The 43,016-nt window shown below is 73.6% G+C and carries 41 protein-coding genes (1 of these 41 only partly in view); 20 read left to right on the top strand and 21 right to left on the bottom strand.

Features of this window, described 5'->3' with window-relative positions; all coding sequences use genetic code 11:
- The first annotated feature begins 115 nt into the window (after positions 1-115).
- Positions 116-670 carry a hypothetical protein gene (locus tag ACFWPT_RS08485; RefSeq protein WP_380337910.1) on the top strand — a complete coding sequence of 185 codons (555 nt, stop codon included), beginning with the start codon at positions 116-118 and terminating at the stop codon, positions 668-670.
- Positions 671-1,392: 722 nt separating this feature from the next.
- Here ACFWPT_RS08485 and ACFWPT_RS08480 read toward each other — a convergent pair.
- The 3 genes from ACFWPT_RS08480 to ACFWPT_RS08470 form a co-directional block, all read right to left on the bottom strand.
- Positions 1,393-2,652, bottom strand: coding sequence for an alpha/beta hydrolase (locus ACFWPT_RS08480; RefSeq protein ID WP_380480592.1), 1,260 nt, complete (start codon positions 2,650-2,652; stop codon positions 1,393-1,395).
- A gap of 170 nt (positions 2,653-2,822) precedes the next feature.
- A complete protein-coding gene (locus ACFWPT_RS08475; protein ID WP_380337904.1) occupies positions 2,823-3,011 on the bottom strand; it encodes a DUF397 domain-containing protein in 189 nt (62 codons plus the stop codon).
- A gap of 29 nt (positions 3,012-3,040) precedes the next feature.
- Entirely contained in the window at positions 3,041-3,886 is an 846-nt protein-coding gene (locus ACFWPT_RS08470) for a helix-turn-helix domain-containing protein (protein ID WP_380337902.1), read from the bottom strand.
- A gap of 300 nt (positions 3,887-4,186) precedes the next feature.
- Between ACFWPT_RS08470 and ACFWPT_RS08465 the strand changes: the two genes are divergently transcribed.
- The 3 genes from ACFWPT_RS08465 (at position 4,187) to ACFWPT_RS08455 (ending at position 5,471) form a co-directional block, all read left to right on the top strand.
- Positions 4,187-4,633 (top strand): ATP-binding protein, encoded by a 447-nt coding sequence (locus ACFWPT_RS08465; RefSeq protein ID WP_380480589.1) that lies wholly within the window; start codon positions 4,187-4,189, stop codon positions 4,631-4,633.
- Positions 4,630-4,917 carry a hypothetical protein gene (locus tag ACFWPT_RS08460; RefSeq protein ID WP_380480587.1) on the top strand — a complete coding sequence of 96 codons (288 nt, stop codon included), beginning with the start codon at positions 4,630-4,632 and terminating at the stop codon, positions 4,915-4,917. The genes ACFWPT_RS08465 and ACFWPT_RS08460 overlap by 4 nt, the downstream gene beginning before the upstream one ends.
- A gap of 92 nt (positions 4,918-5,009) precedes the next feature.
- On the top strand, positions 5,010-5,471 hold the full coding sequence (locus ACFWPT_RS08455; RefSeq protein WP_380480585.1) for a hypothetical protein: 462 nt from the start codon (positions 5,010-5,012) through the stop codon (positions 5,469-5,471).
- 22 nt (positions 5,472-5,493) lie between these two features.
- Here the strand turns inward: ACFWPT_RS08455 and ACFWPT_RS08450 are convergent, their stop codons facing one another.
- Complete coding sequence (locus ACFWPT_RS08450) at positions 5,494-5,925, bottom strand: SRPBCC family protein (RefSeq protein WP_380337896.1); 432 nt, start codon at positions 5,923-5,925, stop codon at positions 5,494-5,496.
- Positions 5,926-6,020: 95 nt separating this feature from the next.
- The gene (locus ACFWPT_RS08445; RefSeq protein WP_363368646.1) at positions 6,021-6,665 is read right to left on the bottom strand and encodes a CatB-related O-acetyltransferase; all 645 of its coding nucleotides are present in this window, start codon (positions 6,663-6,665) and stop codon (positions 6,021-6,023) included.
- 76 nt (positions 6,666-6,741) lie between these two features.
- Between ACFWPT_RS08445 and ACFWPT_RS08440 the strand changes: the two genes are divergently transcribed.
- Together ACFWPT_RS08440 and ACFWPT_RS08435 are read left to right on the top strand one after the other, a co-directional pair.
- On the top strand, positions 6,742-7,386 hold the full coding sequence (locus tag ACFWPT_RS08440) for a formylglycine-generating enzyme family protein (RefSeq protein ID WP_380372488.1): 645 nt from the start codon (positions 6,742-6,744) through the stop codon (positions 7,384-7,386).
- Positions 7,387-7,437: 51 nt separating this feature from the next.
- Positions 7,438-7,971: a GNAT family N-acetyltransferase gene (locus ACFWPT_RS08435; RefSeq protein WP_380480582.1), complete on the top strand. Its 534-nt coding sequence runs from the start codon at positions 7,438-7,440 to the stop codon at positions 7,969-7,971.
- Here the strand turns inward: ACFWPT_RS08435 and ACFWPT_RS08430 are convergent.
- Together ACFWPT_RS08430 and soxR are read right to left on the bottom strand one after the other, a co-directional pair.
- Positions 7,968-8,891: a phosphotransferase family protein gene (locus ACFWPT_RS08430; RefSeq protein WP_380480580.1), complete on the bottom strand. Its 924-nt coding sequence runs from the start codon at positions 8,889-8,891 to the stop codon at positions 7,968-7,970. The genes ACFWPT_RS08435 and ACFWPT_RS08430 overlap by 4 nt on opposite strands.
- Before the next feature lie 67 nt (positions 8,892-8,958).
- Positions 8,959-9,498, bottom strand: a complete 540-nt coding sequence (gene soxR / locus ACFWPT_RS08425) for a redox-sensitive transcriptional activator SoxR (protein WP_363368653.1) — start codon at positions 9,496-9,498, stop codon at positions 8,959-8,961.
- Between the two features lie 57 nt (positions 9,499-9,555).
- On the opposite strand from soxR, the gene ACFWPT_RS08420 reads away from it, so the two are divergent.
- Positions 9,556-10,269 (top strand): transketolase, encoded by a 714-nt coding sequence (locus ACFWPT_RS08420; protein WP_380480578.1) that lies wholly within the window; start codon positions 9,556-9,558, stop codon positions 10,267-10,269.
- A 106-nt stretch (positions 10,270-10,375) separates the two neighbouring features.
- A complete protein-coding gene (locus ACFWPT_RS08415) occupies positions 10,376-11,269 on the top strand; it encodes a transketolase family protein (RefSeq protein WP_380480576.1) in 894 nt (297 codons plus the stop codon).
- A gap of 13 nt (positions 11,270-11,282) precedes the next feature.
- On the opposite strand, the gene treZ is transcribed toward ACFWPT_RS08415, so the two are convergent.
- The 3 genes from treZ to glgX form a co-directional block, all read right to left on the bottom strand.
- Positions 11,283-13,040, bottom strand: a complete 1,758-nt coding sequence (treZ, locus tag ACFWPT_RS08410) for a malto-oligosyltrehalose trehalohydrolase (RefSeq protein ID WP_380480596.1) — start codon at positions 13,038-13,040, stop codon at positions 11,283-11,285.
- Between the two features lie 8 nt (positions 13,041-13,048).
- Entirely contained in the window at positions 13,049-15,574 is a 2,526-nt protein-coding gene (treY, locus tag ACFWPT_RS08405) for a malto-oligosyltrehalose synthase (RefSeq protein WP_380480574.1), read from the bottom strand.
- A 70-nt stretch (positions 15,575-15,644) separates the two neighbouring features.
- Positions 15,645-17,882, bottom strand: coding sequence for a glycogen debranching protein GlgX (gene glgX, locus ACFWPT_RS08400; RefSeq protein WP_380480572.1), 2,238 nt, complete (start codon positions 17,880-17,882; stop codon positions 15,645-15,647).
- Between the two features lie 424 nt (positions 17,883-18,306).
- Here glgX and ACFWPT_RS08395 point away from each other — a divergent pair, with 424 nt between their 5' ends.
- From ACFWPT_RS08395 to ACFWPT_RS08365, 7 genes are all read left to right on the top strand, one after another.
- A complete protein-coding gene (locus tag ACFWPT_RS08395; protein ID WP_063347111.1) occupies positions 18,307-19,581 on the top strand; it encodes an SAV2148 family HEPN domain-containing protein in 1,275 nt (424 codons plus the stop codon).
- A gap of 334 nt (positions 19,582-19,915) precedes the next feature.
- Positions 19,916-21,475 carry a carboxylesterase/lipase family protein gene (locus tag ACFWPT_RS08390; RefSeq protein ID WP_380480570.1) on the top strand — a complete coding sequence of 520 codons (1,560 nt, stop codon included), beginning with the start codon at positions 19,916-19,918 and terminating at the stop codon, positions 21,473-21,475.
- Between the two features lie 153 nt (positions 21,476-21,628).
- Complete coding sequence (locus ACFWPT_RS08385; RefSeq protein WP_380480568.1) at positions 21,629-22,084, top strand: GNAT family N-acetyltransferase; 456 nt, start codon at positions 21,629-21,631, stop codon at positions 22,082-22,084.
- A gap of 91 nt (positions 22,085-22,175) precedes the next feature.
- A complete protein-coding gene (locus tag ACFWPT_RS08380) occupies positions 22,176-22,916 on the top strand; it encodes an ABC transporter ATP-binding protein (RefSeq protein ID WP_371516515.1) in 741 nt (246 codons plus the stop codon).
- On the top strand, positions 22,913-24,856 hold the full coding sequence (locus ACFWPT_RS08375; RefSeq protein WP_380480566.1) for an FtsX-like permease family protein: 1,944 nt from the start codon (positions 22,913-22,915) through the stop codon (positions 24,854-24,856). Before ACFWPT_RS08380 ends, ACFWPT_RS08375 begins: the two co-directional genes overlap by 4 nt.
- Before the next feature lie 188 nt (positions 24,857-25,044).
- Entirely contained in the window at positions 25,045-26,298 is a 1,254-nt protein-coding gene (gene efeB / locus ACFWPT_RS08370; protein WP_380480564.1) for an iron uptake transporter deferrochelatase/peroxidase subunit, read from the top strand.
- Positions 26,299-26,489: 191 nt separating this feature from the next.
- Positions 26,490-27,191 carry an exonuclease domain-containing protein gene (locus tag ACFWPT_RS08365; protein ID WP_063347107.1) on the top strand — a complete coding sequence of 234 codons (702 nt, stop codon included), beginning with the start codon at positions 26,490-26,492 and terminating at the stop codon, positions 27,189-27,191.
- A gap of 27 nt (positions 27,192-27,218) precedes the next feature.
- On the opposite strand, the gene ACFWPT_RS08360 is transcribed toward ACFWPT_RS08365, so the two are convergent.
- Together ACFWPT_RS08360 and ACFWPT_RS08355 are read right to left on the bottom strand one after the other, a co-directional pair.
- Positions 27,219-28,235 (bottom strand): polysaccharide deacetylase family protein, encoded by a 1,017-nt coding sequence (locus ACFWPT_RS08360; protein WP_380480562.1) that lies wholly within the window; start codon positions 28,233-28,235, stop codon positions 27,219-27,221.
- Between the two features lie 268 nt (positions 28,236-28,503).
- The gene (locus tag ACFWPT_RS08355) at positions 28,504-29,397 is read right to left on the bottom strand and encodes a phosphotransferase enzyme family protein (protein ID WP_380372452.1); all 894 of its coding nucleotides are present in this window, start codon (positions 29,395-29,397) and stop codon (positions 28,504-28,506) included.
- A 403-nt stretch (positions 29,398-29,800) separates the two neighbouring features.
- Here ACFWPT_RS08355 and ACFWPT_RS08350 point away from each other — a divergent pair, with 403 nt between their 5' ends.
- The 5 genes from ACFWPT_RS08350 (at position 29,801) to ACFWPT_RS08330 (ending at position 35,273) form a co-directional block, all read left to right on the top strand.
- A complete protein-coding gene (locus tag ACFWPT_RS08350; RefSeq protein ID WP_380480560.1) occupies positions 29,801-32,017 on the top strand; it encodes an MMPL family transporter in 2,217 nt (738 codons plus the stop codon).
- Between the two features lie 324 nt (positions 32,018-32,341).
- Entirely contained in the window at positions 32,342-32,545 is a 204-nt protein-coding gene (locus ACFWPT_RS08345) for a cold-shock protein (protein ID WP_063347104.1), read from the top strand.
- Positions 32,546-32,702: 157 nt separating this feature from the next.
- A complete protein-coding gene (locus tag ACFWPT_RS08340) occupies positions 32,703-34,469 on the top strand; it encodes a DEAD/DEAH box helicase (protein WP_380480558.1) in 1,767 nt (588 codons plus the stop codon).
- A 175-nt stretch (positions 34,470-34,644) separates the two neighbouring features.
- Positions 34,645-34,866, top strand: coding sequence for a type II toxin-antitoxin system VapB family antitoxin (locus ACFWPT_RS08335; RefSeq protein ID WP_371516508.1), 222 nt, complete (start codon positions 34,645-34,647; stop codon positions 34,864-34,866).
- A complete protein-coding gene (locus tag ACFWPT_RS08330; protein ID WP_371516507.1) occupies positions 34,863-35,273 on the top strand; it encodes a PIN domain-containing protein in 411 nt (136 codons plus the stop codon). Before ACFWPT_RS08335 ends, ACFWPT_RS08330 begins: the two co-directional genes overlap by 4 nt.
- A gap of 13 nt (positions 35,274-35,286) precedes the next feature.
- On the opposite strand, the gene ACFWPT_RS08325 is transcribed toward ACFWPT_RS08330, so the two are convergent.
- The 9 genes from ACFWPT_RS08325 to ACFWPT_RS08285 all read right to left on the bottom strand — a co-directional run.
- Positions 35,287-36,015, bottom strand: a complete 729-nt coding sequence (locus ACFWPT_RS08325; protein ID WP_380372444.1) for a sirohydrochlorin chelatase — start codon at positions 36,013-36,015, stop codon at positions 35,287-35,289.
- Positions 36,016-36,026: 11 nt separating this feature from the next.
- A complete protein-coding gene (locus ACFWPT_RS08320) occupies positions 36,027-36,947 on the bottom strand; it encodes an ABC transporter permease (protein ID WP_380480556.1) in 921 nt (306 codons plus the stop codon).
- Positions 36,934-37,737: an ABC transporter ATP-binding protein gene (locus ACFWPT_RS08315; protein ID WP_380480554.1), complete on the bottom strand. Its 804-nt coding sequence runs from the start codon at positions 37,735-37,737 to the stop codon at positions 36,934-36,936. The genes ACFWPT_RS08320 and ACFWPT_RS08315 overlap by 14 nt, the downstream gene beginning before the upstream one ends.
- A 173-nt stretch (positions 37,738-37,910) precedes the next feature.
- Positions 37,911-39,098, bottom strand: coding sequence for an aliphatic sulfonate ABC transporter substrate-binding protein (locus tag ACFWPT_RS08310; RefSeq protein WP_063351024.1), 1,188 nt, complete (start codon positions 39,096-39,098; stop codon positions 37,911-37,913).
- A gap of 195 nt (positions 39,099-39,293) precedes the next feature.
- Positions 39,294-40,628 carry a sulfate adenylyltransferase subunit 1 gene (locus ACFWPT_RS08305; protein WP_380372440.1) on the bottom strand — a complete coding sequence of 445 codons (1,335 nt, stop codon included), beginning with the start codon at positions 40,626-40,628 and terminating at the stop codon, positions 39,294-39,296.
- A 2-nt stretch (positions 40,629-40,630) separates the two neighbouring features.
- The gene (gene cysD / locus ACFWPT_RS08300) at positions 40,631-41,572 is read right to left on the bottom strand and encodes a sulfate adenylyltransferase subunit CysD (protein ID WP_380346344.1); all 942 of its coding nucleotides are present in this window, start codon (positions 41,570-41,572) and stop codon (positions 40,631-40,633) included.
- Positions 41,569-42,165, bottom strand: coding sequence for an adenylyl-sulfate kinase (cysC, locus tag ACFWPT_RS08295; RefSeq protein WP_279634886.1), 597 nt, complete (start codon positions 42,163-42,165; stop codon positions 41,569-41,571). The genes cysD and cysC overlap by 4 nt, the downstream gene beginning before the upstream one ends.
- A 34-nt stretch (positions 42,166-42,199) precedes the next feature.
- A complete protein-coding gene (locus ACFWPT_RS08290; protein ID WP_380480594.1) occupies positions 42,200-42,835 on the bottom strand; it encodes a phosphoadenylyl-sulfate reductase in 636 nt (211 codons plus the stop codon).
- Positions 42,836-42,881: 46 nt separating this feature from the next.
- Positions 42,882-43,016, bottom strand: partial view of a hypothetical protein gene (locus ACFWPT_RS08285; protein WP_380480598.1) — the final stretch only. The gene runs 150 nt beyond the window's last position; 135 of the gene's 285 nt are visible here — the last part of the coding sequence; the start codon falls outside the window, past its right edge; the stop codon is at positions 42,882-42,884.

Below are 43,016 nucleotides of genomic sequence, written 5' to 3'. Positions count from 1 at the left end.
CCCCTCAAACGCGCCCAACACCACAACTGGCCACCACCACAACCGGCAACAGTCACCGTCACCCAGCACGACACAACCTAAAGTCACTGGCATTGGGCCTAGGAGATCTCCCCACATGATGCTCCGTCAGCGTCTCACCGTCGTCGCCGCGGCGGCCGTCCTCGCCGCCGCCGGGCTCGCGGCCGGCACCGCGCAGGCCGCCCCCGCGAAGGGCTCACCCGTCAAGATCCGTCCGCTCGCGGCGAGTTGTTCGCAGGCCTACCTGCCGCTGCCCGACCCGTCCTGCACGCCGGGCGCCTACAACCCGGACGTCACCCAGGCCACCATCGGCCAGACCATCTGCGTCTCCGGCTGGACCTCCACCGTCCGCCCGCCGACCAGCTACACCAACGCGCTGAAGGCGCAGCAGATCGCGCAGTACGGCTACGCGGACACCAACCTGTCCGACTACGAGGAGGACCACTTCGTCCCGCTGGAGCTCGGCGGCGCCCCGCGCGACCCGCGCAACCTCTGGCCCGAGCCCCGCTACGGCAGCCAGACCGCGACCGGCAAGGACGGCGTCGAGACCAAGCTGAAGAACGCGGTCTGCAAGGGCACGGTCGGCCTCGACGACGCCCGCAGCGCCATCGTGACCGACTGGACCACCGCGCTCAGCAGCCTCGGCCTCTGACCCTTTGGTTTTTGTGCTGGTGCGGCGGTCGGTCCGTCCGGTCCCCTGTGCCGGACGGGCCGACCTGCCGTCCGCCCCGGGCGCCGCCTCGGCGGTGCGCGGGGCCGTCTGTGGTGGTTCTGTGGTGGTGGTCGGGGCGTGGCGCCGGGTCAGCGCCCCGAGCGGGCCGAGTGGCCCGGGGCCGGGCCCGCGGTGGTCCCGGGCCGTGTGTGCGCGGCGCCGTCCGCCCGTTCCCGTTGCCCGGTCGCCTCGCGGATGCGGGCACTCGGCATGGCTGTTCCCTTCCCCCGTACGTTCTGCCGCCCGGCCGCCGGCCCGCTGCGCTCCTCTGCTCCGAGGGGCGGTCGGGGTCGGCTGCGTCGACGGCGGTCGAAACTTATGCCACCGGGCCGCCGGGAGCAAAGCGGGATACCGGCGGGTAGGCCGCCTTCCCCGGCCGCTGCGGGGGCGTTGGTGGTGAACGTGTGTGCGGGCGTGTCGGAAGGTATGGCGGGCCCTCGGCGCCCGACCGGTCGGCGGGACGGCGCGCGGTCGCGGATTCCCCCTGTCGGGCGGGGGTTTGCGGGTCGGCCGCAGCCCCGGCCGACCCGCCCGTGCGGGCCCGCGGCCGGTCGCGGCGGACGGCCGATGCCAAGGCTTTCCCCCGACCGGATCCGCCGCCCTCCCGCCGGGTGGCCCGCCAGGCCCGGCCCGGCACGGCGCGCCCCCGGACCGGTGGCGGATCAGGCGTGGGTGCCGGGGACGCCGAGCTGCTGGGCGAGCCAGGGGAGGGCCTGGGCGAAGGTGGCGGCGCCGGTCTGCCAGGTGTGCTTGCCGGAGCCGACGGCGGTGGTGGTGCGGATGCCGTCCTTCCGGGCGGCGTCGTTGAGGGCCCTGGCGGACTCGATCTGGCCGTGCTCCTCGTCGCCCTGCCCGAAGTAGCCGGAGACGCCCTGGTACTTGGGGTGGTGGGCGAGGACGGTCAGCGGGTCGTGGGCGGCCCAGGCGGCCGCGTCGCCGCCGTACAGCTCCTGGACGGTGTGGTCCTTGTCGCCGGTGGAGGGGCCCTTGTCGCCGGAGAAGTCGCCGAAGTGGGTGAAGACGTTGGGGTGTTCGACGGTGAGGTCGACGGCGCAGGTGCCGCCCATGGACCAGCCGGCCACGCCCCACTTGTGCGGGTCGGTGGCGGCGTTGAAGGTCTTCTGGACGAACGGCGGGACGTCCTTGAGCAGGTGGCTCTCGGAGTTGCCGTGCGGGCCGTCGACGCACTCGGTGTCGACCCGGAAGCCGCCGGTCGCGTCGACGAAGACGAGGATCGGCGCGAAACCGTTGTGCTTGGCGGCGAAGTCGTCCGCGGTCCTCACGGCGTTGCCGGAGCGGATCCAGTTGTCGGGCGCGGCGAACTCGCCGCCGATCAGCTCCAGCGCCGGCAGCTTCGGCCGGTTCTGGCTGCGGAACCACGCGGGCGGCAGGTAGACGAGCTCCTGGCGGTGGGTGAAGCCGCTGGCCGTGCTCGGGATGTCCACCTGGACGATGCGGCCGGTCTTCGTCTTCCCGTGCAGGGAGCCGAGTTCGGCGAGCGTGATCTGCTCCGGCAGCGGCTGCCCGCTCAGTTCGCCGATCGCGTCGTCGAGGGTCGGGTAGTAGCCGGTGGCGATGTTCACGCTGTTGGCGGCGCAGAACAGGGCGAGCAGCGCGGCCGGCGGCGCGAGCGCCCGGCGCCACCAGCGGGCGCCCCGCCAGCCGAACCCGAGCGCGCTGACCGCCGCGACCGCGACCCCGCCCCACAGCCACACCCCGAACGGGATCGGATCGGTGATCCCGGCGAGCGCGAGCACCCCGACGGCGGCGAGGGCGGTGAGCAGCAGCGCCGTCCCGAGGGCGACCGGGCCCCACTTCAGCCGCCAGACCCGGTCCCGCCAGCCGAGCGCGGCCAGGAACAGGGCGAGGGCCACGGCCTGGACGGCCCAGGGGAACCAGCCGCCGAGCAGGGAGACGTTCATCTGGCGGAGGCTAGGGGTGCCGGATGAGAAGTCGATGAGAGGCTGGCAGGTCGCTGGAAGAAGGCTGGGAGCGCGAGTCCATGCACTCGGCGCGGTGTTGTGGACCGGGTGTGGACGTCAATCCGGGGGCGGCCCCGTGCTCGGCACGGGGCCGCCCAGGACAGTTGAGGCTAGCGAGCTGCCGGGAGCTCGCCCGCCTGGACGGCGGCGATGAAGGACTGCCAGGCCTCGGGGCTGAAGCTGAGGGCCGGGCCGTGCGGGTCCTTGCTGTCGCGGACCGGGACGACGCCGGTGAAGCCGTCGGCGACTTCGACGCAGTTCTCGTTTGGGTTGCTGGCGGTAGCCTTCGACCAGTTCACCGGCAGTGCAGATGCGACGGGGTAGTGGGTCACTTGAGCTGGTCTCTCTTCTCTCGGATGACGTTGAGGGATTCGTCGAGGCCAAGGGCTGTCGCCATGATCTCGCCGAAGGCTGTTCGGTAGACATCTACGTGCTCCGGCTTCTCCACCCAGTTGCTGGCGAGCATGTCGCTGAGCAGTGCGAGGTCGAGATCTCGTTGCCGAAACTCCAGGAGGGTGAACGGTCCGTTCATGCCGGGGTGAGGTGGGGCGAATGCCGGCATGACCTGGATGCTGATGTTCGGGAGGCCACTCCACTGGATCAACTTGTCGAGCTGATCGGCCATCACGCCCTCTGCCGCCTTCATGGTCAGGGCGGACTCGTGGATGACAGCCCAGAGTTTCAGCGGATTCTCCGCGCGAGTGAGCACTGACTGACGGTTGATTCGCACATCGACACGAGCCTCAACACTGGGTGTCTTGAAGACGCCGCTGGAGATGATGGCGTGTGCATAGCGGCGCGTCTGCAGCAGTCCGGGGATGTAGGCCGACTCATACGACTTGTTGCCGATAGCCGTCTCTTCCAAGCGGATCAGGTCGTGGTAGAGCGGGTTCAGCTGTTCGAGGCCGGCTACCCAGCCGGGCCGATGCCGGTCACGAAGGATCTCGACGAGGACTTCCTTGAGCTCCGGATCGCACTCGTAGAAGTCGAGGAGCTTCTGAACGACATCCGGCTTGAGTTGGACCCGGGCGTTCTCGTAGCGGGACAGCTTCACGAGGTTGACGCCGTCGACTTGGGCGGCCACTTCCTCTGCCGACAGGTTCTTGAGCTCGCGGAGCCTTCTGAGCTCGGCTGCAATGCGGCGGTAGCGCACTGCTGGCACTGCAACTGCCATAGACGTAACCCCTTCAGACCTCTCGGCATCCAGTGTGCATGCCCTGTGTGATGGTTCGCCACCACCCGCGTGAGTCTAGGGGCCGGACCTTGCCCTGAGATCTGAAAGTTTTCATATTTGTCAAGCTCACCTTGCGCCGCGGATGTGATGTGATCCATGCTGTGAGTGATGGAAAGCTAGCCGACCGTGAACGTCCTGTGCGGTCTGTGGGCTTGCTTTCCGATGCATTGCGCCGGGCGCTCGCAGAGTCGGCAGCTCGGCCTTGGATCTTCTCCACTCGCTCCCGAAGGTGGCTTCGCCATGTTCGAATCGCCTGACAATCCCCCCGAGTTCGTGTCCAGCTGCTGGCTGCTGCGCAGTCGGCGGTCGCCGGCGAAGGCCCGGCAGGCGCTCTTGCGGCTCCTCGACTCGACCCCCGCCGGTGAACTCTTCGCGGACTCCGGTCTGTTGGTGGTCTCCGAGCTCGTCACCAATGCCGTCGTGCATGGCACTCCGATCGGCAACCGGCTGTGGCTCTCCCTCTCCCTCATCCCCTCGCGACTGCGCATCGAGGTGCACGACGCGCGCCGTGACCGCGCGCCGCTGCTCCGCCCCACGTCTGCCGGTGACGAGTCCGGACGGGGCCTTCTCCTCGTCAAGCTCCTGTCCGAGCGCTGGGGTTGCTGCCCGCGCCTGCCCATCGGCAAGATCGTGTGGTCGGAGATCGGCTCCACCTCTTCCTCCGCCCCCGTGGAGCGTGTGGCGTGAACGAGGACCGCCTGGTCACCGCCGAGATCACCGGCGGTCTGATGCCGCCGACGATCTATGCCCTCCTCCCCAAGGCGCTCGACGCCCTCTGGCGTTCCCTCCAGTTCCAGCCCATGAGCCGTCCCCAGTGGCTCTGGTTCGAGCGCTACCTCACCGGCCCGTCCGCCGACCGCTTCGTCGCCGGCTACCTCGCCAGTGCGGGCCCGCTCGACCTCCCTGTCGTTCTCCCCGGCTCCCTCCACCACCTGCGTCTCGGCTGGACGCCCTCCGGAGGCGAATGGTGAGCCGTCGCGCGACGGGCCGGCCCTGTCGCTCCTCCCGGCGTGGTGCGTGCTAGCTTTGAACGCGTTCAAATAAGTGGGCGCAAGGGGGAGCCGTGGCCGTGGTGCCGGGGAGTGCGAGGGTGCTGGCGGGGCTGGCGGCCGCGGTGTGTCTGCTCCCGCTGGCGCTCGTGGCGGTGGCGTTCGGCCTGGGCGGCCCGTTCTCGTTCCTGCACGTGATCGCGCTGGTCAGCGCTGCGGCCGCCGCCGTGCCGGTGTGCTACCGGGAGCTCGGCCCGTTCCGGACCGCCTGTGCGGCGGCGGGCGCGGTGGTGGCGGTCGCCTCGGTGCCGCTGCTGTTCGTGGGCATCTGGTTCGTGATCGGGTTCGGCGCGTGGCTCATGCTGGCGGCCTTCCTGTTCCTGCCGGTCGCCGCGATCCCCGCGCTGGTGGCCGCGTTCCAGCGCGCCCGCGGCCCCGAGTACGGCCAGACGGCGGCCGTACTCGGGTGGACCGTGGGGGTGCTGTCGCTGCTGGGCTGGTCGCTGGTCGCGCTCTACGCGGTGATGGGGCGCTGAACTCCCGGACGGCCCGCCGTCGTCAGCCGGCGAACCGCTCGCGCAGGGCCGCCAGGCCGGCCGTGAACACCCCGTGGAGGCGGTCGGCGGAGTCCTTGCGGTGCTCGGCCTCGACGTCGTACGTGGCGCTCCACTCCACGAAGCTGGCGTCGAGCGCGGTGACCGGGGTGACCCGCAGTGTCGCCCGGTAGCCGTACAGCTCGAACGCCCCTTCGGGGAAGCTGTAGGTGTAGCTGCGGGCGTCCTCGTCGTAGGCGAGCAGCGTCTCGCGCAGCGCAGCGCCGTCGATCTCGAACACCCGGACCGACCCGATCGCGTTGCCCGTCAGCTCGTTGCCGAGGCTGCTGGCCGGCAGGCCCGGGTGCCAGCCGCCGAGGTTGTGGAAGTCCCCCAGCAGCTCCCACACCTGTTCGGCCGGAGCCTCCACGACCGTGCTGACCTTCGTACCCGCCATCGTCGTCGCCTTTCGCCGGCCTTCGTACGGACGGACACCATCCTCGGGCCGGCGCGTGGCGGGCGCCAGGGGGCCCGGCGGCGAGCGCCAGGGCGTCACCGTCCCGGCGCGGCCGCTTCGAGGTCGTCGACGGTGCCGGACATGACGGTGCGCAGGTGCCGGGTGAGGTGCTCGGTCGGCCAGTCCCACCAGGCGAGGGCGAGCAGGCGGGCGATGTCCGCCTCGGCGTAGCGGGTGCGGATGAGCTTGGCCGGGTTGCCGCCGACGATCCCGTAGTCGGGGACGTCGTCGACGACGACGGCGCCGGAGGCGATGATCGCGCCGTGGCCGATGCGCACGCCGGGCATCACCATGGCGCCGTAGCCGATCCAGACGTCGTTGCCGACCACCGTGTCCCCGCGGCCGGCGAGGCCGGTGATCAGGTCGAAGTGCTCGGCCCAGCTTCCGCCCATGATGGGGAACGGGAAGGTCGAGGGGCCGTCCATCCGGTGGTTCGCCCCGTTCATGATGAACCGGACCCCCGTGCCCAGCGCGCAGAACCTCCCGATGACCAGCCTCTCCGGGCCGTAGTGGTAGAGCACGTTGCGCGTCTCGAACGCGGTCGCGTCGTCCGGGTCGTCGTAGTAGGAGTAGTCGCCGACGTCGATCAGCGGGGACGTCACCAACGGCTTGAGGAGCACCACACGCGGCTGCCCGGCCACCGGGTGGAGAGTCGAAGGGTCCGGCGGGACGGAACTCATGGCGGTGCCACTCCTGATCGTCAGGTGTGAAGAGCGGAAAGGACATTGATCATCCCACGGGCTAGGATCGCGGCCCATGGATGCGAGCACCCGAACCGACCTGATCGCCGTCCCGCCCGGCCGCGTCACGCTGTCGGACCGCCGTACGCAGCGGAGCTGGACCGTCGAGCTCGCCCCCTACGAGCTGGCGGCCTGTCCGGTCACCCGCGAGCAGTACGGCGCCGGGGCCGGCGACCGGCTCCCCGCCGACAGCGTCTCCTGGTACGACGCCGTCCGCTACTGCAACGACCTGTCCCGGCGGGACGGGCTGGCGCCGGCCTACCGGCTCGACGGCGAGTCCGCCACCTGGGACCGCGCCGCCGACGGCTACCGGCTGCCCACCGAGGCCGAGTGGGAGCACGCCTGCCGCGCCGGAACGGACGGCCCCCGCTACGGGCCGCTCGACGAGATCGCGTGGCACCGCGGCAACTCGGACGAGCGCCCGCACCCGGTGGGCGGCCTGCGCCCCAACGGCTTCGGCCTGTACGACCTGCTCGGCAACGTGTGGGAGTGGTGCTGGGACGTGTACGACGCCGAGGTGTACGGCGGCTACCGCGTGCTGCGCGGCGGCGGCTGGTTCGACGAGCACTGGAGCTGCCGCGCCTCCGTCCGCCGCCGCAGCCACCCCACCCTGCGGATCGACGACGTCGGCTTCCGGCTCGCCCGGTCGATCACCGCCTGAAGGCGTGCGCCGCGGGGAACCCGGGCCCGGTCGCGGACCGTTGGGGTCTGCATGAACGACGCACCGGTGTCCCTCAGACCGATCGGCGAAGCCGACCTCGACCCGCTCGAAGCACTGCTGAACGACCCCAGGGCGTCGGGCCCGTTCCAGTGGTTCGGGTGGCGCGACCCCGGGCGGACCCGGCGCCTCTGGACGGAGAGCGGCCTGCTGGCGCCCGAGCAGTCGATGCTCGCGGTGCTCGTGGGGGGCGAGTTCGCCGGGTTCGTCGCCTGGCGGCAGGTCGGCCGGCCGGACTTGGCGCCGTACTGGAACCTCGGCATCATGATCCGCCCGGAGGCGCGCGGCCGGGGCATCGGCACGCGGGCCCAACAACTGCTGGTGGACTACCTGTTCGCCCACACCGTGGTGATGCGGCTGGAGGCGGACACCGAGGACACCAACCTCGCCGAGCAGCGCGCGCTGGAGAAGTGCGGCTTCGTCCGTGAGGGCGTCCAGCGCAGCATGGGCTTCCGGGACGGCCAATGGCGGGACATGGTCCTCTACAGCCTGCTGCGCACCGACCCCCGGCCGCTTCCTGAGACCTAGGCGACCCCGAACCACTCCTCCGCGAGGGCGTCCAGCGTCCGCGCGGAGGGCTTCAACTCCCTCAGGTACCACGGCAGGTGGCTGTACACGTGGAGCAGCGTGTACGCCATCAGCAGGCGCGGGTCGAAGCCGCGCCCGTAACCGGCGAGGAGGCGGCCGAGCAGGCGCCGGTCGGCGCGGGTGGTGAACAGGCCGACGGCGACGAGGTCGTAGGCCGGGTCGCCGACCATGGCGGGTTCGAAGTCGAGCAGGCCGGTCAGGCGCCAGCCGTCGGCCGGGTCGACGAGCAGGTGCTCGCGCATGAACTCGGTGTGCAGCAGGGCGCGTTGAGGCGCCCGGGGCAGCGGCGCGGCGGCCAGGAAGTCCGGGATCTGCTCCAGCCAGGCTTCGGACAGGCCGCGTTCGCGCTGGCGGGCCACCGCCCCGGCCCGCTGGCGGCCCAGGAAGGCGCCCCAGTCGCCGGGGCCGAGGGTGTCGGCGAGCGGTCCGGGGTCGAGGGCGTGCAGGGCGGCCAGGGCCCGGCCGCAGTCGTGGGCGATCCGCTCCCGGTCGGCCTGCGGGATCCGCGGCCAGGCGGGGGCCAGGCCCTCGCCGGACAGCCGTGACATCAGCACGTAGCGCCAGCCGTTGACGTGGGCGCCGGCGGCCCGTACGTCGGGAGTGGGGATCGGCAGGGCGCCGTGGAGGCGGGTGAGGACGCGCTCCTCGGTGACGCCGCCCTCGGCGCCGGAGGCGGGGAACAGCTTGAGGACGTGCGCGTCGCCCACCGCGTAGACGGGGACGGACCCTTCCGCGAAGCGCTCCAACGGCAGCCCGGCCAGGCCGAGTTCGGCGCAGAGTGCCTCGGCTCCGGGGCGCATCACCGCCTCGTCGCGCACGATCGCGGCCCACTGTTCTTCCGTCTCCACCACCGGCAGCATGGGCGCACGGTAGGCAGGCCGGCGCCGCTGCGGCAAAGGCTTTTCAGCGGTTCAGCGGTTCAGCGGTTCAGTGGGGCCCGCAGGCGTCGGTGGCGGCGGGGGAGAGGGGTTCCGGGCCGCCGGCCGGGTCGCGGGTGAGCAGGTAGCGGGCGCCGGGGCCGGTGTCGGCGGCGCGGTCGGCGGCGTTGTAGAGGGAGCAGCGGGAGAGGGAGAGGCAGCCGCAGCCGATGCAGCCGGTCAGCTTGGCCTTGAGGCGCTGGAGTTCGGCGATCTGCTCGTCGATGCGGCTCTGCCAGGATTCGGCGACCCGGTCCCACTCGGCGCCGCTGGGGGCGGGGCGCTCGGGGAGCCGGTCGAGGGCGACGCGGGCCTCGTCGAGGGAGAGTCCGACGCGCTGGGCGGCGCGGACGAAGGCGATCCGGCGCAGCGTGCCGCGGGGGTAGCGGCGCTGGCCGCCGGCGGTGCGGGTGGCGTGGATGAGGCCGAGGCTCTCGTAGTAGCGCAGGGCGGAGGCGGCGAGGCCGCTGCGGTGGCCGAGTTGGCCGATGGTGAGCAGGTCGTCGCGGTGCGGGCCGGGTGCTCGGCCGTGGTCCGGGGTCGCGGTCATGGGCACCCACTCTAGCCGCTTGACCTCAAGTCGACTTTAAGTTGCACCATCGTGGTCATGACGACGAACGCAACCGCGGACCTCGCGGAAACCACCCGTTTCGAGGACCTGTCGGCGCTGATGGGCCTGATGACCGGCGACGAGAAGCACGGCCCGGCCGCCACCTCCACCCTGGACGCGCTCTGGGTGCTGTACGACCGGGTCCTGCGGGTGAGCCCGGAGCGGGCCGAGGCGCAGGACCGGGACCGCTTCCTGCTCTCCAAGGGCCACGGCCCGATGGCGTACTACGCGGTGCTCGCGGCCAAGGGCTTCATCGACCCCGGGGTGCTGCCGAGCTTCGGCGGCTACGACTCTCCGCTCGGCCACCACCCGGACCGGATGCTCGTCCCCGGGGTGGAGATCGCCTCCGGCTCGCTCGGGCACGGCCTGCCGCTGGGCGTCGGCACGGCGCTCGGGCTGCGGGCGCAGGGCCTGACCGACCCGGCGGTGTGGGTGCTGGTCGGCGACGCCGAGTTCGACGAGGGCTCCAACCACGAGGCGGTGGCCTTCGCCGGTGCGTACGGGCTGGAGCGGCTGCACGTGGTGGTGATCGACAACTCCTCGGCCACGCACGGCTGGCACGGCGGCATCGCGGCCCGGTTCGCGGCCGAGGGCTGGTCCACCGCGACGGTGGACGGCCGCGACCAGGAGGCGCTGTACCGCGCCTACACCGCCGAGCACCCGGGCCGCCCGCACGTGGTGGTCGCCCGGGTCGAGCCCAAGGACTCCTGAGCCCGAGACCTCCTGAGCCCGAGAACCCTTGAGCCCGCGAACCCTCACGCAAGCGCCAAACCGGCACGCACGCGCCAACCAGCACGCACCGAAAGGCACTTCACCGATGGACACCATGCGCGACCGCTTCATCGACGTCACCAGCCGCCTGCTGGACGAGGACCCCCGGCTGGCCGTGGTGCTCGCCGACATCACCGCGGCCGCCTTCGCCCCGGCCCAGCAGCGCCACCCGGACCGGGTGGTCAACGTCGGCATCCGCGAGCAGCTGCTGATCGGCGCGGCCGGCGGCCTGGCGCTGACCGGGATGCGTCCGATCGCCCACACCTTCGCCAGCTTCCTGATCGAACGGCCTTTTGAGCAGGTCAAGTTGGACCTCGTCCACCAGGGCGTCGGCGCCGTCCTGGTGAGCGCGGCCGGCTCCTACGACTGGCCGGCCGGCGGCCGCACCCACATGTCCCCGGGCGACGTCGCCCTGCTGGACACCCTGCCGGACTGGACGGTCCATGTGCCGGGCCACCCGGACGAGGCCGAGCAGCTGCTGCGCCACGCCGTCGCGGACGGCGACCGCAACGTCTACGTCCGCCTCTCGGCGCACCAGAACGCGCAGGCCCTGCCGGTCGAGGCGGGCCGGTTCACTACTGTGCGGCAGGGCTCGCGCGGCGTGGTCCTCGCGGTCGGGCCGATGCTGGACGCGGTGCTCGCGGCCACCGAGGGCCTGGACGCCACCGTGCTGTACGCGGCGACGGTGCGCCCCTTCGACGCGGCCGGGCTGCGGGCGGCAGTGGGGGAGCGGGCGGACGTGGTGCTGGTGGAGCCATACCTGGCGGGCACCTCGGCGAACGAGGCGCACGCCGCCCTGGCCGACCGCCCGCACCGGGTGCTGGGCCTGGGCGTGCCGCGCGAGGAGCACCGGCACTACGGCTCGATCCCGGAGCACCTGAGCGCCTACGGCTTGGACGCGGCCTCGCTGCGGGAGCGGATCGGCACCTTCCTCTGGTGACGCGCGTGGCGGGTCAGACCGCGCCGACCGCCACCGCGACGATGGCCACCGCGTCCGCCCCCAGCCGTACCGCCGTCCGGTCCAGTGTCGCCGTCCCGTCCAGTGCCGCCGCCCCGAAGGCCGCGACCAGTTCGCGCCCGGTCCCGTCCAGTGGCAGGGCGGCTTCGGTGGGGCCGAGGTTGACGGCGATCCGGTACGGGCCCCGGTGCACCACCAGCCAGCGCGCCGCCTCGTCGTAGGCCACCCGTACCGCGCCGAGGCCGGGGTCGGACAGCTCCGGCCGGTCGCGGCGCAGCCGGATCAACGTCCGGTGCCAGGTGAGGAGTTCGGCGTGCGGGGCGCGCCGGGGCTCGGTCCAGTCGAGGACGGAGCGCAGGACGGTGGCGGGCTCCTGTGGGTCGGGGACGGACTCGGCGGCCCAGCCGTGGTCGGTGAACTCCCGGCGCCTGCCCTGCCGGACGGCCTCGGCGAGCTGCGGGTCGGTGTGGTCGGTGAAGTACTGCCAGGGGGTGGCCGCGCCCCACTCCTCGCCCATGAACAGCATCGGGGTGAACGGCGAGGTGAGCACCAGCGCGGCGCCGCAGGCGAGCCGACCGGTGGTGAGGCAGGTGGAGATGCGGTCCCCGAGGGCCCGGTTGCCGATCTGGTCGTGGGTCTGGAGGTAGCCGAGCAGCCGGTGTCCGCCGTCCGGCGGGAAGGGGCGGCCGTGGCCGCGGCCGCGGAAGCCGGACCAGGTGCCGTCGTGGAAGAAGCCGCGGGTGAGCGTCTTGGCGAGGGCGGCGAGCGGGTGGCGCGCGAAGTCGCCGTAGTAGCCCTGGGATTCGCCGGTGAGCGCGCAGTGCAGGGCGTGGTGGAAGTCGTCGCTCCACTGCGCGGTGAGGCCCTGGCCGCCGGCCGCGCGCGGGGCGGTGGTGTGCGGGGTGTTGAGGTCGGATTCGGCGATCAGGAACAGCGGGCGGTTGGTCGCGACGGCCAACTTATCGACCTGGTGGGACAGTTCCTCCAGGAAGTGGACGGCCCGGTCGTCCGCGAGGGCGTGCACGGCGTCCAGCCGCAGGCCGTCGATCCGGTAGTCGCGCAGCCAGCCGAGCGCGCTGCCGATCAGGTAACGGCGCACCTCGTCGGAGCCGGGGGCGTCCAGGTTGACCGCCGCCCCCCACGGCGTGTGGTGCCGGTCGGTGAAGTACGGGCCGTACGCGGGAAGGTGGTTGCCGGAGGGGCCGAGGTGGTTGTGGACGACGTCCAGCACCACGCCGAGGCCCTTGCGGTGGGCGGCGTCGACGAAGCGCTTCAGCCCTTCGGGCCCGCCGTACGGCTCGTGCACGGCCCACGGCGAGACCCCGTCGTAGCCCCAGCCGTGCCGGCCGGGGAACGGGCAGACCGGCATCAGTTCGACGAAGTCGACGCCCAACTCGACGAGGTGGTCGAGGTGTTCGGCGGCGGCGTCGAAGGTGCCGCGGGGGGTGAAGGTGCCGATGTGCAGCTCGTACAGCACGGCGCCGGGCAGCGCGCGGCCGCGCCAGCCGGTCTGCGACCAGCGGAACGCGGCGTGGTCGACCGGGCGGCTGGGGCCGTCGGGCCCGTGCGGCTGCCAGGGGGAGCGCGGGTCGGGCAGCGGCGGCCCGCCGTCGAGGCGGAAGGCGTAGTCGCCGGTCGGAGCGCCGCCGGTCCACCAGCCCGGGCGCTGCGGGCACCGGGCCAGCGGATGGGCGGAGCCGTCGACCTCGACCTCGACCCGGTCGGTGGCCAGGGGCGCCCACACCTCGTAGATCCGCACGCTCAGCTCCTCCTCGTCAGCAGCGCCACCGGCCGGTCCGCCAGCAGCCGCGCGACGGGCACCGGGCCCGCCGGGTGGGTCCGCAGCGTCAGCTGGTCCGTCCAGGGCCCGCCCTCGGGCAGCTCCAGGACGGTGCCGCGCCAGCCGCCGGCGCGGTCCAGCCCGTACGGGAGCCGGGTGACGGCGGTGACCACGTCGGCGCCGCGGGCGAAGGCCAGCAGGTGGTCGGCGGCGGGGCCGGCGGCGGCCAGCGGCCGGTAGGGCCCGAGCGGGCGGTCGCGCCGCAGGTGCAGCGCCGCGCTGGTGAGGTGCAGCTTCTCGCGGGCGAGGTCGCCGGGGCGCGGGGCGGCCGCGTCGGTGAGCCGGACGGCGAGCGCGCCGAGGTCCACCACGCCCCGGTTGTCCGGGTCGACGAGGGTGTACAGCGGCTCCTCGCTGCCCTGGTAGAGGTCGGGCACGCCCGGGACGGTCAGGTGCAGCAGCGCGGCGGCGAGGGTGTTGGCGCGGGCGTACGGGGCGAGGGCGTGCACCAGGCCCTCGATCCGGGGCAGCAGCCCGGGGTTGGTGTGGACGGCGCGGGCGCGCGCGGTGAGCGCCTGCTCGAAGCGGGCGTCGGGGGTGGTCCAGGAGGTGTGCAGCTTGGCCTCGCGGGCGGCCTTGAGGAGGGCGGCGACGAGCCGGTCGGGGTCGATCGGCCAGGCGGCGACGAGGGTGTGCCAGAGCAGCCAGTCGCCGTCGCGGGCACCGGGGTCGGGGCCGCTTTCGCCGTCGTGGCCGCCTTCGCGGTCGTGATCGCCGCGGGGGCCGGGCCCGGCGGCGGTGGACCAGGCGGCGGCCTCGGCGGCCCAGGCCTCGGGCTGCTCGGCGAGGACGGCGAGCCGGGCGCGGGCGTCGGCGCTGCGCTTGGTGTCGTGGGTGGACAGCACGGTCATGCTGTGCGGCCAGGCGCGCTCCAGGTAGCGGCACCAGTCGTGGAACCGGGCCGGGGGCAGCCCAGGCCGGCCGGGCTCGCCGCCGACCTCGTTGAGGCCGGGCAGCGCGTTCCACCGGTAGAAGGCGGTGTCCTCGACGCCCTTGGCGGCGACGGCGGCGGCGGTCTGTGCGAAGCGCTCGCAGAACTCGTCCTTCTGCGGCCCGCTCCCCAGCTCCCCGAGCGCCAGGGCGGCGACCAGCCGGTCCGTCGGGTCGGCCGAGCCGTCCAGCGCCGCGCGCACCTGCTCGGCGGAGGCCGGCGGCACCGGCTCCCCGGGCCGGGCGTACGGCCGGTACGCCGGGTAGCCGGTGAACAGCCGCCGCAGCGCCGCGCGCAGCTGCCAGGGCGCGTGGTCGGCGTGCGCGGGCTCGGCGGCGCCGATCCGCAGCGCGATCCGCACCAGCCGGTCGACCTCGGCGGCCAGCTCGCCGTGCGGCGCGGTCATGTCGGCCCGCCCGCGCCGGGCGGCGGCGACCGCCGGGTGGGGGTCGGCGCAGGGTTGGCCGTCCGGCGCGGAGCCGGTCAGGAACGCCGCGTACGCCCCGGCCAGCCGGCAGGCGCCCGCGTGGTCGGTGAGCACGCCGTCGATGCGGCGCAGCGCGTCGTAGCCGGTCGTCCCGGCGACCGGCCAGTCCGCGGGCAGCCGCTCGTCGCCGGTGAGGATCTTCTCGACGACGGTGTACGCCCCGCCGGTGGCGCCGGCGAGGCGGCGCAGGTAGCCGCGCGGGTCGGCGAGCCCGTCGGGGTGGTCGATCCGGAAGCCGTCGACGACGCCGTCGGCGTGCAGCCGCAGCAGGGTGGCGTGGGTGGCGGCGAACACCTCGGGCTCCTCGACCCGGACGGCGATCAGCTCGTTGACGGTGAAGAAGCGCCGGTAGTTCAGTTCGGTGCGGGCCAGCCGCCACCAGGCGAGCCGGTACCACTGGCGGGCGAGCAGCTCGTCGAGCGGCAGCCCCGAGGTGCCGGGCCGCAGCGGCAGCTCGTGGTCGTGGTAGCGCAGCACCTCGCCGTCCACCACCAGCTGGTCGAGCACGGCGCCGAGCCGGTCGCCGAGCAGCGGCAGCAGCACCCGGCCGCGCGCGGGGGCGTCGACGGGGCCGGGCTGGGCCGCCCAGTCGATGTCGAACCAGCGCGCGTACGGCGAGTCGGGGCCGTCGCGCAGCACCTGCCACAGCGGCTGGTTGAGCCGCTCGGGGACGGGCACCGCCATGTGGTTGGGCACCACGTCGACGAGCAGCCGCAGGCCGTGCCGGTGGGCGGCGGCGGCCAGCGCGCGCAGGGCGCCCTCGCCGCCGAGCTGCTCGCTGACCCGGCCGTGGTCGACGGTGTCGTAGCCGTGGGTGGAGCCGGGGGCGGCCTCCAGCAGCGGGGACAGGTGCAGGTGGGAGACGCCGAGGGCGGCGAGGTAGGGGACGGCGGCGGCGGCGTCGTGGAGGGTGAAGCCGGGTTGCAGCTGGAGGCGGTAGCTGGCCGTGGGGGCCGTGGCGGTAGCGGTGGCGGATGAGGGGGAGGTGGCGGCCGGGCGGGGCGGTGCGGGCTCGGCGGCGGAGGTCATAGGTCCATGAGTACCCGGGGGAGCCCGCCGCCAAGACCCGCTGCTGGTCCGAACAGGTGAGCGCTGGGTGTCAGGCCGGCCGCTGGAGCACCATCAGCGAGCGGTCGGTGAGCCACAGCGCGTCCCCGGCCTTGACCCGCGCGCCCGCGCCCGGGGCGGGCAGCCGGGCCTGCGCGGTGTCGACCACGACCTGCCACTCCTGCCCGTGGTCGGCGGGCAGGGTGAACTCCAGCGGCTCGAAGTGCGCGTTGAACATCAGCAGGAAGGAGTCGTCGACGATCCGCCCGCCGCGCCGGTCCGGCTCGGAGATGGCGTAGCCGTTGAGGAAGACGGTCAGCGACTTGGCGTAGCTGGCGCCCCAGTTGCGCTTGGTCATCTCCTCCCCGCCGGGGGTGAACCAGGCGATGTCGGTGAGGTCGTCGTAGCCGCCCGAGTCGTAGCCGCCCGAGAGGTGGCCGCCCGAGGGGTGACCGCCCGAGGGGTGACGGCCGGAGGCGTGACCGCCGGAGGGGCGGCCGTCGGCGGCGAGCGTCCCCGGCCCGGGGCGCCCGGGGACCGGCCGCCCGTGGAAGAAGCGCCGCCGCCGGAACACCGGGTGGTCGCGGCGCAGCCAGATCATCCCCTGGGTGAACTCCAGCAGCCGAGCCTCGGGCCCGTCGCCGTCCGGCCAGTGCACCCAGGTGAGTTCGTTGTCCTGGCAGTAGGCGTTGTTGTTGCCCTGCTGGGTGCGGCCGAGTTCGTCGCCGTGGGAGAGCATCGGCACGCCCTGGGAGAGCATCAGGGTGGCGATGAGGTTGCGCTGCTGGCGGGCTCTGAGCTCCTCGACGGCCGGGTCGGTGCAGGGGCCCTCGACGCCGCAGTTCCAGGAGCGGTTGAAGGACTCGCCGTCGCGGTTGTCCTCGCCGTTGGCCTCGTTGTGCTTGTCGTTGTAGGAGACGAGGTCGCGCAGGGTGAAACCGTCGTGGCAGGTCACGAAGTTGATGGAGGCGATGGGGCGGCGGCCGTCGTCCTGGTAGAGGTCGGAGGAGCCGGTGAGTCGGGAGCCGAACTCGGCGAGGGCGGCGGTCTCGCCGCGCCACAGGTCGCGCACGGTGTCCCGGTACATGCCGTTCCACTCGGTCCACAGCGGCGGGAAGTTGCCGACCTGGTAGCCGCCCTCGCCGAGGTCCCAGGGTTCGGCGATCAGCTTGGCCTGGGAGACCACCGGGTCCTGCTGGACGAGGTCGAAGAAGGAGGAGAGCCGGTCGACCTCGTGGAACTGCCGGGCCAGGGTGGCGGCGAGGTCGAAGCGGAAGCCGTCGACGTGCATCTCGGTGACCCAGTAGCGCAGCGAGTCCATGATCAGCTGGAGCACGTGCGGGCTGCGCATCAGCAGGCTGTTGCCGGTGCCGGTGGTGTCCTCGTAGAAGCGCTGGTCCCGGGCGAGGCGGTAGTAGGAGACGTTGTCCAGCCCGCGCAGGGACAGCGTCGGCCCGAGGTGGTTGCCCTCGGCGGTGTGGTTGTAGACGACGTCCAGGATCACCTCGATCCCGGCCGCGTGCAGCGCCTTGACCATCGACTTGAACTCCTGCACCTGCTGGCCCCGGTCGCCGCTGGAGGCGTAGGAGGAGTGCGGGGCGAAGAAGCCGATGGTGTTGTAGCCCCAGTAGTTGGACAGGCCCAGGTCGCGCAGCCGGTGGTCGCGGACGAACTGGTGCACCGGCATCAGCTCGATCGCGGTGACGCCGAGCTTGGCCAGGTGCTCGATCACCGCCGGGTGGGCCAGGCCCGCGTAGGTGCCGCGGATCTCCTCGGGGATGCCCGGGTGCAGTCGGGTGAGGCCCTTGACGTGCGCCTCGTAGATGACGGTGCGGTGGTAGTCGGTGCGCGGCGGGTGGTCGGTGCCCCAGTCGAAGTACGGGTTGATCACGACCGAGTGCATGGTGTGCGGGGCGGAGTCGAGGTCGTTGCGGCGCTCGGGCGCGCCGAAGTGGTAGCCGTAGACGGCCTCGTCCCAGTCGATGTGCCCGCTCATCGCCTTGGCGTACGGGTCCAGCAGCAGTTTGGCGCTGTTGTGGCGCTGGCCGAGGCCGGGGTTGTACGGGCCGTGGACGCGGAAGCCGTAGCGCTGGCCGGGCTGGACGCCGGGGAGGTAGGCGTGCCGGACGAAGGCGTCCGTCTCGCGCAGTTCGACGGCCGTCTCCGAGCCGTCCTCGTCGATCAGGCACAGCTCGATCCGGTCGGCACTCTCGGAGAACACCGCGAAGTTGGTGCCGGCCCCGTCGTAGGTGGCGCCGAGGGGGTAGGGCTTACCGGGCCAGACCTGCATGAGTCCTCAACTTCCTTGCACTCAACGGAAACTGACGTGTAGTCCGATAACGTGCCCGGACCCGGACGCTCTCTTCCCGGCCGGGCGTCCGGGCATGTGCGGCGCTCGCGCGCCGTGACGCACGGCACAGTGCGCATACTCCCCGAGCCTTCCCCCGGCGGCTGGGACATGTGCGGCCGGTTCGCCCGAACGGGTGTCCAGCCGGGATTCCTGTGATAAGCGGGGCCTGTGGCGGGTGGGGCTTGCGATGGGCGCGGGTCTGTGAAGGGTGGGCCTGGTGGTGGTGCCGGGCCCCGGGGGCCATCCGGCTGCGCACCGCTCGCGGCGGGCAGTACCCTTGATCGTCCGGCCGCCCCCGGGTCGGTGGCGCTCCATCAGCCGCGCAGGGGCGGAGCGTAGAACAGCAGACCAGGTGAGGTGGCGCATGGTGTTCCCCGCCGGCGGCCGCGGCCCGGGGCCCGACGGCCCCGACCGGGGCGGCGCCCGCAGCGAGGCGCCCACGGTCGTCATGCGCCCCACCCTGTCCGGCCGCCCCCTGGTGCCCGCCCAGGGCGGCCCGGTCGAGATCCCCGCCCTCGCCTGGTCCGCCGCCGAATGGGAGGACGCCTACCAGCGGGTCCGGCTGTCCGGCCGCGCCTACGTCTGGCTCAACCTCGTCGAGCAGCGGCTGCGCTCCCTCGTCGACGAGGTGCTGCACCCCATCTACGCCCCCGCCCACGGCGAGGACTGGGTCACCGCCGCCGCCGGCCCCGCCGGCGAGGAGTGGGCGCACCGGGCCGGAGCCGTCCGTGAGGTCAGCCGCCGCAAGGGCTACCTGCTCGACCCGGCCGACGACGACCCGCTGGTCTTCCTCACCCTGCCCCAGCTGCGCGAGCTGATGGTCCAGCACTGGCCCTGCTTCGAGCCCTACCTGTCCGACCGGCGCGAGATCGAACTCGCCCTGGACGAACTGGAGGTGGCCCGGCACGTGGTCTCCCGCAACCGGGTGCTCACCCAGACCGTCCTCGCCCAGACCGAACGCGCCGCCGCCCGCCTGCTCGCCGTCCTGGACGGCGGCGCCGGCGGCGTGCCCGCCGACGTCGTCGAGTCGCTGGTGGCCGGCCGGTACGCGGACGTCGTCGCCGTGCACGCCGACCGCGTCCGCCTCCAGCGCGACCTGCCCGTCGAGGACCTGCTGGACGGCGCCCGGCGCCTGGACGCGCTCGGCATCGGCCTCGGCATGCTCTGCCAGAACTACACCGGCAAGCGGCTGGTGCGCCTGGCCGGCGACGGCTGCCGGGTCCGCCTGCTCTTCCTCAACCCGGCGAGCAGCGCCGTCCGCCGCCGCGAACGCGAACTCGGCCTCGGGCGAGGCGAGTTGTCGCGCTCCATCGAGATGAACATCATGCACGTGCGCCGGGTGCGGGCCCGGCTGCGCGACCAGGGCGGCTTCGAGATCCGGGTCTTCGACGAGACCCCGCGCTTCACCGCCTACCTCGTCGAGGGCCCCCGCCCGACCGGCCAGGTCGGCGGCCGCCGCCAGAGCCGCGACCTCGGCGTCATCCAGCCCTACCTGCGCCGCGCCCGGGGCATGGAGTCCCCGGCCCTGGTGCTGCGCGGCGGCGCCGGCCAGCAGCCCGGCGGCAGCGAACAGGGCCTGCTGGAGGTCTACCGCGAGGAGTTCGAGGGCGCCTGGGGCGACTCCCGGCCGGTGTCCTGAACCCGCACCCCCCGTTCCTGATGGATCGTCAATTTCCCTTCTCCACCCCCGGGTGGAGGCGCGGAACTCCATCCGTGCGGCGGCGACACCCCCGGGCCGGGCCGCGCAAGCTGGAGGCGGGGTCGCGGCCGCACGAGCGGCGCGACGACGTCGAGGGGAGTGCGCCGTGGTGTACGGAACGAAGCGCGGGACAAAGCGCGGAACAGTGCGCGGAACAGCATGGGGGGCCGCGCGCGGAAGGCTGCGCGAAGGGCCCGGGGAGGGGCTGCGCGCAAGACGGCCGGGCAAGGCCCGCCGAACCGTCCCCCCGCGCTGGCCGCTCGCACTGGCCGGTGTGGCGGCGGCCCTGCTGGGCCTGCTGCCGGCCGTCCCCGCCGAGGCCCGGGAGGCGGGGGGCTGCCGTACGGCGACCTCCGTCGGCCGCCTCCAGGGGGTGTCCCAGGACGGCCGGTGCGCCTACCTGGGCGTCCCGTACGCGGCGCCGCCCACCGGCGAGCGCCGGTTCCGCCCGCCGCAGCCGGCCGCGCCCTGGCCCGCAACGCTGCGCGCCACCCGGGCCCGCCCCGGCTGCCCGCAGGACCTGAGCGCGGGCGGCGGCGGCACCGAGGACTGCCTGTACCTCAACGTGTGGTCGGCGCACGGCGGCGGCGCCCGCAAACCCGTCATGGTCTTCCTGCACGGCGGCGCGGACGAACTCGGCGCCGCCGGCCAGCCCGTCTTCGACGGCGGCCTGCTGGCCGAACGCGGCGACGCGGTCGTGGTGAACCTGGACTACCGGCTCGGCATCCTGGGCTGGACGGAACTCGGCGCGCTCGACCCGTCCTACGCCGGCTCGGGCAACAACGGGCTGCGCGACGAGAGCGCCGCGCTGACCTGGGTGCGCCGGCACATCGGCGCCTTCGGCGGCGACCCGGGCAACGTCACCGTCTTCGGCCAGTCGGCCGGCGCGATCTCGATCAGCGCCCTGCTGGCCGGCGACCACCCCGAGCAGCTCTTCCAGCGCGCCATCGTCGAGAGCGGGCCCGGCTACCTGGTGCACACCGCGGCCGCCGCGCGGGCCACCGCCGCAAAGGTCTTCGCCACCGGCGGCATCCACACCGTCGCGGACCTCGACCGGCTGAGCACCCCACAGGTCCTCGACCTCCAGGAACAGGTCCAGCACGGGCTCTCCGGGCTGTCCTCCGCGGTCTTCTTCGGCCCCTCCATCGACGGGGCGCTGGTACCCGGCCCGGTCGTCGAACGGATCGCCGCCGGCAGCGCCCGCGACGTCGACGTGATGACCGGCACCACCGAGAACGAGACCGACTACTGGGCGCTGTTCGACCCCACGCTGCCCGACCTCCCGCTGAGCGCCTACCGCACCCTGCCCCCGGTGCTCGCCGACCGCAAACAGCAGATGTACGACCGGTACGCCGCCGACCGCCCCGGGGCCACCGAGGGCCGGGTGGTGAACGCGATGCTCACCGACCAGACCGAGCGGATCCCCACCCTGCGCCTGGCCGAGGCCCAGTCCCGCTGGCGGCCCACCTACGTCTACCAGTTCGACTGGCACGTGCCCTACGTCCCCGGCCTGCCCGCCGCCCAGAACCTGGGCGCCATGCACACCCTGGAACTGCCCTTCGTCTTCGGCGGCCTGGACCTCGGCGCGATCCCGCGCGGCGCGCAGACCGTCGCCGCCCAGCGGCCCGAACTCACCCGGCTGTCCGCGCGGATGGCCGACGCCTGGGCCTCCTTCGCCCGCCAGGGCGACCCGGGCTGGCCGTCCTACACCGCCGACGCGCGGGCCACCCGGATCTGGGACCTGAACCCCGGCGTCCAGTACGCCCCGCACGACGACGAACGCGCCCTCTGGGACGACTACTCCTTCCCCGCCCTGGACCTCGGCACCCGCTGAGGCCTTCCCGCCGGCCCGCCTTCCCGCCGGCCCGCCGGCCCGCCGGAGCAGGGGGCCGGGCCACCGCCCGGCCCCCTCGGCGCGCCCGGCCCCGGCGTCCGGCCCCTGAAACCCGCTGGCCAGGCCGGTGCGGCCGCTGCCACACTGCGGGCCGTGAACAGCCTCGCCGCCTGGACCCTGCGCCCCGCCACCGCCGCCGACGTCGAACCCGTCGCCGAACTCAAGGCCGTCGTGCTGCGCGCCGACCTCGAACGCCTCGGCCGCTACGACGACGACCGGGTCCGCCGGCGCCTGCGGGCGGGCTTCTCCAGCCGCCACAGCTCCGTCATCCTCGTCGACGGCGCCTTCGCCGGCTCCGTCACCGTCCGCCCCGCCGAGCAGGGCGGCCGCTGGATCGAGCACTTCTACCTCGTCCCCGCCCACCAGGGCCGCGGCCTCGGCAGCGCCGTCCTGCGCCACCTCCTCGCCCAGGCCGACGCCGCCGGCGAGCCCGTGCGCCTCGACGTCCTCCAGGGCAGCCCCGCCCGCCGCCTCTACGAACGCCACGGCTTCGTCCTCGACCACGAGGACCCGATCGACGTCTACCTGGTCCGCGAGCCCGCCGCCTGAACCGGGCCCGCCGCCCGAACCGGGGCCGCCCCGGCGGTCAGGGCTGGTCGGAGCAGGGGCGGCCGTGGTAGTCATAGCCCCCGTGATGATCATGGGGGATGACGGGGCCGTACTGCGCCTCGAACAACTGCACCGCACCTACGGGACCGGGCCGGAGGCCGTCCACGCGCTCAGGGGAGTGGACGTCGACTTCGCCCGCGGCACCTTCACCGCCGTCATGGGCCCCTCCGGCTCCGGCAAGAGCACCCTGCTCCAGTGCGCCGCCGGGCTCGACCGGCCCGACGGCGGCCGGGTCGTCCTCGACGGGGCCGACCTCGCCGCACTCACCGAGAACCGGCTGACCGTCCTGCGGCGCGAGAAGCTCGGCTTCGTCTTCCAGGCCTTCAACCTGGTCGGCTCGCTGACCGCCGAACAGAACGTCGGCCTGCCGCTGCGCCTGGCCGGGCGCCGCCCCGACCGCGCCGACGTCCACCGCGCCCTCGCCCAGGTCGGCCTCGGCGAACGCACCGGACACCTGCCCTCCCAGCTCTCCGGCGGCCAGCAGCAGCGCGTCGCCATCGCCCGCGCCCTGATCACCCGCCCGCAGGTGCTCTTCGCCGACGAACCCACCGGCGCCCTCGACAGCGCCAGCAGCCGCGACGTCCTCGCCCTGCTGCGCGAACTCGTCGACCGCGACGGCCAGAGCACCGTCATGGTCACCCACGACCCGGTCGCCGCCTCCTACGCCGACCGCGTGCTCTTCCTCGCCGACGGCCGCCTCGTCGCCGACCTCGACCACCCCACCGCCCCGCAGATCGCCGAGCGGATGACCGCCCTGGAGACGGCGGCATGAGATCCCTCGTTACTTTGCTGCCCGTCGCCGCCGCCGCACTGCGCCGCCGCAAGGCCGCCTTCGCCGGCTCCTACCTCGCCCTGACCCTCGGCGTCACCCTGGTCGCCACCACCGGCACCCTGCTCGACAACACCGCCGGCGACGACTCCCCGCTCGGCGCGCCATCCCTCCACAAGGTGCTCCTGTTCAGCGCCGCGATGGCCGCCTTCGTCGCCGTCTTCGTCGTCGCCGGCACCTTCGCCTTCGCCGTCGCCCAGCGCCGCCAGGAGATCGCGATGCTGCGCGCCGTCGGCGCCACCCCCCGCCAGGTCGTCGGGCTGATCACCGGCGAGGCCGCCGTCGTCGCCCTCGCCGCCGCCGTCACCGGCTGCCTGCTCGCCCTGCCCGGCGCGCCCGCCCTCGCCGCCTGGCTGGTCGCCCGCGGCGCCGCCCCGGACGGCTTCGCGGCGCACCCGGCCCCCGCCCCGCTGCTCACCGCCGCCGCCGTCGGCCTGCTCGTCGCCCTGCTCGGCGCCGTCACCGCCGCCCTGCGCGCCGGCCGGGTCCGGGCCGTCGAGGCACTCGGCGACGCCGCCGTCGACCGCACGGTCATGACGCCCGTGCGCTGGGCCTGCGCCCTCGCCGGACTGCTCGCCCTGGCCGGCACCGTCGGCTACTACCTGGCCGCCCCGACCATGCCCGCCGCCCCCGGCGACCAGCCGGCCGACCCGCAGCTCGCCTCCCAGTGGGTCCTCGGCGCCGACCTGCTGACGATCACCGCCCTCGCCCTGTTCGCCCCGCTGATCGTCCCGCCCCTGGTCCGGGCGCTCAGCGCGCCACTGGCCCGCGCCGTCGGCGCCGCACCCCTGCTCGCCCGGCAGAACGCGCTCACCGCCGTCCGCCGCACCGTCTCCACCGCCACCCCCGCCTTCCTCACCATCGCCCTCACCGGCACCGTCATCGGCTCCACCGCCGCCTTCGCCGACGCCATGACCGCCCAGAACCGGGCCACCGCCGCCGCCCGGTACGTGCTGCGCCCCGGCGCCACCCCGCTGCCCGACGACGCCGCACACCGGCTCACCGCCGACCGGCCCGGCCTGCGCGCCACCGCCACCACCCCCACCGTGGTCACCGGCCTCGGCGCCGCCCCCGCCGACTTCGCCGACCCCGGCGAGGACTCACCCGCCTCCGCCCCCTCCGCCGCCACCGTCGTCGACGGCGACCTCGCCACCGCCTGGACCCTGCCCGTCGTCCAGGGCGCCGCCGCCGACCTGCACGGCGCCACCCTCGCCGCCTCCACCGACCAGGCCCGCGGCCACGGCTGGACCCTCGGCGACCAGGTCCACCTGCGCCTCGCCGACGGCACCGTCACCGCACTGCGCCTCGCTCTCGTCTACCGCACCCAGCTGGGCCTCGACGAGATCCTGCTCAGCGGCGACGCCACCACCGCCCACCTGGCCGGCGCCCACCCCGGCGCCGTCCACCTCTCCGCCGAACCCCCGGCCGCCGACCGGCTCGGCGGCGAACTCACCGACGCCCGCGCCCCCGGCCCCGACCCCGGCGCCCACTACGCGTGGATCGCCACCACGACCATCCTCGGCCCCGCCCTGCTGTACGCGCTCATCGCGATCGCCAACACCATGGTGATGTCCGCCGCCGACCGCCGACGCGACTTCACCGTCCTGCGGCTGGCCGGCACCCTGCGCCGCCAGGTGCTGCACATGGTCGCCCTGGAAGCCGTCCTGGTCGTCGCCACCGCCGCCGTCCTGGCCCTCGCCGTCACCGCCCTCACCCAGTACGGCACCACCGCCCTGCTCAACCACCGCATCCTGGCCGGCCAGGCCGCCATCGACCCGCACCTGCCCTGGCTCCCGCTCGGCGCCGCCGCGGCCGTCTGCCTCGCCCTGGCCGTCGCCGCCAGCGTGCTGCCCGGCCGGATCGCCCTCGCCCGCGCCCGGTGACGTTCGCCCGGTGACGTTCGCCCGGTGCCGGTCTCCTGGTGACGTTCGCTCAGCGGCGCTCGCCCGGGTGCCCCTCACCCGGGTGACCCTCGCCCGGGTGAGGGGAGTAGGCCGGACGGATGGTGACCAGCGGTCGGGCGCGGCGCTCACCCGAGCACCGGGCCCGACCGCTTGTTAGCGTCCCGTCCATGATCGACAGCCCGCACTCCACCGGCTCCGAACACCCCCGCGCCACCCGCCGCGGCCTCCTGCGCACCGCCCTCGGCGCCACCACCGCCGGAGCCCTCACCCTCACCGGCGCCCACCCAGCCCAGGCCGAGCCCCGCCCCGCCACCCGGCGCATCGACTTCCACGGCCGCCACCAGGCCGGCATCACCAACCCGCCCCCCGGCTACGGCACCTTCCTCGCCCTCGACGTCAAGGCCCGCGACCGCAAGGCCCTCGAAACCCTCCTGCGCACCCTCACCGACCGCATCCGCTTCCTCACCACCGGCGGCACCCCGCCCGACCTCGGCCCCGCCACCGCCCCCTCCGACAGCGGCACCCTCGGCCCCGACCTGCCCGCCGACGACCTCACCGTCACCGTCGCCGTCGGCGCCTCCCTCTTCGACACCCGCTACGGCCTCACCCGCCACCGCCCCCGCCGGCTCACCGCCATGCGCCCCTTCCCCGTCGACGCGCTGCGCCCCGCCGAATGCCACGGCGACCTCTCGCTCCAGATCTGCGCCGAGAACCGCGACACCGTCCAGCACACCATCCGCGACCTGCTGCGCAGCACCAACGGCCTGATCCGCCCGCGCTGGCAGCTCGACGGCTTCCAGAACCGCTCCCGCCCCACCGGCGCCGCCCGCAACCTGCTCGGCTTCAAGGACGGCATCGAGAACCCCGACACCGCGAACGCCCGCGAACTGGACGCCCTCGTCTGGGTCGGTGAGGGCGGCGACGAACCGCGCTGGGCCGCCGGCGGCAGCTACCAGGTCATCCGCGCCATCCGCACCCTCGTCGCCGGCTGGGACGAGGTGCCGCTCCAGCAGCAGGAACGCCTGATCGGCCGGCGCAAGAACGACGGCGCCCCGCTCGGCGCCGCCGGCGAGACCGACACCCCCGACTACCGCAACGACCCCGACGGCGCCGTCATCCCCCTCGACTCCCACATCCGCCTCGCCAACCCCCGCACCGACGGCACCCGCGACAGCCGCATCCTGCGCCGCGCCTTCAACTACGACCGCGGCCTCGACCCCGACGGCGAACCCGACCTCGGCCTCGCCTTCTGCTGCTACCAGCAGGACGTGGCCCGCCAGTTCGAAGCCGTCCAGACCCGCCTCAACACCGAACCCCTCGCCCGCCACCTCCGCCCCACCGGCGGCGGCTACTTCTACGTCCTCCCCGGCGCCCACGACACCACCGACTGGCTCGGCCGCACCCTCCTCACCACCACCTGAACGCCCCGGTTCGCGCGCCCGTCGCCCCAACCGGGGCGCGGGCGCCCGCCGTTGGGGCGACCTGCCGAAACCGAGGAAGGCCGTCCGCCGCCGCACCGGCCCGCACCCCGACCGCCCCAGCGGCCGGGTTGTCGGTGGGGCGGGTGATGATGGGGGCTGTTTCGAGAGGCAGGACGGAAGGACACCCCCTTATGAGCTGGTGGCAGCAGCCACTGGTCGGCTTCGACCTGGAGACCACGGGCACCGACCCGGCCGTGGACCGCATCGTCACGGCCGCGCTCGTGGACACCGTCGGGGCCCGCCGGGTGGGGGCCGTGCACTGGCTGCTCGACCCCGGGGTCCCGATCCCGGCCGAGGCGGAGGCGATCCACGGCATCGGCGACGACCTGGCCCGCGGCAAGGGCCGGCCGGCCAAGGAGGCGGTGGAGGAGATAGCCGGCGCGCTCTGCGAGCGGCTCGCCGCAGGGCGCCCGGTGGTCGCGTTCAACGCGCCGTTCGACCTGTCGCTGCTCGACGCCGAGCTGCGCCGGTACGGGCTGGTGCCGCTCGCCGAGCGCCTCGGCGCCCCGGTCGGGCCGGTGCTGGACGCGCTGGTCGTCGACCGGGCGGTGGACAAGTACCGCAAGGGCTCGCGCACCCTGCAGCGGGTCTGCGAGGTGTACGGCGTCGAGCTGACGGACGCGCACGAGGCGGGCAGCGACGCGCTGGCGGCCGTCCGGGTCGCCGTCGCGCTCGCCGAGCGCTACCGGGCCGAGGTCGGCGACGTCGCGCCGGCCGAGCTGCACGGGCGCCAGATCGGCTGGTACCGGGAGTGGGCGGAGGGCTTGCAGGCGTGGCTGCGCCGCGGCAAGGACCCGCAGGCCGTGGTCGACCCGCGGTGGCCGATGAGGTAGCCGCCCCCGGTGTGGCCGGTGAGTCGGCTATTCGGCCGGCCAGTCGAAGGTGTAGCCCTGGGCGACCAGCCAGGGCAGCAGCTGCTTGAGCGCGGCCACGGTCTGGGTGCGGTCGCCGCCGCCGTCGTGCATCAGGATCACGCCGCCGGGCTTGAGCTGCTTCTGCACGGTGGAGACGATGGCGGGCACGCCCGGGCGGGACCAGTCGCGCGGGTCGACGGACCAGCCGAGCGAGGACATGCCGAGGCTCGCGGTGATCTGTTCGTTGTCGGCGTTGAAGCCGCCGCCGGGGGCGCGGAACCAGTCGACCCGGGTGCCGGGGCCGCCGGCCTTGACGATCATGTCCCTGGCGGCGGAGATCTCGTAGACGGCCTTGTCGTGGGGGAGCTTCGCGAACGGCTGCGGGTGGTGGACGCTGTGGTCGCAGAGCCGGTGGCCGGCCGCGAGGACGCGCTTGACCAGGGCCGGGTTGGCGGCGGCGTTCTGGCCGATCTCGCAGAAGGTGGCCTTGGCGTGGTACTGGGCGAGCAGGTCGAGGATCTGGCCGGTGGCGGGGCCGGGGCCGTCGTCGAAGGTGAGCGCCACGGTGCGGCCGCCGGAGGCGGTGGAGCCGATGACGGTGCCCGGCTTGACCGGCGCGGGCGGCGGCGCGGGGGTGCCCGTGGGGGTGCCCGCGACGGCCGTGGTGGTGACCGGGGTGCTCGGCGTGCCGCCGTGGGGCGGGGCGCTCGTCCCGGCCGGCGCCTGGGGCGTGTGCGGCTTCGGGACGGCCGGCGGGGCGGCGGAGGCGGGTGCGCCGTCGGAGTCGGGGGTGGGCGCGACGGTGGCGACGGGCCCGTCGGTCGGCCGGCCGTCGGTCGGCGCGAGGGTGATCGGGGGCTGGGTGCTGACGCCGGCCGTCGGCTGGAGCGCTCCGCTGGCGGTGCCGCACGCGGCCAGTCCCAGGGCGGCGGCCGCCGCGACGCAGCCTGCGACCAGCCGGCGGCGGGCCGTGAGCGCGGTACGGGTCGGGGGGGAGGGCCGGCGGGTGGCGGAGTGGGGCATGGCGGCGGCTCCTGTGGTGCAGAGGGGTGCAGAGGACGGGCGCCGATCCCTCGGTCAGGATGACTGTCCGATAGGACGCCGAGCGTACGTGCCCCGGTTGCGGAGCGGACCGCAGCGCCGTAGGAGTCTTCTCACACTCGCCCGGGTTGGCGCCCCCGCGGCCCGCCGGGTATCCCGGGGGCCGCGCCGGGGGCGTCCCGGCACCTCAGGGGCCCGTCCCTTCAGGAGCCGTCACTTCGGAAGCTCGACGCCCCAGGAGCCCGACGCCTCAGAACGGGTACCAGCGCACCTCGGTGGCGCCCTCCCGCAGTGAGGCGACCCGGCGCCGGAACTCCGCCAGCGCGGCCGGGTTGCCGGGTACCTGCTGGGCGACCCAGGAGGCGCTGGCGGTCTCCCGGGCCCCGCGCAGCACCGCGAAGCCGGGCCAGGCGCGCACGTCCCAGCCGTACGCCTCGACGAAGGCCCGGTACTCCTCGCCGGGCACGCCGTACCGGTCGTGGCTGAGCGCGAGGACCACCAGGTCGTGTTCGCGCAGGTCGTGCGAGACGTTCTCCAGGTCGAGCAGGACGGGCCCGTCCGGGCCGACGTGGACGTTGCGGGGCAGTGCGTCGCCGTGGATCACGCCGGGGTGCAGGTGCGGGGCGAGGTCGGGCAGGGCGGCGGCGAAGCCGTCGCGGCGGTGGCGCAGGAAGGCGACGTCGGCCGGGTCGACGTGGCCCTCGGCGGAGGCCAGCCAGCGTTCGACGGGGGCCAGCAGGTCGCGGTGGGCGAGCGGGAAGGGCGGCAGCGGCAGCCGGTGCAGGGTGCGCAGCAGCGGGGCGAGGTCGGCGGGGCGGGCGGGGTGGACGGCGGGGGCGAGCCGGTGCCAGAAGGTGACGGGGTGCCCGTGGGCGAGCTGGGGCTCGGCTTCCACCGCGTCGTACGGGCGGACCACCGGGACGTCCTGGGCGGCGAGCCAGTGGGCGACGGCGAGTTCGTGCCGCGCCCGTTCGTACAGTTCGGGGCCGCGGCCGACCTTGGCGACGACGGCAGGGTCGCCGAGGTCGAAGACGGCGTTCTCGCCGAGTGCGAGCAGCCGGGCGTCGCCGGGGCCGGGCAGTCCGGCGGACTCGCAGGCGTGGGCGAGCAGCAGCCGGGCGCGGCCTTCGTCGAAGGGGATCATGGCGGTGCTCCGTTGGGGCGGCGTTCATCCGGAGGCCTCCGGACGGTGATCATCATGACGGACCGGGGTGGGGTTTTCCCTACCTTCCTACCCTGACATCTCCTCCTAGGGGGTAGGGGGAGAGATCCACCCTGAGGGGGAGCTGTCTCCACCCGGAGCACGAGGTCAAGGGGGGTGCGCCCGGGAGAAACTGGGTCGGGGCCGCTGAGCGGCGGCCCCGACGGGGGTTGGACCACGGGGGCTCCTTGCCGGTCGGCAAGCAAGTGCTCGTAGGATGACGCCCAGACCTACTTACCTGCCGACCGGCTAGGGAGCGCCGCCGCGCGTCTCCCACCGGTCCAGCCGTCGCCCGGCGTCCCGTCCCCCAAGGGCTGCGGTGAACCATGCCCAGGAGGCATCGAGCATGTTCCACCGACTAGGACAATTCGTCGTACGCCGCGCGTGGTGGGTGATCATCGCGTGGGTGATCGGAATGATCGCCGTCATCATGACCGCGCCGAAGGTCAGCTCGCAGACCGACGAAGCCGCGTTCCTCCCCAAGCACTACGAGTCCATCCAGGCCGCACAGGTGCAGGAGCGGGCCTTCCCGGCCGCCTTCACCCCGGGCGCGCTCGCACTCTTCGAGCGCAACGACGGCGCCGCGTTCACCGACGCGGACAAGGCCGCGATGGGCAAGCTCGTCCAGGACCTGACGGCCAAGAAGATCGACGGCGTCGAGAAGATCATCCCGCCGTCCGACCAGCTGGGCATATCCCCGGACCACAAGTACGCGATGGCCATGATCGCCGTCGACAAGTCGAAGCAGCAGGACCAGAACAAGACCGCGGACATCGCCAAGGCCATCCGTGACGACGGCAAGGCGCTGGCCTCCGGCACCGACCTGAAGTTCCAGCTCGGCGGCCCCGCCGCCCAGGCGCTCGACCAGAAGGAAGCCTCCGGCTCGGCCGAGGGCATCATCACCATGGCCACGGTCCTGCTGGTCATCGTGATCGTCGGCATCATCTTCCGCGGCATCCTGGCCGGCCTGCTGCCGGTCCTGGTCTCGCTGATGATCGCGCTGCCCGCCTCCATCGGCCTGATCAACTACGCGACCGACATCTTCGACCTCAAGAGCACACCCATCCTGATGGCGATCCTGATCGTCGTCGTGCTCGGCGTCGGCACCGACTACTTCCTGTTCCTCGCCTTCCGCTACCGCGAGCGGCTGCGGGCCGGCGACGACCGCAACGCCGCCGTGGCCAACGCGGTCGGCCGGGTCGGCGAGGCGATCGCCTCCGCCGCCGGCGCCGTCACCATCGCCTTCGCCGCGCTGATCCTCTCCAGCCTCGGCATGTTCCAGGCGCTCGGCCCCGCGCTGGCGATCGCGGTCGTGGTCACCGCCCTGGCCTCGATCACCCTGGCCCCCGCGCTGCTCGCGGTCATCCCCGCCCGCGCCGTCTTCTGGCCCGGCAAGAAGTGGACGAACGAGCCGAGCACCGCGCGCTTCACCGCGCTCGGCCGGATCGTCCAGAAGCGCCCGGCGCTGGCCGCCGTCGCCTCCGGCGGCGTACTGCTCGCCCTGTCCGTGGGCGCGCTCGGCTACAACGGCAACTTCGACATGGCCGGCAGCTCCATGCCCAAGGACAAGGAGTCGATGGTCGTCCAGGACACGATGGCCAAGGGCTTCTCCGCCGGCGCCGCCGACCCGAGCCAGGTCTACCTGAGCAGCACCGACGGCAAGAAGCTCGACCCGGCCTCCTTCCCGGCCTACGCCGACAAGCTGCAGGGCGTCGGCGGGGTCTCCAAGGTCTACCTGCCGAGCGCCGACGCCAAGAGCATCAGCGCCGACGGCGCCACCGCCCAGTTCACCGTCATGCTCAAGGACGCCCCGGCCAGCAACGAGGCGATCGACGCGGTGACCGAGCTGCGCACCGTCGCCCACGCGCAGGCCCCGGCCGGCAGCGAGGCCAAGGTCGGCGGCCTCACCTCGGTGTTCAAGGACATCAACCTGGCGATGACCCACGACTACAAGCTGGTCTTCCCGATCGCCGGGCTGCTGATCCTGCTCATCCTGGCCCTCCAGCTGCGCAGCGTGGTCGCCCCCTGGTACCTGATGGCCTCGGTCGGCCTCGGCTTCAGCGCCACGCTGGGCGCCACCACGCTGATCTTCCAGAAGATCGGCAACGAGACCGGCCTGATGTTCATGATGCCGATCCTCATCTACCTCTTCGTGGTGGCGATCGGGACGGACTACAACATCCTGATCATCGCCCGTCTGCGCGAGGAGGCCCGCGCGGGCCGCAGCCCGCGCGAGGCGGCCCGCGAGGCGCTGCGCCACGCAGGCCCGACCGTCGCCGCGGCCGGCTTCATCCTGGCGGCCTCGTTCGGGACGTTCATGCTCGCCGGCAACACCTTCATGATGGAGTTCGGCTTCGCCATGGCCTTCGGCATCGTGCTGGCGGCCTTCGTGATGGCGATGTTCTTCACCCCGGCGCTCACCGCGCTGATCGGCAACCGGGCCTGGTGGCCCGGCCACGGCGCCGACCCCGACCCCGAGCATGGCCACGGCGGGGGCCACGGTGCCGGCCCGGCGCCGGCGGCGGACACGTACGGCGTGCCGGAGCCGGCCGGACGGCGCTGATCGCTTCGTTCGGACACGGGCGACGCCCGACCGACGCGCCAAACAGGCGGCGTCCCGCTTCGGCGGGGCGCCGCTTGCCCCCTTTCCCTGGCCGTCAAACGTGATCTGTCGAGCACAAAAGTCCCCGGTCAATCGGGGTGTCGCCGTGCTACAGTCGACCCAGTTGCAGTTTTGGTTCCCATGAACGTATGTGTGCGCCTGCTGGTTCCAACCAACAGGCGCATTTGTTTTGTCCGGTGTTTCAGTCTCCGGATGGGGATCGCGGCTACTCCGGGGTTCACGCGGTGTGAATCCCTGATGCCCCAGTTTTTTGAGGAGACGGTTATGGCTACCGGCACCGTGAAGTGGTTCAACAGCGAAAAGGGCTTCGGCTTCATCGAGCAGGCCGAGGGCGGCCCGGACGTGTTCGCCCACTACTCGAACATCGTGGCGAACGGCTTCCGTGAGCTCGTCGAGGGCCAGCAGGTCGAGTTCGACGTCACCCAGGGCCAGAAGGGCCCGCAGGCCGAGAACATCCGCGTCATCTGACGTCAGCCTCCACGCTGACTCGCGATCTCGCGAAGCGGGGGCCCGTACCACACGGTGCGGGCCCCCGCGCATGCCGCCGTACGGCCGGGGCGGCGAATTTCCTACCGACGGCCGACCAGCCCCCATCCGGGGCTGCCGACCGACGTACGGAGACTTCGTGACCACCCCTGCCCGCCCGCCGCGTGACCGCGCCGCCCGCACCACCGACCAGGCCCGCCGCGGCGAGAACCCGCGCCGCAGCGCCGGCGCCGGCCGTGCCGAGAACACCGGCCGTGGCGAGAACGCCGGCCGCACCGGCGCCGGAGACCGCGCCCGCCGCGGCGAGAACCCGCGTGGTACCGGCGACGCCGAGCGCGCCCGCAAGCCGCGCGGCCGCACCGGCGCCCCCAAGAACACCCGCGCCGCCGCCGTGCCCGAGGCCGCCGAATTCACCGTCGTCGAGGGCACCCCGGCCCGGCCCCCGGCGGACACCTTCGCCGAGCTGGACCTGCCCAAGGGCATCCTCAGCACGCTCACCCGCGAAGGCGTCATCGCGCCGTTCCCGATCCAGGGCGCCACCCTGCCCGACTCGATCGCCGGCCGCGACGTGCTCGGCCGCGGCCGCACCGGCTCCGGCAAGACCCTCGCCTTCGGCCTGCCGCTGCTCGCCCGCACCGCCGGGCGCCGCGCCGTCGCCCGCTACCCGCTGGCGCTCGTCCTGGTGCCCACCCGCGAGCTCGCCCAGCAGGTCACCGACGCGCTCACCCCCTACGCGACCGCCGTCAACCTGCGGATCACCACCGTCGTCGGCGGCATGTCGATCAACCGCCAGGCCAACGCCGTCCGCCGTGGCACCGAGGTCCTGGTCGCCACCCCCGGCCGGCTCGACGACCTGATCGGCCGCGGTGACGTCAACCTGTCCGACGTCGCCATCACCGTCCTCGACGAGGCCGACCAGATGGCCGACATGGGCTTCCTCCCGCAGGTCAGCAAGCTGCTGGAGCAGGTCGCCGAGGGCGGGCAGCGGATGCTGTTCTCCGCGACCCTGGACCGCAACGTCGACCGCCTGGTCAAGCGCTTCCTCACCGACCCGGTCACCCACTCGGTCGACCCGTCGGCCGGCGCGGTCACCACCATGGACCACCACGTCCTCCAGCTGGACCAGGCCGACAAGGCGTCCACCACCGCGCACATCGCCTCCCGCGACGGGCGCGTGATCATGTTCGTGCACACCAAGCACGGCGCCGACCGCCTCGCCAAGCAGCTGCTCGCCACCGGCGTCCGGGCCGCGGCCCTGCACGGCGGCAAGTCCCAGCCGCAGCGCAACCGGGTCCTCGACCAGTTCCGCGACGGTCACGTCACCGCGCTGATCGCCACCAACGTCGCCGCCCGCGGCATCCACATCGAAGGCCTCGACCTGGTCGTCAACGTCGACCCGCCGGTCGACCACAAGGACTACCTGCACCGCGGCGGCCGCACCGCCCGGGCCGGCGAGTCCGGTACCGTCGTCACCCTCGTCCTGCCCGAGCAGCGCCGCGAGGTCAACCGGCTGATGACGGTCGCGGGCATCCGCCCCACCGTCACCAAGGTCCGCCCCGGCGACGCCGACCTCGCCAAGATCACCGGCGCCCGCACCCCCAGCGGCGTCGCGGTCGCCGTCGCCGTCCCCGCGCCCGCCGAGGCCCCCGCCGCCAAGGCCGACGCCAAGTCCGGCAACCCGCGCCGCCGCCCCGGCAAGCGCTCCGCGCTGCCCGCCGACGTCGACATGAACGGCAACCCGCGCCGCCCCCGCCCCAAGCAGCGCATGGGCGGCGCCGCCGCCCAGGGCGACCGCCCCCAGGCGGCCGGCTTCATCGGCCGCTCCTCCGGCCGCGCCAAGCCCGGCAGCGGCGCCAAGTCCGGCTCCAACTACGGCACCGGCCGCCAGCGCCGCGCCTTCGACTAACCCCCGGCGAACCACCGACGGCCCGGCCCCCTCGCACCGAGGGGGCCGGGCCGTTTCGTCGCGGGGCCCGTCTGTCTGACGGACACCATCACCCTGCGGCGGTCCGAACCTCCGTTGATGTTGGTCATGTGCAATGCTATGTACATCACCAACATCGATCGACGGAGGTATCCGGATGTCCGTGACACAGATCGACATCGATGAAGAGGCGCTGGAACGAGCAATGACGCTCGCCGGAGTTCGGACCAAGAAGGACGCCGTCAACCTCGCACTGCGCTTCTACGCCGAGCGGCAGGAACGTGCTGCCCGGATCAGCCGGCATTTCGAGCGGGCTCAGCACTGGGGCGCCGTCGAGGACGCAGAGCGGATGCACCGAGCCGAGAAGGACGCCCGGTGATCTATCTCCTCGACACCTCTGGACTTGTCCGGCTGTTGGGCGAGCCCAAGCTCCTGGCCGTTTGGTACGACGCGATCGACGCAGGCTCGATCGCGTCGTGCTACCCGCAGCGCGCAGAGTTTCTGTACAACGCGCGCAGCGGCCGGGAGTACGACGAGATCACCGAGATGTTCGCCGACCTGTACCCGGACGTCTCGGTACCGAAGAACGCTGGGCGCTGGATCGACACGGTTCAGCGGCGCATGGCCCTCGCCGGGCAGCACCGTAGTGCCTCCGCGGTCGACCTCATGATCGCGGCGACGGCCGCACACCACGGCCTCACGGTCCTCCACGACGATGCGGACTACCGCACTGTGGCGCGGCACGCCGCTGATCTGAGCGAGCACAGCATCCTCGATCACGAGTGAGCCGGCCCCGTGGTCAGGCAGTGAGCGTCTGGGGCATCGTGGCGGCCGTACGCGCCTCGTCGTAGCGCTCCAGGAGGAGGGCGGCCAGTTCGGGGGCGGGGCCCAGGACGTCGGCGACGGCGTCCGCTCCGGCAGCCGCGTCGGCGATGCGGTCGGGCAGGAGGCCAGGGGCCAGCAGGTAGGGGGAGACGGCGGTGCGGGCGGCGCCCGCGGCGCGCAGGGCGGCCAGGGCGTCGGGCACGCGCGGGCCGGTGGCGGAGGCGTAGGCCACCTCGACGGCGGCCCAGCCGCGGCTGCGGCGCCACGCGGCGGCCACCGCGCGGGTGGCGGCGTCGGCGGCCGGGTCGGAGGAGCCGGCCGCCGCGAGCACCACGCCGGTGCGGGCCCGGACGGCGGCCGAGTGCACGTCCACCCCGGCCTCGGCGAGGCGGCGCTCCAGGGCGGCGAGCAGCAGCGGCGACGGGCCCAGGACGGCGGCGACGGGCAGGGCCGCGTCCGCCGTGCGCAGGGCGGCCGGGATGTCGTGCTTGGCGTGGTAGGCCCGGTTGAGCAGCAGCGGGACGGCCACCGCGTCGTCGAGCCGCCCGACGACCTGCGGGATGCGCGGCGCGCAGTGGTCCAGGTAGGCGGTGGCGACGTCCAGCCCGGGGCGCAGCACCCGCACCTCCTGGACCAGTGCGGCCACGGTCGCGGCGTGCCGCGGGTCGCGGCTGCCGTGGGCGATCAGCAGGAGGGCGGGCATCGGCGTCGGCCTTACTTGGCGGCGGCCAGCAGGCCGCGGTTGCGCAGCACCCGGCGTTCGACCGGGGTGAAGACGAGCAGTTCGATGGCGATGCCGACGAACAGGATCAGGATGATGCCGAGCAGCACCCCGGACATGTCGGAGAACTCGCGCTGGTCCTCCAGGAACCGGCCCAGGCCCCGGCCGAGGTCGGGGGAGGAGGCGACGAGTTCTGCGGCCATCAGGGAGCGCCAGGAGAACGCCCAGCCCTGCTTGAGGCCGGCCAGGTAGCCGGGCAGCGCGGCGGGGATGAGGACGTGCCGGGCGCCGGTGAGGCCGGTGGCGCCGATGGTGCGTCCGGCGCGCAGGAACAGCGGCGGCACCTGGTCGATGCCGGCGATCAGGCCGTTGGCGATGGAGGGGACGGCGCCGAGCAGGATGACCGCGTACATCATCTGGTCGTTGATGCCGAGCCAGATGACCGCGGCCGGCACCCAGGCGACCGAGGGCAGCGACTGCAGGCCCTGGAGGACCGTGCCGATGGCGGTGCGCACCGGCCGGACGCGGGCGACGACCAGCCCGATCGGGGTGCCGATGACGACGGCGAGCAGGAAGCCGGACAGGCCGCGCCAGACGCTGGTCCAGATGATCGAGAACAGCGTGCCCTGGTACCAGAGGTCCTGGGCGGAGTGCCACACGTCGGTCGGGCTGGGCAGCTTGTAGGCGGAGGTGAGGTGCAGGCTGTACGCCCCCTGCCACAGGGCGAGCACCACGAGGACGCCGATCAGCGGCGGCAGGGCCTTGGTCCGCAGTGCCTGGCCGAGCGAGCCGCGCTGGGCGGAGACGGCGTCGAGGGCGTCCAGGCCGGCGCCGACACCGGCGGTGTCCGTGGCGGCGCCCTTGTCGGTCTTGTCGGCCTTCTCCAGGACCGGGGTGCTGTCAGTGCTGGCCATGGCGACGGATCTCCCCACGCAGTTCTTCGGTGATCTCGATGGACAGGTCGGCGACGCCGGTGGATTCGATGCGGCGCGGCTGCGGCAGGTCGATCCGCCACTCGCGGGCGACGCGGCCGGGGCGGGAGGAGAGCAGGACGACGCGCTGGGCCAGGCGCACGGCCTCGCGCACGTTGTGGGTGACGAACAGGACGGACAGCTGCCGTTCGGCCCAGATCCGGGTGATCTCGTCGTGCAGCACGTCGCGGGTGATGGCGTCGAGCGCGGCGAACGGCTCGTCCATCAGCAGCACCTGGCTGCCCTGGGCCAGTGCGCGGGCCATCGCGACGCGCTGGCGCATGCCGCCGGACAGCTCGTGCACGCGCTTGCCGTACGAGCCCTTGAGGCGGACGAGTTCGAGCAGGCGCTCGGCTTCGGCGCGGCGCTCGGCGCGGGGGACGCCGGCCAGCTTGAGGGCGAGTTCGATGTTGCGGCCGGCGGTGAGCCAGGGGAACAGCGCGTGCTCCTGGAACATCAGCGCGGGGCGGCCGCCCGGCACCTCGATGGCGCCGGCGGTGGGCTGGTCGAGGCCGGCGACCAGGTTGAGCAGGGTGGACTTGCCGCAGCCCGAGGCGCCGAGCAGGGTGACGAACTCGCCGGGCGCGACGTCGAGGGTGATGTCGTCCAGGACGTGGGTCTGCGCGCCCGGGCGGCCGAAGGACTTGTGCACGTGCGAGATCCGGACGGCGGGCGCGGCGCCGCCGGCGCCGGCGCCGGCGGTGTCCGCCGAGGTGGTCAGTGCCGGGGTCATCCGGACACCTCCTGCGTGAGTGGTCTGGCTGAGGGCTGGCGGAGCGGGGGCCGGGGCCCGGCCCCGCCCGTCCCGGTGGGCATCGATCGCGGATCGACCGGGTGGGCGGGGGTCCGGACCGCGGAGTCGGGGCGGACTCGGCGCCGCGCGGTGCTGTTCGGCGCCGGGTGGCGCTACTTGGCGCCGAGTCCGGCGTCCGCCACGGGGCCCTGGCCCTTGGCCGCGAGCACCTTGTTGAGCAGGGTGAGGTCGTAGATGCCGTTCAGGTTGGCCCCCGCGCCAGCGGAACTTGATTTGGGCAGCTTGAGGAGCCCGGCGGTGACGGCGTGGTCGGCCTCGGCCTGGAGGGTGTTCGCCAGCGGGTCGTCGAGGAAGTCGATGTCGGCCCAGGCGGGGTCGAGGATGGCCGGCTCCAGCGCGTTGCCGGCCTCCTTCTTGATCGCCTCGTTGGCGTCGGCCTTGGCCTTGTCCGGGTTGGCCTTGATGAAGGCGTTGGTGTTCACCGAGCCGCGCAGCACGGCCTCCACCACGTCCGGGTGCTCCTTGAGGAACTTCTGCGAGACGATGATGTTGGTGATCACGAACTTCTTGTCCGGCCAGACGTCCTTCTCGTTGAGCAGGACCTTCGCGCCGAGGGTGACCAGCTTGGAGGCGGTGGGCTCGGGCACCCAGGCGCCGTCGATGGAGCCCTGCCGGTAGGCGTCGGGGGTGACCTTGTTGTCGGTGCGCACCACCGAGACGTCGCCGGCGCCGGACGCCGCGTCGACCTTGAAGCCCTTGCCCGCCAGGTAGTTGAGCAGCGCCACGTCCTGGGTGTTGCCCAGCTGCGGGGTGGCGATCTTCTTGCCCTTGAGGTCGTCCAGCGAGGAGATCTTGTCCGGGTTGACCACCAGCTTGACCCCGCCGGAGGCCGAGCCGCCGATGATCTTCAGGGACTGGCCGTCGGACTTGGTGTAGCCGTTGATCGCGGGGGAGGGGCCGATCCAGCCGATGTCGATGGAGCCGGCGTTGAGCGCCTCGATCTCGGAGGGGCCCGCGTTGAAGACCTGGGTCTTGATCTGGGTGGCGCCCAACTCCTTCTGGAACAGCCCCTCCTGGAGGCCGACCAGGGCGGTGCCGTGGGTCAGGTTCGCGAAGTAGCCGATCTTCACGGTGTCCGCGGACAGCTTCGCGCCGGAGGCGCCGGCCGAACTGGCGGCGGAGTCGGCGCCCGCCTTCTTGTCGTCCGCCTTGGAGCCGTAGCTGCACGCCGACAGCAGGGTCACGGCGGTCAGGCCGGCCACGGCGGCCACCGCGGAGCGTCTGATCCGGCCGGCGTTGGGGCGGGCATGGGTATGCGAGGGGGCCAGGTTCGGTGCCATGGTGAAGTCCTGTTCATCGACGGACCGTCGGGAGGCGGTCTCGGGGACGTGGCGGTCGCCCGTCGGGGCGGCCGGGGGTCGCAACTCAGCGCTGTCGGCCCGCACATCGGGTCAGGCCGCCCTGGCCGCTGCCGAGGACGCCGCTGCCGATGCGGCCGCCTTCCTTGTCCATGTCCGAGAACGCCTCGCTGGGCATCAGACCCAGTCCTCCTCAGCGGGTTCGGTGGCGCGTACGGTCGCGAAGGCCTCGCCCGCCATGCCGGCGGTGAGGGTGGTGCCGTCGGCCGGGTCGATCAGCAGGAACGAGCCGGTGCGGCGGTTGTCGCAGTAGGCGTCGAGCGCCAGCGGCTCGGCGGTGCGCAGCACCACGTGGCCGAGGTCGTTGACGTTCAACCCCTGGGCGCCGGAGCGCTGTTCGAGGGTGTCGCCCGCCTTGGTCGGCAGAGCGATGCGGTAGGTGATGTCCTTGACCAGCGCGCGCACGGTGCGGGTGGTGTGCTTGAGCAGGACCTTGTCCCCGGCGCGCAGCGGGCGCTCGTTGAGGTGGCTGACGGTGGCCTCGATGTCCCTGGTGGGCGCGGGGATCACGCCGGCCGCGATCAGGTCGCCGCGGGAGACGTCGAGGTCGTCGGCGAGCCGGACGGTGATCGACTGGGGCGCCCAGGCGAGGTCCGTCTCGCGGCCGAGCGCGTCGATCCCGGCGACGGTGGTGGTGTGGCCCGAGGGCAGCACCGTCACCGGGTCGCCGACCCGCAGCACGCCGGAGGCCAACTGCCCGGCGTAGCCGCGGTAGTCGGGGTGCTCCTCGCTCTGCGGGCGGATCACGTACTGGACCGGGAAGCGGGCCGGATCGGCGTCCGGGTCGCTGCCGACCGGGACGGTCTCCAGGTGCTCCAGCAGGGTCGGGCCGCCGTACCAGTCCATGTGCGCGGACGGCTCGACGACGTTGTCCCCGGCGAGGGCCGAGATCGGCACGGCCACCACGTCGCCCACGCCGAGCGAGGCGGCGTAGGCGGTGAACTCCTCGGCGATGGCGGCGAAGACGGGCTCGGCGTAGTCGACCAGGTCCATCTTGTTGACGGCCAGTACGACGTGCGGCACCCGCAGCAGCGCGGCGACGGCGGCGTGCCGGCGGGTCTGCTCGACGACGCCGTTGCGGGCGTCGACCAGCACCACGGCCAGTTCGGCGGTGGAGGCGCCGGTCACCATGTTGCGGGTGTACTGCACGTGCCCGGGGGTGTCGGCGAGGATGAACCGCCGCCGGGGGGTGGCGAAGTAGCGGTAGGCCACGTCGATGGTGATGCCCTGCTCGCGCTCGGCGCGCAGGCCGTCGGTGAGCAGCGCGAGGTCGGGCGCGTCCTGGCCGCGGTTCAGGGAGGCGCGTTCGACGGCCTCCAGCTGGTCGGCGAGCACGGACTTGGAGTCGTGCAGCAGGCGGCCGACCAGGGTGGACTTGCCGTCGTCGACGGATCCGGCGGTGGCGAAGCGCAGCAGCGACGTGGCGGTGGCTTCCTGGGTGGTGCTGGTCATCGTTAGAAGTACCCCTCGCGCTTGCGGTCTTCCATCGCGGCCTCGGACAGCTTGTCGTCGGCCCGCGTCGCGCCGCGCTCGGTGAGGCGGCTGGCGGCGATCTCGGCGATCACGGCCTGGATGTCGGTGGCGTCCGAGTCGACGGCGCCGGTGCAGGACATGTCGCCGACGGTGCGGTAGCGGATCAGCCGCCGCTGGACGGGCTCGTTCTCCTTGGGGCCGCCCCACGCGCCGGCGGTCAGCCACATGCCGGCGCGGGCGAAGACGTCCCGCTCGTGGGCGTAGTAGATCTCCGGGAGGTCGATGCCCTCGCGCTCGATGTACTGCCAGACGTCCAGCTCGGTCCAGTTGGACAGCGGGAAGACGCGCACGTGCTCGCCGACGGCGTGCCGGCCGTTGTACAGCGACCACAGCTCGGGGCGCTGGCGGCGAGGGTCCCAGGCGCCGAACTCGTCGCGCAGGGAGAACACGCGCTCCTTGGCACGGGCCTTCTCCTCGTCGCGGCGCCCGCCGCCGAACACCGCGTCGAAGCGGTTCGTCTCGATGGCGTCGAGCAGCGGGACGGTCTGCAGCGGGTTGCGGGTGCCGTCCGGGCGCTCGCGCAGCCGGCCGTCGTCGATGAAGTCCTGGACGTGGGCGACGTGCAGGCGCAGGCCGTACTCGGCCACGACGCGGTCGCGGTAGGCGATCACCTCGGGGAAGTTGTGCCCGGTGTCGACGTGCAGCAGCGAGAACGGCACGGCGGCCGGGTGGAAGGCCTTGAGTGCCAGGTGCAGCATGACGATGGAGTCCTTGCCGCCCGAGAACAGGATCACCGGGCGCTCGAACTCCCCCGCGACCTCGCGGAAGACGTGCACAGACTCGGCCTCCAGCGCGTCCAGGTGGGACAGCGCGAAGGGGGCGTCTTCGTGGGTGCGGACCGGGCCGTCGGTCGCGGTGGTCATGCGAGACCCCTCTCGGTCAGGAAGGCGTGCAGCTCGGCGGCGGACTCGGCGACCGCGCGGCCCTGCGTCTGGATCCGCAGCTCCGGCTTCTGCGGCGCCTCGTACGGGTCGTCCACGCCGGTGAGGCCGGCCAGCTCGCCGGCGGCCTGCTTGGCGTACAGGCCCTTGACGTCGCGTTCGGCGCACAGCTCGACCGGGGTGGCGACGTGGACCTCCAGGAACTCGGTGCCGGCCGCCGCGTGCCGCTCGCGCACCGCGGCGCGCGAGTCGGCGAACGGGGCGATCACCGGGGCGAGCACCTTGACGCCGTGGGCGGCGAGCTTCTCGGCGACGAAGCCGATCCGGGTCACGTTGGTGTGCCGGTCCTCGCGGGTGAAGCCGAGGCCCTTGGAGAGGAACTCGCGGATCTCGTCGCCGTCCAGGACCTCGACCCGGTGGCCCTCGGCGCGCAGCCGTCCGGCCAGCGCGAAGGCGAGCGTGGTCTTGCCCGCGCTCGGCAGCCCGGTCAGCCACACGGTGGCGCCGCGCTCGCAGGGGGCGGCCGCGGGGGCCGCCTCCGCGGCTCCGTCGGCGGCCCGGGTGTGAGCTGTCACAGTCTCAAGTCCTTCGTCGGTAGTGGGGGGCGGGTCAGAGGTGGATGCCGCACTCGGTCTTGCCGGAGCCGGACCAGCGCCCGGCCCGGGCGTCCTCGCCCTCGGCGGGCTTGCGCGTGCAGGACAGCGGCGAGCAGCCGATCGAGGTGTAGCCCTCCCACAGCAGCGGGTTGAGCAGCACCCCGTGGGCGGCGACGTAGGCGTCCACGTCCTCCTGCGTCCACCGGGCGATCGGGGCGATCTTGACCTTGCGGCGCCGGGCGTCCCAGGACACCACCGGGGTGTCCGCCCGGCTCGGGGACTCGTCGCGGCGCAGCCCCGTCGCCCAGGCGTCGTAGCCGCCGAGGCCGCGGTTCAGCGGCTCGACCTTGCGCAGCGAGCAGCACAGGTCCGGGTCGCGGTCGTGCAGGTGCGGCCCGTGCTCGGCGTCCTGCTCGGCCACGGTGCGCAGCGGCCTGAGGGTGATGACGTTGACCGGCATGGTCGCGGCCACCGCGTCCCGGGTGCCGATGGTCTCCGGGAAGTGGTAGCCGGTGTCCAGGAACACCACGTCCACGCCGGGGAACACCGAGGAGGCGAGGTGGGCGACCACCGCGTCCTCCATCGAGGAGGTGACGCAGAAGCGGCGGCCGAAGGTGTCGGCGGCCCAGGCCAGGATCTCCTGGGGCATCGCCTCCTCCAGCTCGCGGCCGGCCCGGACGGCTATCTCCTCGTAGTCAGTCGTCGCGCTGGTCACCGGACGAACCCCCGTCGGTCGCAGTCGAGTTGGTCGCAGTCGATGCAGCCGACATCGAGTCGGCCGAAGTCGTGGCGGCCGAAGCCGAGTCGGCCGCGGCCGGGGCGGTCGGGGC

Source organism: Kitasatospora sp. NPDC058478, from assembly GCF_042720345.1.
GTDB lineage: Bacteria > Actinomycetota > Actinomycetes > Streptomycetales > Streptomycetaceae > Kitasatospora.
The sequence above is the reverse complement of the archived record's forward strand: the minus strand, read 5'-3'. Positions and strand labels throughout refer to the sequence as shown.

What these genes read in the sequence shown, in the direction of transcription:
- ACFWPT_RS08345 (WP_063347104.1), top strand. Translation starts at nt 32,342, where the DNA reads ATGGCTACCGGCACCGTGAAGTGGTTCAACAGCGAAAAGGGCTTCGGC.
- ACFWPT_RS08380 (WP_371516515.1), top strand. Translation starts at nt 22,176, where the DNA reads ATGGGGGATGACGGGGCCGTACTGCGCCTCGAACAACTGCACCGCACC.
- ACFWPT_RS08325 (WP_380372444.1), bottom strand. Translation starts at nt 36,015, where the DNA reads ATGCCCGCCCTCCTGCTGATCGCCCACGGCAGCCGCGACCCGCGGCAC.
- ACFWPT_RS08355 (WP_380372452.1), bottom strand. Translation starts at nt 29,397, where the DNA reads ATGATCCCCTTCGACGAAGGCCGCGCCCGGCTGCTGCTCGCCCACGCC.
- ACFWPT_RS08485 (WP_380337910.1), top strand. Translation starts at nt 116, where the DNA reads ATGATGCTCCGTCAGCGTCTCACCGTCGTCGCCGCGGCGGCCGTCCTC.
- ACFWPT_RS08480 (WP_380480592.1), bottom strand. Translation starts at nt 2,652, where the DNA reads ATGAACGTCTCCCTGCTCGGCGGCTGGTTCCCCTGGGCCGTCCAGGCC.
- soxR (WP_363368653.1), bottom strand. Translation starts at nt 9,498, where the DNA reads ATGACCGCGACCCCGGACCACGGCCGAGCACCCGGCCCGCACCGCGAC.
- ACFWPT_RS08350 (WP_380480560.1), top strand. Translation starts at nt 29,801, where the DNA reads ATGTTCCACCGACTAGGACAATTCGTCGTACGCCGCGCGTGGTGGGTG.
- ACFWPT_RS08415 (WP_380480576.1), top strand. Translation starts at nt 10,376, where the DNA reads ATGGACACCATGCGCGACCGCTTCATCGACGTCACCAGCCGCCTGCTG.
- ACFWPT_RS08310 (WP_063351024.1), bottom strand. Translation starts at nt 39,098, where the DNA reads ATGGCACCGAACCTGGCCCCCTCGCATACCCATGCCCGCCCCAACGCC.
- ACFWPT_RS08305 (WP_380372440.1), bottom strand. Translation starts at nt 40,628, where the DNA reads ATGACCAGCACCACCCAGGAAGCCACCGCCACGTCGCTGCTGCGCTTC.
- treY (WP_380480574.1), bottom strand. Translation starts at nt 15,574, where the DNA reads ATGACCTCCGCCGCCGAGCCCGCACCGCCCCGCCCGGCCGCCACCTCC.
- ACFWPT_RS08375 (WP_380480566.1), top strand. Translation starts at nt 22,913, where the DNA reads ATGAGATCCCTCGTTACTTTGCTGCCCGTCGCCGCCGCCGCACTGCGC.
- glgX (WP_380480572.1), bottom strand. Translation starts at nt 17,882, where the DNA reads ATGCAGGTCTGGCCCGGTAAGCCCTACCCCCTCGGCGCCACCTACGAC.
- ACFWPT_RS08465 (WP_380480589.1), top strand. Translation starts at nt 4,187, where the DNA reads ATGTTCGAATCGCCTGACAATCCCCCCGAGTTCGTGTCCAGCTGCTGG.
- ACFWPT_RS08450 (WP_380337896.1), bottom strand. Translation starts at nt 5,925, where the DNA reads ATGGCGGGTACGAAGGTCAGCACGGTCGTGGAGGCTCCGGCCGAACAG.
- ACFWPT_RS08420 (WP_380480578.1), top strand. Translation starts at nt 9,556, where the DNA reads ATGACGACGAACGCAACCGCGGACCTCGCGGAAACCACCCGTTTCGAG.
- ACFWPT_RS08315 (WP_380480554.1), bottom strand. Translation starts at nt 37,737, where the DNA reads ATGACCCCGGCACTGACCACCTCGGCGGACACCGCCGGCGCCGGCGCC.
- ACFWPT_RS08365 (WP_063347107.1), top strand. Translation starts at nt 26,490, where the DNA reads ATGAGCTGGTGGCAGCAGCCACTGGTCGGCTTCGACCTGGAGACCACG.
- ACFWPT_RS08435 (WP_380480582.1), top strand. Translation starts at nt 7,438, where the DNA reads ATGAACGACGCACCGGTGTCCCTCAGACCGATCGGCGAAGCCGACCTC.
- ACFWPT_RS08440 (WP_380372488.1), top strand. Translation starts at nt 6,742, where the DNA reads ATGGATGCGAGCACCCGAACCGACCTGATCGCCGTCCCGCCCGGCCGC.
- ACFWPT_RS08320 (WP_380480556.1), bottom strand. Translation starts at nt 36,947, where the DNA reads ATGGCCAGCACTGACAGCACCCCGGTCCTGGAGAAGGCCGACAAGACC.
- ACFWPT_RS08395 (WP_063347111.1), top strand. Translation starts at nt 18,307, where the DNA reads ATGGTGTTCCCCGCCGGCGGCCGCGGCCCGGGGCCCGACGGCCCCGAC.
- ACFWPT_RS08445 (WP_363368646.1), bottom strand. Translation starts at nt 6,665, where the DNA reads ATGAGTTCCGTCCCGCCGGACCCTTCGACTCTCCACCCGGTGGCCGGG.
- efeB (WP_380480564.1), top strand. Translation starts at nt 25,045, where the DNA reads ATGATCGACAGCCCGCACTCCACCGGCTCCGAACACCCCCGCGCCACC.
- cysD (WP_380346344.1), bottom strand. Translation starts at nt 41,572, where the DNA reads ATGACCACCGCGACCGACGGCCCGGTCCGCACCCACGAAGACGCCCCC.
- ACFWPT_RS08290 (WP_380480594.1), bottom strand. Translation starts at nt 42,835, where the DNA reads ATGCCCCAGGAGATCCTGGCCTGGGCCGCCGACACCTTCGGCCGCCGC.
- ACFWPT_RS08470 (WP_380337902.1), bottom strand. Translation starts at nt 3,886, where the DNA reads ATGGCAGTTGCAGTGCCAGCAGTGCGCTACCGCCGCATTGCAGCCGAG.
- ACFWPT_RS08360 (WP_380480562.1), bottom strand. Translation starts at nt 28,235, where the DNA reads ATGCCCCACTCCGCCACCCGCCGGCCCTCCCCCCCGACCCGTACCGCG.
- ACFWPT_RS08335 (WP_371516508.1), top strand. Translation starts at nt 34,645, where the DNA reads ATGTCCGTGACACAGATCGACATCGATGAAGAGGCGCTGGAACGAGCA.
- ACFWPT_RS08430 (WP_380480580.1), bottom strand. Translation starts at nt 8,891, where the DNA reads ATGCTGCCGGTGGTGGAGACGGAAGAACAGTGGGCCGCGATCGTGCGC.